The following is a 57671-nucleotide window of genomic DNA, read 5'->3' on the forward strand; positions in this document are numbered from 1 at the left end:
CATCAACTTCTCCGATCCCGGTATGCCCGCGACCACCGTCCAGGAAGGGCTCAGCAACAGCAACCGCTTCGCCGTGGGCGCCAACTATCAGTTCAGCGATCAGTGGACCTTCCGCGGTGGCGTGGCCCTGGACAAATCACCGGTACCCAACCCGAGTGCGCCATGCAATACCGTCGCTCCGCCGGCATTCGCCACCTGCAACAATTCTGTCTATGCCAGCCGCACCGCGCGTCTGCCCGACACCGATCGCAAATGGGTAGCCGTCGGCGCCAGCTGGAAAGTCTCGGATCATAGCCAGTGGGATATCGGCTACGCGCACTTGTTCATCAGCAGCCACATCCCCTTCAGCCAGCTGAACGGCAGCAGCGGTGATTACATCAACGGCCAGTTCAAGGGCGACGCCGACATCCTCGGCGTTCAGTACATTTACAGGTTCTGACACCCGCCGGCCCGGGACCTGGCTCCCGTTTGCGGGGGCCGGGCCCGTCCTGTTGGCACGTTTCCTGTCCTGCACAGTCGAACTCCTGGTGCAACCAGAAACGGCGGCTCGCCGTCAGTCGCCGTGCCATAATGGAGTCGACTGAATCAGGCCCGCCGGCGGCGGGCAGCTTGCCGTCATCGCATGCGTAAATCTTTCACTGTGGCATTCCTGGCGACCGTCATCGTCGCAGTCCCGGTTGTTGTCATCAGTGGTCCTGGCTACGCGGCACCCGGCCCGCGTGCGTTACCCAGCCCGCAACCGCCCATACCTTCCACTCCGCCGCCCGGCAGCGCGAGCTCCAGCGCAGCATCCTGGGCCAGCAATGCATCGCGCAGTGATTTCAACCTCCCCCAGATTGGGATGGCCGGCGCCAACGTGCTGTCGCCGCAGCAGGAATACCAGATTGGTGTGGAGATCATGAACCAGGCGCGCGGTGAAGGCGCGATTCTGGACGATCCGCTGGTGCACGAATACATCGACAACTTGGGACATGACCTATCGTCACACAGCGATGATCCGACCCTGCACTTCGAATACTTCGTGCTCAATGACCCGGAGATCAACGCTGTAACCCTGCCCGGCGGGTTCATCGGCGTGAACAGCGGATTGATCCTGGCCACTGACAATGAAGATGAGCTGGCGGGCGTCATGGCCCATGAAACCAGCCACGTGACCCAGCGGCACATCGCGCGTACTGTGGAGGACCAAAGCAACCGCAGCCTGCTCAACATCGCCACCCTGCTGGGCGCGATTCTCGTGGCCGCCAGTTCCGGCGACCCGGATGTCGCCTACGGAGCGATGGCAACCGCCCAAGGCGCGATTATCCAGCACCAGATCACCTTCACGCGCGCGCAGGAAGAAGAGGCGGATCGCGTGGGCATTCAGACGCTGGCACGCGCCGGGTTTCCGCCCCAGGGAATGATCGAGTTTTTCCAGAAGATGATGCAAAGCTCGGCGCTCAACGGCTACGACTACATTCCGGAATTTCTGCTCGATCACCCCCAGGACTCGACCCGCATGGCGTATCTGATGGAGCGTGCCGATGACCTGCACGTGCCGCCGCGCCCCAACACCCGCAGCTACGCCATCATGAAAGCGCGCGTGCGGGTGCTGGAAAGCAATGATCCGGAAAATCTGGTGGCCTTTTTCAACGGCGCCATCAACAGCCGGCACGGATGGGATCTGGACGCAGCGCGTTATGGTTTGGCGCTCACCTATTCCCGCGTCAATCGCGGTGCCGATGCGATCAAACTGATGCAGCAGCTGTGTGACAAATACGACGACGTTGTGGCTTTCCGCATCGGCCTGGCGGACGCGCAAATGGCGGCGAGCGACATGTCCGCGGCCAAAGCCACTTACCAGCGGGCCATGCAGCTGTTTCCTGACAGCCTGCCGCTGACGCTCAGCTATGCGCGCGACCTTATCGAAGCCAATCAACCGCGCAACGCCATCAATCTGCTGATTTCGCTTTCGGTACAGACCAACAACAAGCCCGCGGTGTTGCGCATGCTCGCCAAGGCTTACGAACATGCCGGCAACAGCGCCGAATCGCACTACTACATGTCCGAGTACTATTACACCACCGGCCTGCCCGCGGCCGCCGCCGACCAATTGCACATCGCATTGGCCACGCCCGGAATCGACGGCATGCAGCGTCAACGCTATCAGGCGAGATTGGAACGGCTGCAGGCGTGGGCCAAGGCAAACCGGCAGTCGCTCAAACCCGCAAACAACCCCAACTCACCGGGCTCGTGAGCACTGGCCCGGACGTGCCGAGCTGTTAGGATAGGCGCCGGCACCGTTTGGCCGGAGTACCCATGCGCCAGAGCTGTTACCGCCACAGGCGGCTGGGTCCACGGCTGTGTCTCGCCGCGACGCTGGCGCTGCTCGCGGCCTGCGCCTCGGCGCCCCCGGACTACACCACGCAGGTCAAGGATCCCTGGGAGAAGCTCAACCGCGTCACCTATGCGTTCAATGACACGCTCGACAAGGCCGTGGCCCGGCCGGTCGCCAGGCAATACGTGCGCGCGGTACCGCTGCCGACGCGCAACGGCATCCACAATTTCCTGAGCAACCTGGGTGAACCCGTCACCATCCTGAATGACCTGCTGCAGGGCCGCATCGGACAGACCTTCAAGGACAGCGCGCGCTTCGTGGTGAACTCCACCGTGGGCGTGGCGGGGTGGTTCGACGTCGCCAAACACCTGGATCTATCGCAACACGACGCGGACTTGGGCGAAACCCTGGCACATTGGGGCGTGCCGGCAGGACCGTACGTGGTGATCCCGTTTCTCGGGCCGAGCGACTTACGCGACGGTCTGAGCCTGTATCCGAATTACCACGCCAACCCCCTCACCAACAACATGCAGGCGCGTTATCGCAATGCCGGCACACTCAGCAACGCCATCGACACGCGTGCCGGGCTGCTGGATCTCGACAGCACGCTCGACAGCGCCTTTGACCCCTACACCTTCGTGCGCGATGCCTGGATACAGCACCGGCGCTTCCAGCTGTATAACGGCAATCCGCCCGCCCAGTTTCCCGATTATCCCGATCTGCCGCCGGACGACTCCGATCAAGGCGCCGCACCCGCCGCCGGCACCTTGACCGCACCGCCTGCGGCTAGCACCCACGAGCCGGCAGCCAAGCCGTCGGCCTCGTCCGCACCGTCCAATGCGCCAAACAAAAATGGCGGGTGAATCCCGCCATGTGTTGCACCCGTGGGTTGTGCGCGGTCTCAGACGACCACGGGCAGCATGCTTTCCACGTCGCTGATACGCGCAATCGCCATGACCTGTTCGGGCACCTGCAGAAAGTTCAGCACGCACTTGCTGCGGCGTGCGCGGCTCACCCATTCAATCAGCAGCGCCACCCCGGCGCTGTCGGCGCCGGTCACGCCCGACAGGTCCAGCTTCAGCGCATGATAGTCGCTGAACAATTTCTGGCTGGCGTCCAGCGCCGCCACCACCGTATCGAAGCCGAGCCGGCCCTCCACACGAAACCGGCCGCCGCCCAGGTCTTCAAATTTCACCGCTGCAGCCATCAGGAGCCGCTTGCCTTGGCAGGTGGTTTTGCGGCGTCGGCCTTCAGGCGTGCAATCAGGGCATCCAGGCCTTTTTGATCGATCTCGGGGCCAAACTGATTGCGGTAATTGAGCACATAGGACACGCCCTCGATGCTCACGTCAAATGCTTTCCAGCCCTGCGGGGTACGCACCATGGCGTAATCCACCTGCAACGGTGGGGCATTCGGACGCAACACCTGAGTGCGCACCATGGCACGGGTATCCCTGGCACTGCCGCGCCACGGGTCCACTTTGAGATTGCGCGTCGAGTAATTGCCATGTAGCAAACCGTTCGCGTAGCTGTTTATCAAGAAGCGGTAAAAGGCATCCTCAAATGCCTTGCGTTGCGCCGGCGTGGCGGTGCGCCAATGCAGTGCCAGTACCAGTCGCGATGCGTAATCAAAGTCGAAATGTGGCAACAACACCTTACCAACCATGGCATAGAGTTTTTCGGGATCCCGGGTATATTCAGCCCGGTTGCTATCGACTTGCGTGAGAATGTCCTGGGCAGTTTGCTGGATGACCTGATCGGGCGGCAGCGCGGGCGCACTGGAATTCGCCGCCTGCGACATGGCCGCCAGGCATAGGGTCATGGCCAGAACGCTTGCACCGAAACGAGCTATACGCATCATGGCTTGCCTCCTGACGCCGCCTTGTTGAACAGGAACTGACCAATCAGGCTTTCCAGAATAATGGCCGGCTGTGTGAACTGGATTTTACTGCCGTTCTTGAGAAAGGTCTCCGCGCCGCCGGGGCTCAGGCCCACGTACTGCTCGCCCAGCAGACCGGAGGTGAGAATGGCGGCCGTGGAATCGTCGGGAATCTCATTGAAATTGCTACCGATGCGCATGGTGACCAACGCGTTGAAAGTCCGCGGATCCAGGCGGATCGCAGTCACCCTGCCCACATCGACACCTGCCATGGTCACCGGCGCGCGTACCTTGAGTCCGCCGACATTCGTGAACGTTGCGGTCACCTCATAGCCGCCGGTGTCGCCATAGGCCTTGATGTTGGTGGTCTGGGTGGCAAGGAAAAACAAGGCACAGAAGCCCAGAATGATGAACAGGCCCGTGCTGATCTCGATACTGCGCGTTTGCCGCATGGTTAAACTCCGTGAATCATGAATGCCGTGAGCAGATAATCCAGGACCAGCACCGCCAGCGCGCTGTTGACCACGGTGCGCGTGGTCGCGCGGCTCACGCCCTCGGCGGTAGGATGCGAATAATAGCCTTCATATACGGCCAGCAGACTGCACGCGCCGCCGAACACGATGCTCTTGATGAAACCGCCGACCACGTCGTCCCACACGTCCACGTTGACGCGCATCTGCGACCAGAATGCGCCCGAGTCCACGCCCATGAAGGACACGCCGATAACGAAGCCGCCGAGGATACCCACGGCGCTGAAGATCATGGTGAGCAAGGGTACCGACACGGCGCCGGCCAGGAAGCGCGGCACGACCACACGCCGCACCGGATCAACCGCCATCATTTCCATGCCAGCGATCTGTTCGGTGGCACGCATCAACCCGATTTCGGAGGTGAGCGCGGTACCGGCGCGTCCTGCGAACAGCAGCGCGGTCACCACCGGCGCCAACTCACGCAGCAGCGACAGCGCCACCAGCGTACCGAGTGCCGAGGTTGCGGCGAATTTCGACAAGGTGTTGTAACCCTGCAGTCCCATCACCATGCCGACGAAAAATCCGGATACCATGATGAGCACCAGTGACATGGCACCCACGGAATAGATCTGCTGCCAGATGATGCGCCAGCGCAGTAACGCGCTCGGCACGTAGCGCAGAATGCGAAACAGGAACAACCAGCACGCGCCCAGTCCCTGCAGGAAGCCCAGCAGGATGTAATACAACTCACGGAGCAGACGCATCAGGCGCGCTCCTCGCCGAGCAGTTGCGCGGCATAGTCCGGCGCCGGGTAGTGAAACGGCACCGGTCCATCCGCCAGGCCCTTCATGAACTGCCGCACCCAGGCGGATTTGTTCTGCTCCAGCTCCCGCGGCGTGCCATAGGCAACCACCTTGCCGTTGGAAATCAGGTAACTCTGGTCGGACACTGCGCTCACCTCGTCCACATCGTGCGACACGATGATGCTGGTGAGTCCCAGACTGTCATTCAGGCGCCGGATCAGGCGCACAATCACGCCCATGGAAATGGGATCGAGCCCCGCAAACGGCTCATCGTAAAAAATGATTTTGGGATCCATGGCGATAGCACGCGCCAAGGCCACACGCCGCGCCATCCCGCCGGAAAGTTCCACCGGCATCAGTTGCGCTGCACCCCGCAGACCCACCGCCTGCAATTTCATCAGCACGATGTGGCGGATCAGGCTTTCCGGCAGGCGCGTATGCTCGCGCAGCGGAAACGCCACGTTCTCGTACACCGTGTTGTCGGTAAACAGCGCGCCGTTCTGGAACAGGAAACCCATCTGCTTGCGCAACTCATAAAGCTCATTTGCGGTAAGGCGTGCCATGTTCTTGCCTTCCACCAGCACCCGACCACGATCCGCCAGCACCTGCCCGGTCATGATGCGCAGCAGCGTGGTTTTACCGGTACCGGACGGTCCCATGATGGCGGTGACCTTGCCGCGCTGGATGCTGATGTTCAGCCGGTCAAAAATGACTTTTTCACCGACCCGATAGCGCAGGCCGGTGATATCCACCACATTGTTGTCGTCGCGTTCGGCGTTCGCCATGAGCGGTCCCTTCCCGTCTGGGTATCCCAACATTTTCGGTATTGGACTGGACAGTCCAGTCTAAATCTCCTACGGGACTCGAATCAAATGTCCAGCATCGTTGCCTTGCGACGGGGCGGCCATAAATCGCAAGGCGGCTGAAAAGTCACATGTTCGACACCGTGCCAGCCCACCATCGGCCTTCAGGCGGCTTTTTCCATGTGAGGTGTGTAGGCGCCCGCGCAAGCCGCGCTGTTCAGCTGGGCGCGGCGGATAAAGGCTTTCTGGCTTGCGGCCACGTTGGCGGCCTGCCCCTTCCAAGCCTCCAGTGCCGGGGTTTGCAGCGCCCGCGCGTACGAAAAGCTCAATTTCCACGGGGCCGGCCCGAGCGCATTCATGGCACTCAGATGCGCGGTGGCAAGCTCCGCACTCTGCCCGCCGGACAGGAACATGATTCCGGGCACCGCCGCCGGTACCCTCTGTTTGAGTACACGCAGCGTTTCGGCTGCAACCTTTCCGACCGCGGCCTGCTGCGCGCATTGCATGCCGCTGACGATCATGTTCGGTTTCAGGATCATGCCCTCGAGAGCAATGCGGTGTATGTCGAGTTCATCAAACACCGCCTTGAGCGCCGTCAGCGACACCTCGGCGCAGCTCTCGATGGTGTGCTCGCCGTCCATCAGCACTTCCGGTTCCACAACGGGCACCAAACCGGCTTCCTGACAGAGCGCCGCATACCGCGCCAGTGCCTGGGCATTGGCGCGCAGGCAATATTCAGAGGGGGTACCCGCACCAATCTCAATGACGGCACGCCATTTTGCGAAGCGAGCCCCCAAAGCGTGATACTCCTGGAGCCGCTCGCGCAGGCCATCCAACCCCTCCGTGACCTTCTCTTCCGGGCTACCGGCCAGCGGCTTCGCGCCCTTGTCCACCTTGATCCCCGGCACGATCCCGAGCTTCGCCAGATACTCGGCAAACGGTACGCCCGCACTGGTCTTCTGGCGGATGGTCTCGTCATACATAATCACGCCACTGATGAATTTCTCCACACCCGGGGCGGTAAACAACATTTCCCGATACGCCCTCCGGGTGTCCTCAGTGGATACCACGCCCACAGATTTGAAGCGCTTTTCGATGGTTCCCGCACTCTCGTCGGCCGCGAGCAGGCCGCGATGGTTAGCGATCATCTGCCCCGCCGTCTTTGTCAATTCCTTCAAATTCATGGGACTGTCACCTCTATCGCATAACTCACATTAACCATGGCTTCGATACCGCGGCAGCTCTGGTCAGACGCGAGAAGCGCGGGCAATTTTATCAGACAGCGGAGTGGCACACAGCTCGAATGCGGCGGGTGCTGGATCCGCGCGGCGCTTGCCGGAGCTCGGCGGACTTGATAGGAGCGCTGATCCATCCGGAATAATTCACGGTATCAGAGAATTTGGTGGGCCGTGGGCGGTTCGAACGCCCGACCAACTGGTTAAAAGCCAGCTGCTCTACCGGCTGAGCTAACGGCCCAAATTCAACTAGCACTCACTGCGCCCTCCCTGGCGGGCCCCCGGCTCGGCATCGTGCCTCGCGCTCGGCCGGATCGAAATGCCACTGGCATTTCGATTAACCTCACCGGCCTCACCCGGCTGAGCTAACGGCCCATACTTCGACTGAATCCAGACTACCATCCTTGGTGCGTTGCCCAGTCCCGACATCCCTGTCGAGCCGTTTGGCGGGCGCGAAGCTGTGCTTCGCGGGAATCCCCCGCCTCACCCCGGCTCGAAATGCCACTGGCATTTCGATTAACCTCACCGGCTTCACCCGGCTGAGCTAACGGCCCGGAAACAGCACAGGATGCATTGCTCGGCGCGCATGATAACGGACGCTGTAACCTCGGCCAAGCTCAACGGTATCGGGTCGGATCCGGAATACCGGCATCGCGAAAGCCGGCGAGCCTCAAGCGACAACTGTCACAGCGGCCGCAGGCGCGACCCGACTCGTCGGCCTGATAACAGGAAATCGTAAGCGTGTAATCCACACCCAGCAAAGTACCACGACGAATGATATCTGCCTTGGAGAGCTGCATGAGCGGCGCATGGATGCTGAATGCCCGGCCTTCCACTCCCGCGCGCGTGGCCAGGTTCGCCAAGCGTTCAAATTCGGCGACAAACTCGGGACGGCAATCGGGGTAGCCGGAATAATCCACGGCATTGACGCCGATGAAAATGTGTTGCGCGCCGAGCACCTCCGCCCAGCCGAGTGCCACCGCGAGAAATACCGTGTTGCGCGCCGGTACGTAAGTTGCGGGAATGCCCGAGCTTGGGTGCTCGGGCACATCAATGCGCGGATCAGTCAGTGCCGACCCACCGATGGCGGACAGATCCAGAGCCAGTGTCTTGTGCGTGACTGCGCCCAGCGCGCGGGCCACCTGTCCGGCCGCCTTGAGCTCAATACGGTGCCTTTGGCCATACGCAAAGCTGAGTGCATGACAGTCAAAGCCCTCGCCGCGCGCAATGGCCAGAACCGTGGCGGAATCCAGTCCGCCGGACAGCAGCACCACGGCAGACTTTCGCGCCTGTGCCATCAATGTCCGGGCACGTCGCCCCAGATGTATTTGTGCAGTTGCACTTGCAGCCGTACCTGCAGCCGGTCGGCAAGGATCCAATCGGCCAGGGCGTGCACTTCAAGCTGGGTGTAACTCGGCGAGAACAGCACCTGACAGCGCCCGCTCAAACGATGTTCCTCGAGAGTTCGCTTTGACCACTCGTAATCGGCGCGGTCGCAGATCACGAATTTCACCTGATCCTGCGGGCGCAGCAGCGCCAGGTTGGCGTAAAGATTGCGCGCGCATTCTCCCGAACCGGGCGTTTTCAGGTCCAGGACGCGTATTACGCGCGCATCAATATCCGCAATCGGCAAGGCGCCGCTGGTTTCGATTGATACCCTGTAGCCCGCATCGCAAAGCCGCGCGAGCAACGCCAGGCAGTTCGGCTGGGCCAGCGGTTCTCCGCCGGTGACTGTCACGTAGGCCGGCCGGTATCGGCCCACCTCTTTCAGGATCGCATCCAAGCTGCGCCACTCACCGCCCTGAAAGGCATAGGCGGTATCACAGTACTGACAACGCAGCGGGCAGCCAGTAAGCCTGACGAATACCGTCGGCCAGCCGACGCTGTCGGCTTCGCCCTGGATGGAATAGAAAATCTCGGTGATGCGCAGACGTTCGGCCGCCGGCAGATCGTCGCGGCGCACACTTGGCGGCCTTATGGGAACGGAACTCAGCGTCAGTGACCCTCTTTGCGCATGCGATCCAGGCGCTGGCGCGCAAGTTTCGCCACGTTGGTCTTGGGGTACTGCTGCAGGACGTTTTCCAGGGTCTGGCGCGCGGCGCTGTACTTGCCCAGTGCATATTGCGCATAGCCCAGCTTGAGCAGCGCATCCGGCGCCTTGTTCGAATCCGGATAACCCTGCACCACGGCCTGATAGTTCACCAGTGCACCCTGGAAGTCGCTCATCTGGTAATGCGCTTCACCCATCCAGAACTCGGCATTCGGTACCAGCGGGCTCTGTGGATACTGTTGGATGAAGTTGGTGAACCCATTGATGGCATCCTGATAGCGGCCCTGCTTCAACAAGTTGAAATTCTGCTGGTAAGCGGCCTGATCTCCGCCGGCCACCACGGCTGCGGAGGCCGTACCGGCCGCCGGCGCTGTACTGGCGCCGTTCGCGGATGCGGTGCCGGAACCCACGTTCAGTTCGAGCTTCTGCAGGCGCTTGTCCAGATCCGAATACAGGTCCCGCTGCTGCTTGATGCTGAGTTGCTCGTCGTGTTGCAGTACCTGGATGTCGCCGCGCAGTTCATTGACCTGCTGCTGAACACTTTCCTGATTCTGCGACAGATTCACCAGACTCTGATTGTTGAAGATCTGATCGAGCCGGCCAACGCGCGTCTCCAGCTGTTTCTGCTGCGCCAGCAATTGCTGCTGCTGAATGTACACTGGATCGTCCGGTCGCACCGTCATGCAGCCGGCCACCAATACGGTCAGCCCCGCGAGCAGACATCCGCGAATGCCATGCGCTCTCATTGCGTCAGGTATACCAGCACCGCCCTGCGGTTCAGGTGCCAGCAGGCTTCGTCGTGCTCATGGCACACGGCATGCGCTTCCCCGTAACTCACAGTGCTCAACTGATTGGGATTGACGCCCTGAAACAACAGGAAGCGGCGCACCGATTGTGCGCGCCGGTCGCCCAGGGCAATGTTGTATTCCCAGGTGCCGCGCTCGTCAGTATAGCCCTCGATCCGGATCCTGGCTTCCGGGTGTGCCATCAGGTATTTGGCATGCGCGGTCAGCAGGTCCAGAAACTCGGGTTTGATGTTGCTCTTGTCAAAATCGAAATACACGGTTTTCTGATAGAGGATGTTATTCGGGTCATCCAGTGGGCTGAGCGCGGTTTGTGGCGGAGCCGCGGCCGTCGTCGTGGTGGGCGCAGTGGTGGCAGGCGGCGTCGTGACGGCAGCCGGCGCCGGCACGGGTTTCACAGTCTTGGCACAACCGGCAATCAACAACGCCAGTGCCAGCATCACGGAACCGTAACGTAAATTCTTCATGACTCGCTCCTCTTGACAATCAGGTCAATAAATACTGAAGCAGGCATCGCGCCCCGCTATTGTGACAGGAATGGTCCCCAAACGGGAGCGTGCACGCTTACCCCGGATTTGGATTCGGACAGGCGCTCGCGCACTTGGCCGTCGACGGATACTTCGGCAAGCACCCCGCGGCCAGCATAGCTGGCCTCATAAATAATCATGCTGCCGTTGGGCGCAAAACTTGGCGACTTGTCCAAGTCGCCGTCCGTGAGCGTCAGCAGCGCGCCGCTGTTGAGATTCATGACCGCAATGTGTAACCGGCCGTTCTCGCGGTGCACCATGACGAGCGTCTGGCCGTCAGGCGAAACGCTCGCGCGCGCGTTGTAGCTGCCGTCGAACGTGATGCGCTGCGGCGTGCCGCCGCTCAAGCTCACCTTGTAGATCTGCGGACTGCCGCCGCGGTCGGATGTGAAGTACAGGCTCTGGCCGCCCGGCGACCACGCCGGTTCGGTGTCAATGGCCGCGGAAGTGGTGATGCGACGCAGCGTGCGGCTCGCGAGGTCCATGACGTAGATATCGGGGTTGCCGGGTGTGGAGGACAGCACCAGCGCCAGCCGCCGGCCGTCGGGCGAAAATGCCGGCGCGCTGTTCAGCCCCGGCCGGTCGGAGAGCCGCTCACGCTTGCCGGTATATATGTTCTGCATGTAAATGGCCGGCAGACTGCTCTCGAACGACACATACGCCAGATCTTTCCCGTCCGGCGACCAGGCCGGCGACATGATCGGCTCATTGGAGCTGAATACCGTCTGCGGGTTGTAGCCGTCGGAATCCGCCACTACCAGATCATAATGATGATCCAGCCCGCCCTTGCCGGAAACTTCCACATACGCGATGCGCGTGGCGAACGCGCCGCGCTGGCCGGTGAGTTTCTGGTAAATCAGGTCGCTGATCTTGTGCGCGGTCCAGCGCAATGCGCCGGGAGTGGTAAGCACCGCAAGCCCCAGCAACTGCTGGCCGGTATACACATTGAACAGCTGGAACTCCACTTGATAGTTGCCCGCGCCCGCGGGTTTGATGCGGCCGATCACCACATCGTTGATGCCGAGAATGCGCCAGTTGGTGAAATGGATGTCCGCCGCGAGCGTGGGTTTCTCCAGCATGGAGCTGTCCGGGATTGCCTTGAACCGGCCGCTGCGAGTGAGATCGGCACCGATGACCGCTGCCACATCAGTGGCCGGCGGCGGTCCCGGCACCTCCCAGGCAAACGGCACCACGGCTACCGGCACCGCAGTGCTTATGCCCTGGGTAATCTGGATTTCGAGCACGGCGTGCGCCACACCCAATGGCAGCATGGCGAGGATCAAAACCAGAAGCAGTCTGCGCCGCACGTCAATTCCCCGGAATGTTTTGCGGTGTGAAGTTTAATACAAACACGCGCTGGAACAACGACGGCTCGGGTGGCGGCGGCAACGGTGAGGAACGCAGCACCGCGGTAATCACGGACTGCTGTATTGCCTCGTTGCCGTTGCAGGAAACAATCTGCGCATTCGCCACGGTGCCGCCTGGCACCTGCTCGACCTGCACCTTGCAGCTCAAATTGGCCGGTGCATTGGCCGGTTGATTCCAGTTGCTCTCCACCTTCTGCCTGACCAGTGCCGTCCATTGTTGCAACAGGGACGCACGTCGAGCATTGAGCGCACCCTGCTCGACTGCGATCTCGCGCTGCAATTCGGCCTGACGCTGGGTGTTTTGCCGTTTCTTGGCTGCCGTGGCGGCCTGGGCCTTGAGTTTGGCGATTTTGTCCTGCTGCGCTTTCTCCGCCTGCGCCTGTTGTTGCAACTCGGCGAGCTTGGCGTTCAGCGCCTGTTGCGCGGCTGCCTGTTGCTGTTGCAACTGGGCAAGTTTCTGCTGCTCCTGTTCGCGTTCGGTCTTGGCGGCCTGCGCCTGCTGTTCCAGTTTCTGTCGAGCCTCCTGCTTTTGTTTCTCCTGCGCCTGCAGCAAGGCCATCTGCTGACTGATCAGTTTCTGGTCCACCACCGTGGCCTGCACCGGCTGCGCAACCTGCGACGAACCGCCCAACGAGGGCAACGTGGAGTTGGTCCAGTGAAAACTCAGGACCATCAGCGCCAGAAACGCGGCGTGCAGCAGCACCGAATAAACCCAGGGCAGCAGGCGTTGTGAGCGGGCTTGCATCACGGCGGCCGTCATGACTTGCCGGTGATTTCCACGCGCGGCGGATTGTTGGGATTGGTTTCCAGGCCCACACTCGGAGCGCCTGCTGCCTGCAGCAGGACCATGCCACGCAGTACCGAATCGTAGCGGGCGTCGCGATCGCCGCGCACCACCACGTGTGTGCCGGGCCTGAGTTTGAGCACCGCCGCTACCGTAGCCACCACCAGACGTGCGTCTATTGGCTCATCCGGGTGTGCGCCGATATTGAGGTAATACCTGCCATCAGCCGTGACCGTAAGCACTACCGGAGTCTCGTCGGGTTTGAGATCCAGCGGCTTGGCGCTGGCCCTGGGCAGATTCACCTTCACGCCCTGACTGAGCAAGGGCGCAGTGATCATGAAGATGATCAGCAACACCAGCATCACGTCAATGTAGGGCACGACGTTGATCTCGCTTATCACCCGCTGCTTGCCGCGCCGTCCGGCCATGCGATTGTTACCCCTGCGCCGGCACGGCGCGTGTGCCTACGTGGCGCTGCAGGATGGTGGAAAATTCGTCGAGAAAACCGTCAAAGCGCGTTTCCAGGCGCTCCACATGGTTGGCGAAGCGATTGTAGGCAATGACCGCGGGAATCGCCGCGATCAGGCCCATGGCGGTGGCAATCAGCGCTTCGGAAATGCCCGGCGCCACCATGGCAATAGTGGCCTGCTGCACGTTGCCGAGGCCGTGAAACGCATTCATGATGCCCCACACGGTGCCGAACAATCCGACGTACGGACTGGTGGAACCCACCGTGGCCAGAAATGACAGATGCTCCTCCAGCCGATCCACCTCGCGCAGCTGCGCCACGCGCATGGCGCGGCGCGAACCCTCGATGACCAGACCCTGGGCGTCGCTCTGCTTGCGCAGGCGTGCGAATTCGCCGAAGCCTGATTCAAAGATGCTTTCCATGCCGCTCTCCGCGCCTGCGCCGCTGATCTCCTTGTAAAAGTTGGCAATCTCGCCGCCGGACCAGAAGCGCTTCTCGAAGGTGTCGGCGGCAACCCGCGCCTCTCTGAGCATGCGGTGTTTGCGGAAAATCACCGCCCAGGAGGCCAGCGATGCCGCTACCAGGATGAGCAGCACGATTTTCACCACCAGGCTCGCGTGCAGGGCAATTTCCAGAAACGATTCCTGACCATTCATTTACTGCAGCTCCACCGCGATTTCCCGCGGCCAGGGTTGGGGTTTGAAACTTGCGCTGTCCACGCACACTACCGTGACTTCGGCGGAACACAGCCGTGCGTGCTCCGCGTCCAGACGGTGGAGCGCTTGGGCAAACGTCAGGCTGGCGCGCCGCCGGTGCAGGATTTTGACGCTTACCGCCAGCTCGTCGTTGAAACGCGCGGGCTTATGATAGTCGAGCTTCAGGCCGGTCACCACGAACAATATGCCCAAACGCCGGCGCAGGTCGTCCTGCTCGAAACCCAGATGACGCAGCCATTCGGTGCGTGCGCGCTCCAGAAACTTCAGATAATTGGCGTGATACACCACGCCACCCGCGTCGGTGTCCTCGTAATACACGCGCACCGGCCAGGTGAATACAGCGTATGGGACCAGTGCCGGTTTACCGGTTACGCCGCCGTGACCAAGCGGCCTGCGTTTGGTTCCGTACGCCACACCTTCAGCCCGGAGCGCCGTCAAACAGGTCCACGGATGGATCGCGCGCCGGCGGCTTCAGGCCGAAATGCTGGTACGCGGCCTTGCTGGCCATGCGCCCGCGGGCGGTGCGCATCAAATACCCCTGCTGGATCAGGAACGGCTCGAGCACGTCCTCGATGGTGCCGCGCTCCTCGCCGATGGCTGCCGCCAGACTGTCCACGCCCACCGGCCCGCCATCGAACTTTTCGATCACGGTCAGCAGCAGGCGGCGATCCAGTTGATCGAAACCGTGTACATCCACCTCCAGCAGGTCCATGGCTTGGCGCGCCACCGCCGCCGTGATGCGGCCATCGGCCTTCACCTGGGCAAAATCCCGCACCCGGCGCAACAACCGGTTTGCGATGCGCGGCGTACCGCGCGCACGCGTGGCGATTTCACGCGTGCCGCCGGCGTCACAAGCCAGGGCCAGAATGTGCGCCGCGCGCGCTACGATACGCGCCAGTTCCTCGTGGCTGTAGAACTCCAGACGCTGCACGATACCGAAGCGGTCGCGCAGGGGCGATGTCAGCAGACCCGCGCGTGTGGTGGCGCCCACGAGCGTGAACGGCGGGACGTCGAGCTTTATGGAACGCGCCGCGGGTCCTTCGCCAATCATGATGTCGAGCTTGTAATCCTCGAGTGCCGGATACAGCACTTCCTCCACCACCGCGCTCAAGCGATGAATTTCGTCCACAAACAGCACGTCACGCGGTTCGAGATTGGTGAGCAGCGCCGCCAGATCTCCGGGTCGCTCCAGCACCGGACCCGAAGTCTGGCGCAGATTGACGCCCAGTTCGTGCGCGATGATGTGCGCCAGCGTAGTCTTGCCCAGGCCCGGCGGCCCGAAAATCAGCACATGATCGAGCGCTTCCTGGCGCTGGCGTGCGGCACCGATGAAGATTTCCATCTGCTCGCGCACCGCCGGCTGGCCGATGTACTCGGCCAGCGTGCGCGGCCGGATGCTGCGGTCTATGGCCTCGTCCTCGGGCGTGGTCCGGGCCGCTACCAGGCGTTCGTCGGTCATCACTGCGGCATTAACCGGCGCGCGCCGCGTTCTGCAGCGCGCGGCGGATCAATTCGGCACTGCTGATGCCGGTGTCCTTGATGGCCTGCAACATGCGACCGGCTTCCGGCGGTTTGTAACCCAGGCTTACCAGCGCCGACATGGCCTCGTCGCGCGCGGTCATCGGCGCGTTGCGGGTCACGGCGTCGCCGCCGGCATCCTCCAGGCGGTCGCGCATCTCCACCACCAGGCGTTCCGCGGTTTTCCTGCCGATGCCCGGCAGGCGCGTGAGCGCCGCACTGTCATTGTCACGCACGCAGCGCACGAAATTCTCCACGCTTACTCCCGAGAGGATGGTGAGCGCCAAGCGCGGCCCCACACCGTTGACGCGTATCAGCGCACGGAACAGGCGCCGCTCGGTTTCTGTGCCGAAGCCGAACAGTACATGCGCGTCCTCGCGCACTGCGAGATGCGTATACAGCATGACCTCGGCGCCCACCTCGGGCAGACCGTAGAACGTGGACATCGGTGCCTCGACTTCGTAGCCCACGCCCTGCACATCCACCAGCAGGTGCGGCGCCTGGCGCTGCAGAATGCGGCCGCGCAGGAATCCGATCATCGTGCCTCCGCCAGCTGCCGGCGCAGCCGGCGGCTGTGGGCGTGACAGATGGCCACAGCCAGCGCATCGGCGCTGTCGGGCTGCATGCGTCCCTGCAGACCCAGCAGGATTTTGACCATGTGTTGCACCTGCGGCTTGTCCGCGCCGCCCTTGCCGGTGAGCGCCAGTTTCACCTCTCTCGGGGTATATTCGAACAGCGGCACATCCAGTTCGAGCGTGGCGCAAATGGCGGCGGCGCGCGCCTGCCCCAGTTTCAGTGCGCTGTCGACATTCTTGTGCACAAAGGCCTTTTCCACCGCCAGTTCCTCGGGCCTGAATTCCGCCAGCACCGCGCCTACACCCTGGAAAATTCCGCGCAGGCGTGCACTGAAATCGCTGCCGGTCACGCGGATGCAGCCGCTGGCCACGTGCCCCAGATGCTGTCCGTCATAATCCACCACGCCGTAACCGGTGAACAGCGAACCGGGGTCAATGCCGAGTATGCGCACCGCCACTGGCTCACGAGGCCTTGAGCAGGGCCTCGGGAAACTCGGCGTTGGAATACACCGCCTGCACGTCATCCAGGTCTTCGAGTGCTTCCAGCAACGCCAGCACCACTGGCGCCTGCTCGACCGAGAGCGGCACCGCGGTGGACGCACGCAGTGTGACCTCGGCGGATTCCGGCATCAGACCGGCGCTTTCCATGGCTTGCCTGACGTCGTGAAACACGACTGGATCGGTGAGTACCTCGAAGCTGCCATCTTCGGCCGTCAGGATGTCCTCCGCGCCCGCCGCGAGCGCCGTCTCCATCAATGCCGCTTCGCTGCTTCCAGCTGCAAACCTGAGCACGCCGCATTTGTTGAACAGATAGCCAACCGAACCGTCCGCACCCATGTTGCCTGCGTGCTTGGTGAACGCGTGCCGCACCTCGCCCACGGTACGCGTACGATTGTCGGTGAGGCACTCGACGATGATGGCTACGCCGCCCGGTGCATAGCCCTCGTAGCGTGCCTCTTCCAGTGCCGCAGCTCCGGGTTCGCCCGCACCGCGTTTGATGGCGCGTTCGATGGTGTCCCTGGTCATGTTAGCGCGCAGGGCATTGTCCACCGCGAGGCGCAGGCGTGGATTGTTGCCGGGAGTTGGATCACCGTGACGTGCGGCGGTGGTGATCTCGCGGATCAGGCGCGTAAACAGCTTGCCGCGCTTGGCGTCCTGGGCAGACTTGCGATGCTGGATGTTGGCCCACTTGCTGTGACCGGACATGGTTCACCGTCGCGCAACTCAGAAGCTCAGGTTCAGCCCCACCATGAAGGTGTTGTCCAGGGTTACCGTGCTGGTGCCGGTAAAAGCCGCGGACACGTGCCGGTAGCCGACGTACAGTTCGGCGTTACGCAGGATTTCATAGCCGGCGGTTACCCCGTACTGCAGGTAGCGATCCGCATTGTTGAAGGACACAACCTTGGGTGCCACGTACAGCTCACCACCAATGGTGAAGCGGTTGTAGGTCGGCCAGGTGTAATTGAAATGCCCGCCGAGAGCCAGCACTGTGCCATTGCCGTTGTACTGCTTGGGACTGATGAAGAACAGCTTGCCGCCCACGGCAAACACAAACGGCGAGCCCACCGGGTTGGCGTTGCCCACCACGGTCAGGCCGGCGCTGCCGATGTCCACGTAATCGGTGTGATGCAGGTAACCGACCTCGGCTTGCAGCCCGGTATTGGTGAGACCCGCCGCATAATTTATGGACGCGGCATTGCTGCCCAGATTTACGTTCAGGTCATTCGCCTGAGCCGCGAACGCGGCACACGCCGCAAGCATGAACACCATCAGCCAGCCCGCGCGGCGCATGAGCATGTTTAGCCTCCTCCAGAAGTAAATCCAGTACTGGTGCTTATGATAGCGTCAAATCGGTGAATTCTGCAGTCTCAACGCATACGTGCCGGCGTGATTTGCGCTTCTACGCACTCCAGCAGACACAGCGGCACGCCGCTATCTGGATTCCCGCGTGCGGATTGATCAGCGGCTGCGCCCGCAATTCTGCAGCGTGCATCGGCTGCCGTTCCGGACCGGGCGGCATTTGCTGCAGCGGCGTCAGGCTTCAAAACCCCACGGCAATCCCGGAATCCTTGCCACACCCGTCCTGGCCGGGACCTGATTCTGTGCCGGAACCACGCGGATCGCGGGCTGCATCGGGGGGTTCCCTTCGGCACTTTCATGGACTACATTCCCCCTGTCCCATCACGAGGAACGGGTCATCCGAGGCCATATCCCCAGGCAACCCAGACCCAATCTCGTCGGCCGTGTCAGCCGCTTCCTCGGCTACATGCTGCTGTCGGCGATCCCCTTCCTGGCCGCAGGCTTCATTGTCTGGTACCACGGGCAGCGCCCGGCTCCCCCGCCACCGCTGATTGCCCAGGCCAAACTGATTCCCATCAAGCCGCCCTCAGCCACGGCGCTCGAGAACATTTTTTCCAGCCAGGACTACTCCTGGCCGCCGCAAGCTGCGGTGCCGCCGTATGCCATCCAGAGCCTGCCCTACGGTTTTAACACCCTGGACCCGGAAGAGAAGAAGACGGTATTTTTTCGCGCGCTCCTGCCCATGGTGCTGGCGGAAAACCTGCACATCTGGAACCAGCGGGTGTTTCTGCTGCAGCAGTTTGGGCACGGCAGCATTGATCCGCTGTCAGACGCCGGCCAGGAACTGGCGAGCATAGCCAATCAGTACAAGGTAAGCGGCGACCTGAACGATCCCAAAGTGCGCGAAACGCTCTTGAGCCGCGTGGACATCATCCCGGTTGCACTGGTGCTCGCGCAGGCGGCGCAGGAAAGCGGCTGGGGAACCTCGCGCTTTGCGCTTGAGGCCAACAATTTGTTCGGCATCTGGACCTGGGACAGCGAACAGGGCAGCGTGCCGGTCAACCGTCCCGGCGATGCCAGTCACCTGGTGCGCGTCTACCCTGACCTGCAAAGCTCGGTGCGTGCCTATCTGCACAATATCAACATAGGCTTCGCGTATGTGGACTTCCGCAATATGCGCGCGCACATGCGCGCCAGTGGTCAAGCGCTGGATGCACTCGAGTTGGCTGGAGCCCTGAATCGCTATTCGATTACCGGCAGCGCGTACATCGACAATATCCGCGCCATGATCCGCGGCAACGACCTCGGCAAACTTTCCAGCCTCACCTTGGGCAATTCCGGCGGATAAGCCCGAGGCTGGCTTGTGCCCCACACCGCGCAAGGCTCAACCCCCGGAAACGCCGGACCCGATGTTGGCGCTCACGCCGTCCAGGACCCCGCGGTCGGGACGTTCGCGTTACACTCGGCACATGTTCCGGCGCACGGTGCTGAGTTTCTTGCTGCCCGCAGCGGCCATCGCGCTCTGCGCCGCCGCAGTCCTGCCGGTTGCCGGATGCTCGCGTAAAGACGCGATGTCATCGGCGACGCCAGCGTCGGGCCAGGTCGCCGCCAACAAGGATCTGACGCAATATCAGCGCCTGCTGGCCATGTCCGATGCGGTGCAGGCCGCGCAGCTGGGCGAGCAGATTGTCCTAAAATATCCCGGCACCCCGGCTGCGGCGGAAGTGCAGAAATCATTGCCTGAAATAAAAGCCCGCGCCGCGGCCCAAACCAAACGGCGACTTGCAAACCTGTGGGTTTACTCGGCCACGGACGCGGGCGGCCTTCAGTACACCGCCAGCATCTACACCAGCGAGCCGGCCGGCGCCGACGTGCAACTGATCCTGCGCCGCCACGAAAACTGGGGCCAGAGCGTGTACCTGTTCGGCAGCGGCAACGGTTTCGTCTGCCGGAAACTCTGTGACGTGGCGATGTCCTTCGATGGCAAGCACGAAGTCTGGAAGGCGTTTCCGCCCACCACCGGAGAGCCCGCCATCTTCATCAAGGACGACCAGACATTCATCGTGGCCCTGGAAAAAGCCAAGGTCATCACCATGGATGTGGTAACGAAGAGCCATGGCAAGGAAACCCTGGAATTCGAGGTCGGCGGCTTCGATCCCGCGAAATTCCCGCCGTTGCCCAAGCAATAGCGGTCGGTAGTACACTCGCGCTTGCTTTTTTCCTCCGGGATCCTGCGCGGATTCAGTGCCAATCAGGGCGGTGGCGGCAACAGCCACATCTTGCTGTACCAGTAATAGCGCCCGTTGACCAGCGCGGTGCAGTTGTAACGCGTACGCCCGACACCTACGGCTGCCGGCGCCTGGACGGCGAACCGGGTGCGCTCCGCATTCAGCCAGGTGACCGGCATGGGCGGCCCGTTCAGGTAGCAATGCAGCTCCGCGGGCGGTACCCGCCCCAGCACCAGGCTCACCTCCAGCCGTGGCGGATTGTTGGCGGAAGTCACCAGTGGATTCCACGGCAGCACTGATGCGATCGGCATGGGCAAGCTGGTCGCATCCAAGACAAACTGCAAAATCGCGCTGTAACCCTCCTCAATGGGGAAACGCGGCAGGGCGCGTGTATCCAATGGCTCGCCGATAGCGCCGGCCTGCTGCCCGAAGGCGACATAGCCCAGCCCGGTGACCAGCTCCGCCAGGTCCTGATCGTATTCCCCGTAAGGATACGCGAAGAGTTTGGGATCGGAATTGGTCTGTGGCCCGAGTTCGGCCTGCAAGCGCGCCTGGGCACCCAGAATATCCTTGCGCATGCGGTCAGCCCAGGCGAGATCCGTCTCGCCCTTGTTGCGAAACGCCAGGTGTGCATGATCCATGGTGTGATTGCCGAAATTTGCGCCATGCTGCTGCATTTCGCGCAGCTCGTCCCAAGTCATGAAGTCCGGCAGGTGCTGGTCCACGGCATCGGTTGAGACAAACACGGTGAACGGCCAGCCGCGCGCCTTGAGCCGCGGGTAGGCATACTCGTACACCGTTTGATAGGCGTCATCTATGCTGATGGCCACCACATGATCGGGAATCGGGCGACGCGCCCTGAGATAGTCCACGACCTTCGCCAGTGGCCACACCTGATAGTGGCGCTGCGCAAGCCAGTTCAATTGGGCGTCGAAATCCGCAAGCGTAACGTTGGTGGACGGATGGCGCGCATCTCCAAAGCGGTGATACATGAATACCACCGCATGCGAGGGGACTGCAGCGGGCGGCGATGGTGTTTGCGCCGCGGCCGCGAACGGCAGCAGGCCCAGAACTATTGCACAAAGCATCTGGCGCATGGATGCAAACCTTAATCGCTGCGTCACAGATACGCAATGCAAAGGCAAATGGCCGTCAGCGTCCTGGCCGGTGCGGGAACACCGGCGTCAGCGGTTGAGCACGTGAATGGCGCGCTTGTCCACCGCCAGCGCGGCTTCGTGCATGGCTTCCGCCAGCGTGGGATGCGCGTGAATGGTGCGCTGCAGGTCTTCGGCGCTGGCGCGGAATTCCATGGCGGTGGCGGCTTCCGCAATCATCTCGGAAGCCATGGGACCGAAAATGTGCACACCCAGTATCTCGTCGCTATCGGCCTGCGCCAGCATCTTTACCCGGCCGGTGCCCGCTTCCATGGCGTTGGCGCGGCCGTTGGCGGCGAAGGGAAACGTGCCGGCCTTGTATTTCACACCCTGCTTCTTCAGTTCCTCCTCGGTCTTGCCTACCCAGGCGATTTCCGGCCAGGTGTAGATCACCGAGGGAATCACCTCGTAATTCATTTCCGCGACTTTGCCGGCGATCAGGTCCGCGACCATGATGCCTTCTTCCGAACCCTTGTGCGCCAGCATCGGACCGCGCACGCAGTCGCCGATGGCCCAGATGTTTTTCACGCCGGTGCGGCATTCCTCGTCCACCTGGATGAAGCCGCGCGCGTCGCACTTCACGGCGCTGCCGTCCTCGATCAGATTCCGGGTCGCGGGCCGCCGCCCCACCGCCACAATCAGCTTGTCCACCTCGAGGGTGTGCTTGCCGTCCTTGTCCTCGTAGTTCACCGTGATGCTGGCCTTGCCCTGGCTCGCGCCGGTGACTTTCGCGCCCAGGCGGATGTCGAGGCCCAGTTTGCGGAACTGGCGCTCCGCGTCCCGGGCAATCTGCTGGTCGGCCATGAACAGGAACTGCTCCATGGCTTCGAGCAGGGTGACCTGCGCGCCGAGCCGGTGCCAGACACTGCCGAGCTCCAGGCCGATGACGCCGGCGCCGATCACGCCCAGGCGTTTCGGCACCGTGGAAAATTCCAGTGCGCCCCAGGAATCCACGACGCTCTTGCCGTCGAAGGGGGCGACCTTGAGCTCCACCGGCTCCGCGCCCGCGGCCAGCACGATGTGCCTGGCTTCGAGGATGTCCTTCTTTTTTGGATCGCCGAAGTCCGTGACTTCCACCGTGCCGTTCGCCAGCAGGCGTGCGCGCCCCGGGATGCCGGTGACATTGTTGCCCTTGAACAGCAGTGCGATGCCGCCGGTATGGGTTTGCACGATTTTCGCTTTGCGCGCCTGCATCGCGGCCACGTCCATCTTCACGTTGCCGACCTGGATGCCATGCGCGGCAAACTCGTGCTGTGTTTTATGGAGCATCTCCGAGGATTCCAGCAAGGCCTTCGAGGGGATGCAGCCGGCATTCAGGCAGGTACCGCCGAATGCGTGTTTGCCGTCGAGGTTTTTCCAGTCATCCACACACGCGGTTTTCAGACCGTTCTGTGCGGCGCGGATCGCACACACGTAGCCGGCCGGACCGGCGCCGATAACAATGACATCAAAAGATTGGTTCATTCAAATTTCCTTCGCACACCTTGCAAGATGCGCAATTTCCGAAAATCCCCCCGCACGCGATGCGTACCCCCTTTGCAAAAGGGGGGTCAGGGGGGATTTCGAGCGTTTGGTATTCACTGTGGCAGTTCATTAGACGCTCTCATAAGTGATCCCTCAACCTGACCATCCCCGCCGGGGAGAGATGGGACAAGCAAGGAAATCAAATTTGCAATAGCAGCCTTGCGGGATCTTCCAGCGAATCCTTGACCGACACCAGAAACAGCACCGCTTCGCGGCCGTCCACGATGCGATGGTCGTAGGTAATCGCAATGTACATCATGGGGCGCGCCACGATCTGGCCGTTGACCACCACCGGCCGTTCCTTGATGGTGTGCATGCCGAGGATGGCGCTCTGCGGCGGATTGATGATGGGCGTGGAGAACAGCGAACCGAACACCCCGCCGTTGGTGATGGTGAAGGTGCCGCCGGTGAGTTCCTCTATGCTGATCTTGCCGTCACGCGCGCGCAGCGCGAGGTCCGCGAGCGTTTTCTCGATCTCGGCGAAGCTCATCTGGTCGGCGTCGCGCAGCACCGGCGTCATCAGGCCGCGCGGCGTGGATACCGCCACGCTGATATCCCAGTAATCGTGATAAATGATGTCATTGCCTTCGGTGGAGGCGTTCGCCACCGGGTATTTTTTCAGCGCCTCGATCACCGCCTTGACGAAGAACGACATGAAGCCGAGCTTCACGCCCTGCTCTTTCTCGAACTTCTCCTTGTAGCGCTGACGCAAGGCCATGACCTCGGAGAGATCCACTTCGTTGAACGAAGTCAGCATCACGGTGCTCGCCTGAGACTGGGCCAGGCGCTCGGCAATCCGCGCGCGCATGCGCGTCATCGGCACGCGCCGGTCCTGACGTGTGCCGGACGGCGCGTGCGCCGCGGCACCGGCCATCGCCGGCGCTTCGGCACTCGCGGGCCCCGGAGTACCGCCACGATTGATGAAGTCGAGTACGTCGCCCTTGGTGAGTCGTCCATCGAGACCCGTGCCCTGAATCGCGGCGGGATTCAGTTGATGTTCCTCGACCAGCCGCCGCACCGACGGACTGAGGGGCAAATCACGCCCCGCCGCCGGCGCCGGTGACGCCTGCGCCGGGGCAACAGGTGCCGGCTTGGGAGCCGGAGTCGCCGCCGGGGGTGTAGCGGGCTTGGCGGGCGGTGCGGGTGCCGCAGCAGTTTTGGCCGCCACCGCGCCGGGTTCGAGGATGCCGATCACCTGATCGGCCGTCACCGTCGCGCCGTTCGGCTGCCGGATTTCCTTGAGCACGCCGTCCGCGGGCGCCGGGCACTCGAGCACGACCTTGTCGGTTTCGATGTCCACCAGATTTTCGTCGCGTTTGACCGCGTCACCCGGCTGCTTGTGCCAGCTTACGAGCGTGGCGTCCTGAATGGACTCCGGCAGTGCCGGAACCTTGATTTCGATGCTCATGCCTTCTCCGATACGGCCCGGGTCTTGGTGTTGTCACGGCTGCCGATTTGCACCGGTGCCGGCTTGTCGCTCAGCGCTTCCTGAATCAGCGCATTTTGCTGTTCTTTATGCAGTTGTGCATAGCCGGCCGCCGGCGAGGCCGAGGCCGCGCGCCCTACATAACGCAACACGTGCCTGGCGGTGAGCGGCTCCTGCAGGCGATGGCGGATTTCATACCATGCGCCCTGATTCTGCGGTTCTTCCTGGCACCACACGATATCGCGGGCATTGGCGTAGAACTTGATGACCTCGGCATACTCATCGTGCGGGAATGGATACAACTGCTCCAGGCGCGCAATCGCAATATCGTCAATCTTGGCTTTGCGCCGTGCCTGCAACAGGTCGTAATACACCTTGCCGGAGCAGAACACCACGCGCCGCACATTGGCCGCCTTGAGCGCGTCAATCTCCGGAATCACCACGTGGAAGCGCCCGTGGGTCAGATCCGCCAGCGAGGACACCGAGAGCTTGTGCCGCAGCAGGCTCTTGGGCGTCATGACGATCAGCGGTTTGCGATATGGGCGCAGCATCTGACGGCGCAGCATGTGGAACATCTGCGCGGGCGTGGAGGGCACGCACACCTGCATGTTGTGCTCGGCGCAGAGTTGCAGGTAGCGCTCAAGCCGTGCCGAGGAATGTTCGGGGCCTTGGCCTTCATAGCCGTGCGGCAGGAACAGCATCAAGCCGCAGAGCCGCCCCCACTTGGCCTCGCCGGCGGAAATGAACTGGTCAATCACCACTTGCGCGCCGTTGGCGAAGTCGCCGAATTGCGCTTCCCAGATCACCAGCGTATCCGGTTCGGCCGTGCTGTAGCCGTATTCGAACGCCATCACGCCCGCTTCCGAGAGCAGCGAATCCACCACCGTGAAGTGTTTCTGGTCCGGCGCCAGGTGTTCGAGCGGTGTCCAGGTGCTCCCGTCTCTCTGGTTGTGCAACACCGCATGACGGTGGAAGAACGTGCCGCGTGCGGTGTCCTGGCCGGTGAGCCGTACGGGATAGCCTTCGGTCACCAGGCTCGCGTAAGCCAGCGTCTCCGCAAATCCCCAATCCATGGCTTGCGCGCCCTGCGCCATCTTGCGGCGCGCATCGTAGATGCGCGCCACCGTAGGATGCAGCTCGACTTGCGCAGGCACGCGGTTCATGGCGTCCATGAGGAATTTGAGCCGGTCGGCGCGCAGCCGCGTATCCACGTCCTCGTGCCAGTGATGTTGCTGGTAGCGGCTCCAATCCACGGTGTACTGGTTTGCTACCGGCGGGCCGACACCCGGTGCCACCGGTTGTCCGGCATCCAGCCGCTTGCGATAAACGTCCACGGCCTTGTCCAGAGCACCCTCGTCCACCAGTCCCGCCTGCTGCAGCTTTTCGCCGTACAGCGCCGGTGTGGTGCTGCGTGCGCGTATATCCCGGTACATGACCGGCTGCGTGGCGGCCGGCTCGTCGGCCTCGTTGTGTCCGTGCCGGCGGTAGCACACCAGATCAATGAACACGTCCTTGTGGAACTTCTGCCGGTATTCCAACGCCAGGCGCGTGGCGAATACCGCGGCTTCCGGATCGTCACCGTTGACGTGGAACACCGGAGCTTCCAGCATCTTGGCGATATCGGTGCAATAGGCCGTGGAACGCGCGTCCTGCGGGTTGCTGATGGTGAAGCCGATCTGGTTGTTAAGCACGATGTGCAGCGTGCCGCCCACGTGGAAACCGCGTGCCTGGGAAAGCTGCATCACTTCCATGCAGATGCCCTGGCCGCTCAGCGACGCGTCACCGTGAATCATCACCGGCAGCACGGTCACGCCTTGCACATCACCACGCCGCTCCTGGCGCGCGCGCACCGAACCGGCCACCACCGGGTCCACGATCTCGAGGTGCGAGGGATTGAACGCCAGGGCCACGTGCATCATGCCGCCCGCAGCCCGCAGGTCGGAGGAAAAACCCAGGTGATACTTCACGTCGCCCGAACCCAGGTCCACCTTCGGATCGTAGGTGCCGGCAAATTCCTCAAACAGCTCCTGCGGCGACTTGCCGAGCACGTTGATCTGCACATTCAGCCGGCCACGGTGCGCCATGCCGATCACGGTCTCGTGCACGCCCTGGCGGCTCGCCTGATTCACCAGGTCATGCAGCATTGCAATCAGTGACTCACCGCCTTCAATGGAGAAACGCTTTTGCCCGACATAACGGGTGTGCAGGTATTTCTCCAGGCCTTCGGCGGACACCAGCGAGTTGAAGATGGTCAGTCGCTCGTCGCGCGTGAGCTGGGCCTTGGCGCGCGCGGCTTCGACGCGTTGGCGCAACCACACGCGTTCTTCGCCTCTGGTCATGTGCATGAACTCGAAACCGATCGTGCCCAGATAGGTTGCGCGCAGCATGCTCCAGATATCCGCAAGCGGCATGCGATCGGGCCCGGTGAGCGACACGCTGCTGAACACCGTGGGCATGTCGGCCTCGCTCAGCCCGTGATACGCGAGTTCCAGGTCCGGGACCGCCGGCACCGGCTTCAGCCCCAAGGGGTCGAGCTTGGCGCGCAGGTGGCCGCGCCCCCGGTAAGCTTCGATTAGGCGAATGACGGCTGCCTGTTTCTCCGCGGCTTCGGGATGCAAGCCGCCGTTCCCCGGTCCCGAAGCCAGTCGGTGCGCATGGGCGCTCGCGGCCAGCTGCCGTTCGATGGGCAAGCGCGGCGTGTCCGTGGCTCCCGCCGCCAGCGCGCGGAAATATCCTGCCCACTCGGCAGACACTGCGGAGGGATTGGCGAGGTACTGCTCGTAAAGAGCTTCGACATAGTCGGCGTTACCGCCCGACAGGGGGGTGCTCTGGTAACGTTGTTGGTAGGATGCGCTCATTTTCACCGGCAATGCACCCGCAGGTCCTGCCCCGGTTCGGCATAGACACATGCGGAAAATGCCAACAATTTCAAGCAGGCTGCGGAATATTGTTCAGGCGGCACGCAAGCCGCTCGCTAACATATATAGTGTAACGGAACGGCGCTCGCGAGAAAACGTCGCTTACGCGCCCGACTAGGCCTGCAATTCACCCCACACGAACGGCCGCTGCCGGAACCACACGGTCAACAGCCATTTTTCCCCACGAATCACCGGTTTGCCTGCGTGCAGCGTGCGGGTGTCGGGTTCACCGTGCGCATCGAGATTCACGAATTTCACCGCCTTGCCCTGTGCCGGCAGCACGCAGGCATGCAGCAGCGGGAAATCGGTCTCGCCACCGGCTTCCACATCATTCAAATATACAAACAGCGTGGTCTGTCGCTGGCCACCGCGCCCGTCCACCAACTCCTCGCGGTTGCCACGGCTCACGAAGTAATCGAAGTGTGGTTTGTATTGCTGACCCGGCAGATAGCGCAATACCGCCAGCGGTTCTGCCTGAGCGATGTCGTGACCGGCGAGGTGCGCGATCTGTCGCAACGCCAGGCCGGCGATGAAATCGTACAGGCTCAGCTGGAAAAACATCGAGCTGCTCGTGCGCACGTCGTTGGTAAGCAGTTTGCCACTATCCGGATCCGCGACGTAGGAAGGCGTGAGCGCCGGCCTGGCCAGGTTCATGAAATGCTCGCACATGAGCGGCGCCAGCACTTGGGTGATCTGCCAAACGGTACCAGGTACCATGGTGTCCACGACTGCGGCATCGGTGTGCGCGAGTTTCTCCAGATTCGGAACCGTCAAGGCGGGCGGGCGTTCTGGCGCCGCCCCCGGACGGTACGTCTGGGCGATTGATTGCCAGCGCTCCCGGTCCGCTCCGGATGCCAAGCGCTCAAGGCGCGCCACGGCACAATAAACCTGACGACCCGCGGCCCGCTCCAGCCAGTGCAGGCCTTCAGCCTGCTGTGCTGCGGCGGACTGCTGCAGCAACTGCGTAGCCAGCAGATATTGGGAGAGCGCGTCGCCGCCTTGTGCCGCAAGTCGCAGGCAGTAAAGCGCGACGGCATTTTGCGTGGACCCATGCTCGGCGAGGCAGTGCAACAGGCCGAGCGTGCGCAAGGCCGGCAGGTGATTCAATTCAGCAGCTTGCAACAGCAAGTCACTGGCGCGTGCTGCGTCCACCGGCACACCGATGCCGTTGAACATCAGATTCCCCAGCGTGTAACAGGCCTCTTTCAGTCCGCACGCAGCGGCCCGTTGCAGGAAACCGGCCGCCAGCGCCGGCCGCTGGGGAACTCCGATGCCGTTGAGATGCATCAAACCCAGCAAATTGCAGGCTTCGGGGACATCATGGCGCGCGGCACGCTCGAGCCACGTGCGCGCCTGCGCATGCTCACCGCGCGAGAACAATCCGATGCCCACGCGCGTCTGGGCCTGGGGATTGCCGGCTTGCGCGCTCTGCAGCAATGCGGAATCAGGCGTGGCGTTCACGGGAGTACCGGTTTCATGTTCATACTATATACACAGGTGCCGCCGGCGGCATCCCATGCGCACTGCAATGCTGTTGGCCCGTGACGCCGGTCGCCCGCCTATGTCACAATCTGCGCCACTCGCGCATTCTTGAAGCCCGTATGCCCCCGGCCCCACCCGATCCAGCCTGGCAGATTTCCACGCTTGCCGACAGTGCCCGTCGGCTGGCGGAGCGCGGCGAACTCACGGAAGCGGAAAAAATCTACCGTGTCATCCTGGAAACTGCGCCCTATCACGTACGTGCCCTGCAGTTTCTCGCGGTGCGTGCGTTGGAGCGCGGGCAACTGGATGAAAGCCAGCGCCTCGTCGAGCAGGCACTGCGCGTAGATCCCAAGCGGCCGATCCTGTATCAGAACCTGGGTCTGGTCCACAATGCAAAAGGCGATTCGGAAATGGCGCTGGCCGCCCTGAATCAGGCGCTGGCGCTGCGCCCGCAGTTTTTCACTGCTTTAATGCACAAAGGTGCACTGCTGGAACGCATGGGCCAGGATCAGGAGGCCGTGGTCAGCTACCAACGCGCCTGGAGCTGCCTCCCGCAGCCCCCCGAAGTCATGGCCAAGGACCCCTCCATTCCCGCCAAGGTGCGCGCGCTTATCGAGCATGCCGCCGAATACCTGCGGGCCCGTCAGGCGTTCGCACTGGCCGAGCAGTTGCTGCCGTTGCAGGACAAATACGGTGAGGCCGCACTCGCGCGCGTACGCACGGCGGGCGCCATCTTCATGGGCACCGCAGCGGCGGAATACCGGCACACTTTGCAGCGCCCCGCCTATCTTTACCTCCCGGGCATCGAACCAAAGGCATTTTTTGAACGCGCGGATTTTTCATGGCTCACGACGCTGGAGCAGGCCAAGTCCGCCATCCGCGCGGAACTCGAAGCCGTCCTGCAGGATCCGCAGGGACTCAAGCCTTACGTACAGATTGACGCCGGACAAGACCCCCGAGAATGGAGCGCGCTGAATCAATCGCCGCAATGGAGCGCGTTTCAGCTGCTCAAGGGCGGCAAGCCCGTTGAACCGAATGCCGCGCGCTGCCCGGCTACCCTGCAGGCGCTTCATGCATTGCCGCTAGCACAGATCCCTGAGCATGCGCCCGAGGCGTTCTTCTCGGTGCTGCGCCCGGGCACGCATATTCCGCCGCATTACGGCCTCGGCAACTACAAGCTCGCCGTGCACCTGCCGCTGATCGTGCCGCCGGATTGCGCCATCCGCGTCGGCAATGAAACGCGCGGCTGGACCGAGGGCCAGTGCCTGATCTTTGACGACAGTTTCCAGCACGAGGCCTGGAACAGGAGTGACCGGCTGCGCGCGGTGCTCATCACCGAAATCTGGAATCCGCTGTTGACCGAGGCCGAACGTGCCGGCGTTACGTCGCTGGTGACGGCGATCAGTGCATTCAAATTGGGCCCCAAGACCGCGCAGGGTGCCGGGTGATTTCCAAGTCCGCGGCGTGAGCGGCGCAACGTGATTGCCACGCGACGTTTTCTGTTTCTGCATCTGCACAAAACCGGCGGCCAGTTTGTCAACCGTGTGCTGCTGCGCCACCTCCCGGACGCGCGCGCCATAGGCTATCACCTGCCGCGCAGCGCGGCACCGCTGGAACTGCGTGGCTTACCAGTCATCGGCTTCGTGCGCAATCCCTGGAACTGGTATGTATCCTGGTACGCGTTCAATCTTGCGCAACCGCAGCGCAACCCGATCTTCCGTGCGGTGTCCGCCGACGGCCGACTGGACTTCAAGCACACGCTCATCAATATGCTGCATCTCGGCTGCGAGCGCTCGCGCCCAATGCGTACGGCGATCGGCACCGCACTACCCGAGACGCGCGAGGGCAACCTGGGGAGCGGCATTACGCGCGCAGACATCCTGGCCTACGAGGATGAAAGCCGCGGCTATTTCACCTGGCTGTGGCGTTACATGTTTTTCCTGGGCACGCGCGCCGACGGCCTGCATGCCGGCCGCATGGAGTACCTGCGCGCGGATTTGCTCGACGCGCTGCAGGCTGTCGGGCAGCCGGTCACTGCCGAACTGCGGGACGCGATACTCAACAATCCACCGGTCAACGCCTCGGCGCGGCGCGATTACCGCGGCTATTACGATGCCGAGCTGCGCGCGCTGGTCGCGGTGCGCGATGCCGAGCTCGTGGACACTTACGCTTACGGCTTCTGAACGGCGGCCGGCCGCCGGCTCGCCACCTGGCTGAACAGCACTTCGTCTTCCGTCCCGGGCGCTTCCGGCAACCGCGCCAGCAATTCCACCGAGGACGCGTCCGGAAAGATGTCGAATATCAGATGCACGCGCGGCGCGCGCGGGTGCAGATTGAGCACCGCATGCGGCGCGAGGTTGTTCACGGACCAGGCCTCGCCCGCCGCCATCTGGAACAGGCGCCGGCCGGAGAAGAAATGCACCTGACTGCTGGTGAACACCGGCACGTGCACCCGAAAGGAGCCCAGGAAATAGTCATTGGCGGCATCGGTGTGGGGATACACGAGTCCGCCGGCCCGCAACGACGCCAGCAGGCACTTGCCGCAGCGGCCGGGCAGCACCTCGTGCAGCAACTGCCTTATATAAGGACACTGGCTGAGCAGCGGCTGGTCCACGTCCTCCGCCGCACCCTGCAACGGCGCCTGGCCCCTGAGGAACACCGACACGGTTTCCTGATGCACCGGCGCGCGGACATTGCCCCAGACCACGGGCGGCAGCGCCGCTACTTCCGCCTGCAGGCGTGGCGCATCTACCGCATACGGCAGGCGCTTGCAGCCAGAAATGTACTGGCGCTTGTCCGGCATGCTGTGCATGCCATCCAGTGTAACCCGCGTGCCTGGCGGCGTCTTCCCTTGAAGGCGGCAACCGCCATTCGCTATAGTGCCGCACGCTTCGCGCTACCGGCTTTCACGCATGCGGCTGCCCACACCCTTCATCCAGCTTCCGTTGAGTTTCGACGCCGCGCGTATGCAGGCCGAGATCGGGCAGTTTTCGGAAAGCGACTGGCGCGCCCATCCGCAGGGGTTCGCGGGAAATTCCGCGCTCATTCTGGTATCCCGCGACGGCGGCGAAAATGACGACCTCGCCGGCGAAATGCGCACCAGCCCGCGCCTGGAGCGCTGTCCCTATCTGCGCCAGGTGCTGGCGAGTTTCCACACCGTCATTGGCCGTTCCCGGCTCATGCGCCTTGCGTCCGGCGCCGAGGTCACCGCCCACACCGACATAGACTACTACTGGCGCGAGCGCATCCGCATCCACGTGCCCGTGATTACCGATGCGCAGGTGCGGTTTCAGTGCGGCAGCAGCGAGATCCACATGCGCGCCGGCGATGCTTGGATATTCGATAACTGGCGGCCGCACCGCGTGACCAACCCGAGCGGAATCACGCGCATCCATCTGGTGGTGGATACCGTCGGCAGTGCGGAATTCTGGCGCATGGTGTCGGCCCGACCGGCATCCTCGGATCGCGTGGCCGCAACACGCGTCGAATTCCAGCCGCAGCAGCGCGCCGACTTCGCACTCGAACGCTTCAACCGCGAGCCGGTGGCCCACCCCGCGGTGGTGCGCAACATGACGCAGGAACTCATCGCGGATCTGCGCAGCCAGCCTGCGCGCTCAGCCGGGCAAGCGCAGGTGGAACAGACGCTCATGGATCTCGCCAATCAGTGGCAAGCTCTGTGGGCCATATACGGCCCGCATGCGAGCGGGCACGCATCCTTCGCTTTGCTATTGGAACGCAGCCTGAACAGCGTCGCCCCGGCCGCATCCGACCTGCGCCTGCCGAGCAACGGCGCGCACCTCCCGCTGGTGTTGCAGCGCTTCCTGCCGCCGCTGTTTCCCGGATTCCAGGAATTCCTCGCTACTCTCACCCCGCCGCGCTTCGAATGCCCGCTGATAATTCTGGCGGCGCCGCGCAGCGGCAGTACCCTGTTGTTTGAACTGCTGGCCCGGCATCCGGACCTGTGGACCCTGCCGGATGAAAGCCACGCGCAATTCGAAAACATTCCGGGGCTGGCGCCGCGCGAGCGCGGTTACGACTCCAACCGCCTCGAGGCCGCGGATGCCATGCCGGACATCACCGCACAATTGCTGCGCAACCTGAGCTGGCAGATCGGCAATGCCCGCGGACAAAACTTCATTGAAATACCCGAGACACAGCGTCCGGAATCGGTGCGCATCCTGGAAAAGACACCCAAGAATGCACTGCGCGTCGGTTTTCTGCTATCTCTGTTCCCCGATGCGCAATTTTTGTTCCTGCATCGGGATCCCGCCGCGAGTCTGGGCAGCATGCTGGATGCCTGGCAATCGGGAAAGTTCATCACCTATCCGCAACTGCCGGGTTGGCCCGGCCCACCCTGGTCATTGCTGCTCACCCCGGGGTGGCGCGTCCTGGCCGGGCAGCCGCTGGCACAGGTGGTTGCGCAGCAGTGGCGCGCGGCCAACGAAGCCATCCTCGCGGCCCTCGAGAAGCTGCCGCGTGAACGCTGGCGCACGCTGGATTACGCGGAACTGCTGCGCGATCCGGCGGGCGTGTTTGCACGCGCGAGTGCCTTCATGCAACTTGCGGTACCGCAGCAACTGCTCCGCAGCCTGCCCGCGCAGTTGCCGTATTCAAGTCACACGCTCACGCCGCCGGCCAAGGACAAATGGCGGCGGCACGCGGCGGAACTCGAACCGGTGCTGCCCCCGCTCGCCGACATTAACGCGCGTCTGCAGCGACTGGGCAACCGCCTGTGAACGAGGCCGCGGCCGAGACGCCGTTGTTTGAACAAGCCTCTCAAGCCTACGAGCAGGGCCGGCGCACGCAGGCCGCACAGCTGGCGCGTCAGCTGTTGCAGCAGTCGCCGCAACACACGGGCGCATGGTTCCTGCTCGGCAGCGTGCTGCTGGACGACGGCCGCGCTGAAGAGGCCCTGCCCTGTCTGCAAGCGGCGGCGCGCCTGGCGCCGATGCACGCCGGCATTCTGCGTGCGCTCGGTACGGCGCATTTCAACCTCCAGCAGTGGCCCGAAGCTGCGCGGCAGTTCGAGCTGGCCTTGCACCACGGACCGGCCGACGCCGGACTGCTTAACAACTTCGGTGTGACGCTCAAGGAACTGGGCGAAAGCGAGGCCGCTATCACGATTTACCGGCAAGCTCTGCAGCTTGAGCCGAATGACGCCCGCATCCACAACAATCTCGCTCTCGCCCTGAACCGAGAACACGACTACGCGGCAGCCATTGACGCGTACAAGCGCTCCACGCAGCTCGATGCGCGCAATGCCGCCGTGTGGATCAATCTCGCCACCCTGCTGGAACAGACCAACCGCCTGGACGAAACCGAAGCGGTGCTCGCGCAGGCACTGCAACTCGAGCCGCAGTCCGCGAGACTCGCTTTGGTGGCTGCCAAATGTCTGCGCAGGCGCGGCCGCACGGAGTCTGCCATTGCCCGCCTCAAGGATGCCCTCAAGCAACCGAGATTGAACAAGGAACTGCAGCGCAGCTTGGAATTCGAGCTGGGGCGCAATCATGACCTGCAGGGTGACAGCGACGAGGCTTACCGGCATTTCGAGCTCGGGAACCGGCTGACGCTGGAAGCCTGGCCGGAACTCGCGGATGGCGCGCGCGCCTATCTCGCAGAGCTCGACATGCTGCTGGATATCTGCACGCCCGCCTGGCTCCGGGCGCTGCCGCGCACGAAGCCCGCGGATTCGCAATTGCAGACCGCTTTTCTGGTGAGCTTTCCGCGCTCCGGCACGACCCTCATGGACACCTTCCTCGATGCCCACCCAAAGGTGCGCGTGCTGGAAGAAGAACCGTGCCTGGGACAGGTGCTCGACCGGGTGCGCGCCTTGCCCGGGAGTTACCCGCGCGCCGTCGCCTCGCTCAGCGCCGAGCAGCTGGCGGAATTGAGCACCGTGTATCTGAACGCCGTCACCAAACTGGCGCGGCCGGAAGCAGGCATGCTGGTGGTGGACAAGAATCCGTTCCATTCGACGCATGCCGGCCTCATCCAGCGCCTGTTGCCCGGCACGCGCTTCATCTTCGCACTGCGCCATCCTTGCGACGTGGTGCTGTCCTGCTTCATGCAGCCTTTCGGCCGCAGTCCGGTACTCGCGAATCTTCTCGATCTCGAAACCAGCGCTGAGGTTTACCGGCGGGTCATGGACCTGTGGCTGCGCTACCGTGATGCCTTACCTCTCGAAGTCCATGAATTGCGCTACGAGCAACTGGTGACGGATACGCACTCCAGCCTGCAGGCGCTGCTGGAATTCCTCGGCCTGGCGTGGTCGGAAGAACTGGCCGATCACACGGCGCACGCGCAGCGACGCGGCCGCATTTATACGCCGAGCTACCACCAGGTCATCCGTCCGGTGTACAGCGACGCCGTCAACCGCTGGCAGCGTTATCAGCGCCATTTCGGCGCAGCGCTGGACCTCCTGCGGCCTTATGCGGGGCATTTCGGCTACTCCATATAGCGGCCATCGGGTCCGCAGCCCGTGGATTGCCTGCGCGCGTGCGCTGCGCTTACCATGAGCGCTCGAAAAACACGCAGCCTATTGCCACGGGTTACGCATGAGCCAACCGCCCATTCAGATCAACGCCGCGTTCGCCTCGCCGCTGCTGCGCACGCGGCTGCCGCAGTGCGAAACCCTCAACGCGCGCCTGCGCGAGCTGTTCCTCGCGTGGGAGTCCGATCCTGCGCGCAAGCGCAGCTCCCTGCCCACCGGGGTCGTCAAGGTGGCGGTGTATGAAAGCGATTTTTCACTGTTCGACAATCCCGAACCCGAAATCCAGGCGCTCAAGCAGTTCTGCCTGCAGGGCACCGGCTATGCCATCCAGCAGCTGAACGGGTACAGTGCCGAAGAAATGGCGCAATTGCGCATCTTCCAGCACAGCTGGTATCACCTCACGCGCCACGGCGGTTATACCGCCCAGCACAACCATCCCATGGCCTCGTGGTCAGGCGTGTATTGCGTGGACCCGGGGGATCCGGTGCAGGACAAGCCCAACAACGGTGCACTGCGCTTCCTGGAAGCCCGCCAAACCGCGAGCATGTACCTGGACAGTGGCAATGCGCACTGGAAGGCGCCGTTCGGCTTCGGCGAACAGGCCTTCCAGTTCGAGGCCGGCGAACTGCTGCTGTTTCCCTCGTATCTCGTGCACGAGGTGGCGCCGTATTACGGCCAGCGCGAACGCATCACCGTGGCTTTCAATGCATGGGTGCGCGACGCGCAATCTGCGGGCGACGAGCCTTTCATCAGGCCGCGCTAAGCTGCCGGCAATCCCGAGCCGGGAATTGATTTATTGATCGCGGCGAATATCGCCGCTCCCACAAACCCGACATCTTTTCCACTGTGGGAGAGATGCGACGGTAGTCCCTCCACCCCGACAAGTCCTTTCAGGCTCATCGAGGATAAGCATACAAGCGACGGTCTGTGGGAGCGGCCGTCCCGGCCGCGATAATCCTCCCCCACCTGATTTAATCGCGGCGAATATCGCCGCTCCCACAAACTGCCGGTAATCGGTTGCCGGGGAAATGATTTTCCGATCGCGGTGAAGGCAGATTTTTGCTCCTGCAAAATCTGCATTTCCGCCTTTCAAGGGGCGCTTCCATACGCCGCTTGAAAGGCCAGAGCATACATCCCTGTATGCCCGCTCGCTGCTTCCGCAGCGGGCCCATGGCGGTCATCGCCGCTCCCACAATCCCAATACCCTCTCCACTGTGGGAGCGACGGTCTCCGTCGCGATGCTCCCGGCCTGATTGGAACCCATCTCAAAATACCGTTCGCCCCCGGATCAAGTCCGGGGCAGGCTCTGCGCGTAGCGCCGCAGGCGCGGAGTCGAAGGGCCTGTCCTGAGCGGAGTCGAAGGGTTGTTACCCTGATCTTCCGTGTTTCGACTTCGCGGAGCCTAGCTCCGCTACGCTCAACACGAACGGTTCGAAGATTTTGAGATAGGTTCCAGCCATCGCGGCGAATATCGCCGCTCCCACAAAATATTGGCGCTCGCGCAAAAAAAGCGGCCCCGTTTCCGGGGCCGCGAGTTTGCACAGTATTGTTGTTGTTAATCGGTCTCAGAACTTCACGGCCACCTGGGCGTAGAAGAACCGGCCCGGGACGCGGTAACCCACCGACGGAATGAAGCTGTTGGCGAACGAGGTGAGCGTCGCTGGCGGCTCCTTGTCGAACAGGTTGCGGATACCGAAAGTGAAGTCGGTATTGATCGCGTCCACGTGGTAGGTGCCTTCCACATCGTGGTAGATGGTGCGGCCCTGGTGGTTCATACCCGTGCCTCCGGAGAAGGCGTTGGGGCTCGTCGGGTTGGAGCACTCCTTGGCCGTCTTGGTCTTAGTCGTGCAGGGTTCGAACCAAGACCCGATGTACTGCATGAACCAACGCGCCGACCAGTCTCCGTAGTTCCAGTCGAGCGAGATGTTGCCCTTCTGGCTGGGGAAGGCGGTGAAGGCGCTGCCGTTGCCGACCAGCTCGGTGTTCTTCCAGCCGGTAGGACAGGCACCGGTTGCCGCGACCGGCGTGCAGATCGTTGTAAGCACGAAGGAACGCACGAAGGTCCAGTTCAGCCCCAGCTTGAAGTCGCCGATGGCGGTGGATGGGAACTTGTAGTGCGTGCTCACGTCTATGCCGCGGGTGTACTCCCCGCCGGTATTGGTGGAGATGGAAAAGATCTTCGAAATTACCTTGCCCTGGAGATTAATGAGCGCACAATTCGCGGCATTCTGCGCTATGTAGCAGCCATTCAATATCTGCTGCGCATTAATCGTCCCGACCGCGTGATCCAGCTCGATCTTGTAGAAATCGGCGCTGAAGTCAAAGCCCGGGAACCAGCCGGGGTTATATACAAATCCGACCGACCTGGAGATGGCCTTCTCCGGACTCAGGTGCGGGTTACCGCCGCCGATAGTCTGGATCTGTCCGTTCGGCTGCGTGTGCACGACGCCACCGCAGCCCGGGGGCAACGGAGCCGGAGGCACGTAGTTGCCGTTCGGCGGGCCCGCGCAGGGATCCTGCACACCCGGATAATTCGAGAACTGGCCGGTGTACAGATCCGCCAAACTGGGCGCGCGGAAGCCCTGCGACCAACTGCCGCGGATCAACAGGTCATCGGTCGGCTGCCACTTCAGAGCCGCACGGCCGGTGGTGGCGCTGGCACGGTTCTCCACCCCATAGAACGTGTCGCCCGGTTCGCCGCCCTTCCATTTGATCTGCGTCCAGCGGTTGGCGAGGTCCAGGTTCAGAGAGTGGAACAGCGGCACGTCCGCGAGCAGCGGAATGTTGAACTCGATGTACTCGGCGGTGCTCCATTCCTTGCCGTCGGTGGGCGTGGATACGTTGCCCGAGGTATTGCCGGTGGCGGTGGTGGAGTCCGGGTGGTCGAAGCCGTCGTTCTCGAGGTACTCGGCACCGAGCGCCACCCCAAACGGACCGGCCGGCATCTGGAAGAGATCGCCGGTGATGTTCGCGGTGTAGTCGCGCAGCGTCACGGAGTTCACGTTGTGCTCTTCATACTGGCTGTAGGCCAGCATCTGTGGCGTCAGGCTGCCCTGCCCGGTGGCCAAGTTAAAACCGCCGAAGGGATTGAATGGCACGCAACCAGCCGTGATGATCGGGTAATACAGGCCGTTGATGAGCACCGACTGGCCTGCGGGCTGGGTTACTTGGCCGGGGCCGTTACACTGAGCGGCACCGGGGGAATTCAACTGCGTCGCCAAGCGGCTGGTGTTGAACAGGCCTTGGGTGAGGTTCGACTGGTAGGTGTTGCCGTAGATCGAGCCCACGTCCCAGTCCCACTCGCTGCCCAGCATGTTGAAGAAGCCGTTCAGGCCCATGCGGAAGGTGTAGCTCGCCACGTTCTCGTTGAAGTTGCGGTTACCGGCTTCCAGCGGCCGCCGGCCCCAGAGAATCAGCAACTCGTTGGAGCAGCCGCTCACGGCTACACTTGTGGCCGCCGCGTTGCCCGGGCAGTACTGGTTGGCATTACCCACGATGTCCTGGCCGAAGGGGTTGTAAGGGTTGTTCTTGCCGATGCCGATGTAGGAGCCGTTGTTGAGGTAATTACCCAAGCCCAAGAACAAGGGCGAGGGCGCCAGCGTCTGCTGAGAGGTGCGGTTGCTGTACATGGCCTCCGAAGTGAAGGTCAGGTTGTCCGCGAGGTCGTAGTGGCCCTGAACATAGATGGATTTGGTCTCCAGCGGCGTCACGAAATAATTTAACGGCGCGTAATTGAATGCGTGCGCTGGCGACCAGTTCGTGAAGTTGCCCAACTGCGGGTTGTTGCTCGGCGTGGCGGTCAAGCTCATGTCGCAGGTGCCGTAGGACTTCGCAGCCGGGTTGAACGCCGCACAGGTCCCCGTCCCAAAGGTCTTGCCGGCAAAACCGGTACCGATAAAGAAAAATCGGCCGTCGGCCGCACCGGAACTGCCCCCGCCCTGCGTCCAGATGGCTTCCCGCGATTGCACGCGGCTGCCCGCCCAGATGGACTGCTGGTTGGTATAACCGGCATCGAACACCACGCCCGCGCGGTCGCCCTGCGAACCGATGGTGAAGTCGTATTGCTGGATCTTGCCGTCCCAGTGGTCGAAACCGTTGTTGGGTTTCGAGGTCTTGGCGTTGTAGGTGTTGTGGTAGATGCCCACATAAGCATGCGCTTCGGCGCCGTTGTAGTTCTTGAGGGTGATGATGTTCACCACGCCCGTGATGGCATCCGAACCGTAAACGGCCGAGGCGCCATCCTGCAGGATTTCCACATGGTCAATCACCGACACCGGTATGGTGTTCAGGTCCACGACGCCGTTGAGTTGCGGGGTCCAGCGCCGGCCGTTCACCAGCACCAGTACCCGGTTGGATCCCAGATACCGCAGGTCAATGGATGTCGAACCGTTGCCGCCGTTGTTGAACAGCGTGTTGATGGCGGCGCCCGACTGGGTGAGGTTCTGCAGCACATCGCCGATCGTGGTCAGGCCGCTCTGCTGAATCTGCTGTGCGGTGATGATGGTCACCGGCTGCGCGGTCTCGACGTCGGTGCGCTTGATGCGCGTGCCCGTGACCTCGATCTTGCCGAGTTGCGCGGTATTGGCGTTCTGGTTCTGATTCTGGTTATTGGCGGGGGTCTGCTGCGCCGCGCTTTGCGCGAGCACCGCTGGTGCGGCCATGGCCGAGGCGGCACCCGCCACCAGAGCGTAACGCACGGCTTTGCGAAGGTTGCTGTTCATCCGAAACTCCTGCGTGATTGGAGGGTTGGAAACTGCCGGGCCCTTGGCTGCGCTGGAGTGCGCAATGCGGACCCATGTAATGGAAATTTTCCCGTTTTCCCCGAGGCCGGAGACATGCTCCGCCTCGCTTAGCTCAGGGGAATATAGCACAGGGGATGCAAAATGGAAGGGTAATGTTGTAAATCTTTAACAATATTTTCAACGGTAAACATCCCGCAGTGACGGGCTTTAGAGCAAATCTAAGCCCTTGGATTTCATTCGTGTTGCTTCGTAACAACATTGGATGCTCTGTGATTTTTGGCAGCATGCGATAGACTTGCCTTTGCCCGCCGCCAGCTCACAAATTGCTTTACCCAGTCCGGAATTGACACAGATGCCAGCCGACTTCACAACAGCCGCAGCACCCAGCGCTGAGTCGGCCTGCCAATCCGGCCTGGAATTGCTGAGCCGCGGCGACTTCGCTGCCGCTGACAGGGAATTCGAAACCGCCATCTCCATGGCTCCGTCCATGGCGCAGGCGCATCTGGGACTGGGCAACAGCCTGCGGCGCCAGCGCCAATCGCGCAAAGCCGAAACGGCGCTGCGGCGTGCACGCACGCTGGACCCCAATCTGCGTGACGCCACTTACAGTCTTGCCTTTCTGCTGCACGACGCGGGCCGGGATATCGAAACGTCCGCGGCCTTGATGGAGCTGGCCGCACGCGAGCCCACGGATCTTACACTGCAAAGGCAGGTGACCGGCCTGCTGATGGATTTCAACTGCTTCGAGGATGCCGCCCGCCTGGCGAGAAAGATTGCCGAGGTCGCGCCGGCCGCGGGTGCCTGGCAACGCCTCGGCGCATGCCTGCTGCAGTTGCAGCGCCTGCCGGAAGCCGAAGAGGCGCTCAACGCGGCCGTACGCAGAGACCCGCTGGCCGGATTCGCCTACCTGCTCATGAGCCAGGCCCGCCGGGCGACGACGGCTGACCGGGCGAGGCTGGATGACCTGCAGGCCATTCTGAACAACAGCAAGATCACCGGCGAAGCGCGCGCCTGCCTGCATTTCGCCATGGGCAACTGGCTCGAAGATCTGGGTGATTTCAAAGGCGCTTGGCAGCAGTTTTCAGCCGCCAACCGACTGCGCCGCGACGCGCGGCCGTTTGACCGGCTGGTGTGGGAGGACTACTTCAAGGGCCTGCCGAAAACCGTTGCGCGCGCGGATCGAATCCCAATCTCGGGACCGAATCCCCAACCTCTGTTCCTCATCGGTTTTCCGGGTGCCAACCCCGAGTCGCTTGCCTCACTGCTCGCAACTCACCCTGCCGTGTCCAGCCTCGGCGTGAGCACCCAGGTGGATGGTGTGGCGCGCGCCTGTGAGCAACTGGCGGACAAGGCGTACCCCGAATGCCTTGCAGATATTGAAGACGCCCAGCTTGATGGCCTCGAACAGGGCGCGCGTGCCGATTGGCCCGAAAAGACCAAGGAGGCGCGGTGGGTTCTGGATGAAACTCCTTTGAATTTCCTGCATCTGGCACTGATTCAGCGGGTATTTCCGGATTCACGCATCATTCATCAGCACAGGCAGCCCTGGGACGAGTGCCTGTCCGCGTACCTTTGGCCCTTTCCCCATCCGAATCACAGCCATGTGCATGCTCTTCAGGACCTCGCTTATTTTTACCGGCAATACTCGGCGTTGATGGATCGGTGGCAGGAAAGCTTGCCGGCCCAAACCCTGTTGAAATTCCCGGCCAATTCCCGAGTGAACATTCCTGCTACAGAAACTCATGCAGTCTGGAAGTTTCTGGGACTGAACCCGCCGCCGGCCGCAGGCGCTCTACAACCGGCATCCCGGCCGCTGTTGTCGGCCGATCCGCAGAAACGGGACGTTCCGGGGCGCTGGCGGAACTATCGCGAGTACCTGGCCCCCGTGTTCGAGGCAGCGGGCCTGGAGCCTGACTGATGGCCGCCAACCCGATGCCGTCCGCCGAAATCCGCGCCCAGATTGCCCAAGCCGTTTTCCACCAGCAGCGGGGGGCGTATGCGGACGCCGAACGCCTGTTGCGCGCGGTCATCGCCACCGATCCTCGCCAGCCTGACGCCCTGCATTATCTGGGCCTGCTCGCCTTTCAGACGGGACGACCCGAGCAGGCGGTGGACTTGATGCAGCGATCCATTACGGAAGCCCCCGGGAATGCCGCGTTTTATTACAACCTCGCAGGTGTGCTGCAGAAACTCGGCCGTGGCCAGGAGGCCGTGCCCCTCTACCAGCGGTGTCTGGACCTGCAGCATGGCAATGGCGATGCCTGGCAGGGCCTGGCCCAGACACTGCATGCGCTGGGGCACCCGGAAGACGCGGTGGCGTGCCTGGAACACGCTGCCATCTATGCGCCGAATCACAGCGGGTGCTGGTCCGTACTCGGCGAAATTCAGGACGCCCTCGGGATGCTTCCCGAGGCCACGGCCGCTGCCCGCAGGGCGTCGGAACTGTCACCTGGCAACCCTGAATTGCGCGCGCGTCTGGGAGCGCAACTTATAAAGCAGGCGCACTATGACGAGGCCCACCGGGTCCTGGACCAGGCCATCGCATCCGCACCGCGCCTCGCGCAAGCTCATTACGACCGCGCCACATTGGATGCCGTGCTGGGAAACTTTGATGCAGCGCGTGCCGGTTTTGAAACCGTGCTCGAAATTGATCCGCAGTTCTATTCGGCCTATTTCCATCTGGCCGCGATCCGGAAAATTCCCGCAGGTGATCCCATGATCGGCCGGCTGGAAGCCGCGGCGGAGCGCAACCAGTGGCGCGAGCCAGCCGAGGCCATCCACGTGCATTTCACTCTGGGACGGATTCTTGAAGGTCAGGGCAAGTATGAGCAGGCGTTTGCACATTTCAGCGCCGGCAACCAAGTACGTCGCTCCACGCTGCACTACTCCGCGGCCGATCAGCGCGAGGTGATGCATGGGCTGGCGTCGCTGTTCGACGCGGATTACCTGCGGCGCATGACGGGAGCTGCGCACACCACCCATCTGCCGGTATTCATACTCGGCATGTCGCGCTCCGGAACCACGCTCACCGAACAAATCCTGGCGCGTCATCCCCAGGTGCGCGGCGGCGGCGAACTCAACTTCCTGCACGCGGCCTTGCGCCGGCGCCTGGGCCGGGATTACCGCCTCGATTATCTCGCCGCGCTGCGCAGCCTGAGCGACGCGGATCTGCACGGGATCAGCGCGCAGTGCCTCAATGAAATGCAGGCGCTGGACCCGGCGGCGGCGCGCATCACCGACAAGATGCCTTCCAATTTCATGGTTCTCGGCCTGCTGCACACGCTCTATCCGCAGGCTCGCATCATCCACTGCCGGCGCGATCCGCTGGACAACTGCGTGTCGCTGTACACCACGCTGTTTGAAACCGGCCACGGGTTCAGTTCAGATCTGGCCGAGCTGGGCGGCTACTACCGCATGTACGCCGAGTTGATGCAGCACTGGCGTGCAATTCTGCCGCCCGGCGTGATGCTGGAACTGGATTACGAGGCGCTGGTCAGCGATACCGAAAATCAGGCGCGCCGCTTGCTGCAACATTGCGGGCTGGAGTGGGATCCCGCGTGCCTGCAAGTCGGCGAGTTGCAGCGCGGCATTCGGACCGCCAGTCTGTTTCAGGCACGCCAGCCCGTGTACCGTTCGGCGGTCGGGCGCTGGAAACGCTATGAGCGTTTCCTCGGGCCGCTGAAAACCGCGCTCGGCATCCCAAACTGACAGACTTCCATTGATATACTTACCCGTTCATTTTGCAACCGCGGCTGACGCCTGACATATGAATGAAGCTGCCACCGCCGAACCCACAGCGCTGGAATCCGCGCTGCTGATTACCGCGGACAACCTCGAAGGCCGGCGCAAGATCCTGCAGCTGCTGTTCGATGCGCGCGTGTACGTGGTGCTCGATCAGCCCTGGGACGGCCGCGCGCTGCCGAGCACCGACATGCACCTGCTGCTGGTGAGCGACGGCAAGAACAGCCAGCAGGCGATGCTCGCGCTGTTCACCAGCCGCGAAAAATGCACGGCGGTGCCCAAGGGAGATTCGCTGTTCGATTATCCGGTCGAAGTGGACGCCAAATGGGCGCTGCTCGGCGTGCCCGAGGGCGCCGGCATTCTCGTCAATCCAAACTCGGCGCCGGCGTTCCGGGTCACGCCGGAGCTGGCGGCGGAATTAAGGGCGATTGCACAGCGTCACCTGGCGCAGCACCTGCCGGGCAGCGCATCCTCCGCCAAACCATGAGCCTGCCCGCCGACAAAGCGCTGATTCCCGACGAACTGCAGCAGGCCGCCGAGTGCATGCGCATCGGCCAAGTCAGCGTCGCCGCCAGCCTGCTGGATCCCTGGCTGCAGAATCATCCGCAGGATTATCACGTGCTGCATCTCGCGGGTACGATTGCCATCGCCGAGGACCGGCATGCGGATGCCGTGGACCTTTTCCGGCGCGCCATTGCCGTGGCCCCCGACGCCGCAAATCAGGCCATGAGCTGGAATGGCGTTGGGCACGCCATGAGCGGCCTGCATCAACACGCCCAAGCCGAAGAGGCATACCGGCGCGCGATGCTCGCGGATCCCGCACGCGTGACGCACGCCCTGGATTTCGCCCAGGCATTGTCCGACGGCGGCAAACACCAGTTGGCGATGGACGTGTTGCAGACCGCGATCCGGCGGCATCCCAAGGACCCCGCGCCGTGTGCGCGCCTTGGAAGTTTCCTGGTGAAACAAGGCCGGCAGCAGGACGCCCTGGTGATGTTCGACATGGCCATGCGCTGCGACCCGCTGTACGCGCCCGCGCATTTCAATGCCAGCGTGGCGCTGGTAATGCTCGGCAAGACCGACGAGGCCTACAAGGCCTGCGACACGGCGCTCAAGCTCGATCCCAACATGGCGGGCTACTACCAGTTGGCGGGACTCGGTGAAGTCAGTGCCGAGCGCCTGGTGCTGCTCGAATCCCGTGCCGCCGCAGATTCCGGCGCATCGTTTGAGGCACGCATTGACGCGGGCTTTGCACTCGCGTCCGCCTACAATCGCCGCGGCGATCCCGAGCGCGCGTTCGGTTACCTGGCGGAAGCCAACCGCCTGAAACGCGGCACACTCCAGTTCGACATCGAAATCGAGCGCGACCGCGTGCAGCGCCTCAAGGCATTTTTCACACCGGAATTATTCGCGCGTTTTGCCGGCCGCGTACCCTCCACGCTGCAACCCATGTTCATACTCGGCATGCCGCGTTCCGGCTCCACACTCGTGGAGCAGATGCTGGCCGGACACCCGCAGGTACAGGCCGGCGGAGAAATGCCGCACCTGCCCGTCATATGCCACGCCGTGGGCGACACTTGGGGGGCACGCGGCGCCGCCTCCCCGGGCAGCGATGAGCAGGTCATCGCCGACCTCACCGACGCCGTGCGTCAATACGCGCAGCTCACCGAACATCTGCGCCGCCGGCATCCGCGTTTCACCGACAAGCTGCTGGGCAATTATCTGATGCTGGGCATGATCGAGCTGATGTTTCCCCAGGCCAGCATCATTCATACGCACCGCAATGCTTTCGATACCTGTCTGAGCTGCTATGAGCGCTTGTTCACCTCGGAGCTGAATTACACCTACGATCTTACGGACCTCGGCCAACAATACCGGCTGTACGAAGAACTCATGGCGCACTGGCACGCGGCACTGCCCGCGGGACGGATTCTGGATGTGGAATATGAAGCACTGGTGGCCGAACCGGAAACGGGCCTGCGGCGGATTCTTGAGCACTGCGGCCTGCCGTTTGATGCCGCCTGCCTCAAGTTTCACGAAGTCAGCCGTCCGGTCACCACGGCAAGTGCCGCTCAGGTGCGCAGACCCATATATCAGTCATCCGCCGGGCGCTGGCATCTCTACAAAAACCATCTGCAGCCGCTGGCGGAGGCACTGCAACGGCCGTTGCCGGCCGACTGACGCGATCGGGGATTTTCAGACTCCGGCCCGGGCTGCCGCCGGGCGACGCAGCAAATCCTCGCGCATGCGTTCCAGGCCTTCGGGCTGGGGCAGTTCCGCGAAAAAGCTCACCGCCACATGCCGGCCGCCAGAACTCACCTGATGGAACCAGCCGGCCGGCAGAAACAACATCTCGTTGGTGTTGACGTCGAAATCCATGCGCTGCTTTTCGGCCTCGGCATAGGCCGGGAAGCGCGCCAGATCGGGGTGATGAATATCCACCTGCGAAAGATGCGGCATGCCTGTGCCGCCTGCGTAGCGGATCAGGCCGTGCGGCTCGACCGTCAATAACTTACCCCGCGTGTACAGGTTCGGCGCCTGCGACGGCGGAAAAACCGTGAAGCGTTTGCGGCCCTGCACCACCACGTACAGGTTGTCGTTGAAGTCATGATGCAGCGGCGTGGTGATATCCGTAGCGCTGTTCCCCATCCATAGATTGATGCTGCGCAACGGCAGGTCCTTGAAATACTCCGGGATGTTGAAATCCCCCGCCAGTTGCAGCAACGGCGGCTCCAAAACCTTGTCGGTCTGCAGATTGAGATATAGATCCGGACTGCCGCCCGGCGCGGCCATGACCTGTTTTACAAAGTCGCGAAAGCGCATCGGCAGGTAGGAGGAACGCTCGGGCGCATAGTCCGGACTGCGGCTGCGCTTGAGCACCAGCACCGTGTGTGCGCCTGCCTTGTAGTCCAGATAATCGTCATCCCAAAGATGCGTGCGCCAGCCGAGTTGCGCCAGCGATTCGCTGCGCACGATCAACGGCCGGCGCTCCGCGTAGCGCAGATAAAACTCGGGCAGCGGCAGCGGATGCGTGAAGCGCTCGATGTCCATGCGAGAATTTACGGCAAACCAGCCAAACCAGGGTGGCGTCCCGGGGCGGAGTTGAACCGCCGACCTTCCCCTTAGGAGGGGGATGCTCTATCCAACTGAGCTACCGGGACGCAGGCAAAAAAGCCGGGCGAGCCCGGCTGCATTATGCTGGAAATCAGAAAATGGTGGAGCGGAAGGGGATCGAACCCTCGACCTTCGCATTGCGAACGCGACGCTCTCCCAGCTGAGCTACCGCCCCGGCGCGCGCATTCTAGCATCGCGTCCGGACGCGGCCAATTTGCCGACAGAAGGCCATCGGCCGGCATGCGTGACACATTATGCTAGGCTTTTCCTGACAGCTGCCGTGGAGCATTCCCCCGCGTCACCTCCGGCAGGCAAACACAATGCAGCGGTATTACAAACCCGGATTTGCAGTGCTCGTACTGGCGGCACTCTGGCTCGCGGCCTGCGGCGCGACGCCTCCGGTGCCGACCGTCCACGACGCCGGCGCCTCCGCCAAAATCTCACCGGTCCTGGTGCGGGCAGCTCAGCAATTGCAGCGTGGTGACAGCCTGCCCGCGAACGGCCCAGTGCGCAGCGACGCACAGGGGAGGATCCAGGTTTACGTCCATGTCAGCGACACTTCGGCCACAGTGGTAGCCGCCCTTGCCGGTCACGGCCTGCAGGACACTGTCCTCAGCCCGGAGATGCGCATTATCCAAGGATGGATAACGCCCTCGGATATGATGAGTCTCGCGACGTTGCCGTTCGTTACCTATATCTCGCCTCCAACCTATGGCAAGCCACGTTGAAGGTATGTTCCATGAATAACAGACATCCCCTGTATTTGATCTTGGCGGTAGCCACCGTGGTGCCTGTGGCCAGCTGGGCCACCCCATCTGCGGCTGCCCACAAACTTGCCCCGCGGCTCGCCGTCATCGCGTACGCCGCTACCCATCAGGAAACAGAAGCGCTCATGGCGCCCGCCCTTACCCGCCAACTGTTCCGCAAGAATTCACCGCTGGACGCGCGCTGGAATGCCGCCGGCCAGGTGCAGGTTTATCTGCATTCCGACGCGCGCGGCACCTCGCCTGGCGCCCAAGAGCTGGCGGCACTCGGCGCGACGGGAGTTGTGACCAGCCCCGAACTCGGCGTGGTGCAGGCCTGGATACCAGCGGACAAACTGGTGACGGCCGCAGCGCTTCCAGGCGTTACGCGCATTACGCTTCCACATTACGCCGTGGCGAAACGCACCCGGCCGGGCCATGCATTGCCCCGCACTGGGTCGGTGGACACCCAGGGCGACCAGATTCTGGGTGCTGCCCAGTTCCGGCAGCTCACCGGGTTCAACGGCCAAGGCATTGCGGTGGGTGTAATCTCGGACGGTGATGACCATATAGCCGCCTCCCAAGGTACTGGCGACCTGCCCGCCACCATCTGGAACGATCCCAACAACGCGGGCAGCTTCAAGAGTTCCGGCGATGAAGGCACGGCCATGATGGAGATCGTTTACGATCTCGCGCCCGGAGTACAGCTCGGATTTTGCGGCCCGCAAACTACCGTGGACTTCGTCACCTGCCTGAATGATTTCGTCGCGCATTTCGGCAACAGCAACCTGGTGATCGCCGATGATCTCGGTTTCCCCGGCGTGGCCATGTTCACCGACGGCGGCTTTGCCACCGCGGTGAAAAACTTTTCCATTGCCAATCCCGCCGTACGGCTGGTGACCGCCGCCGGCAATGACGCCCAGGGATTCTGGTCGGGCAACTGGAAACCGCTCGACCTGCCAAATGCCGCCGTCAACAGCGGCAACCCCGTCAAAATCAACGGCATCACCTACAGCCAGATTCAGAATTTCAGCGTCGGAAGCACACCGACTACGCAATTGAAAATCGGCGTACAGGCCAGCGATACGCTCAGCTGGATGGTCGAATGGGGCGACACCTGGGTGCCGAGCAATCAAATTACCGGCACCACGCCGAATGATCCGAACGATTACGATGTTGTGCTGCTGGACGCCAATGGCAACGTGCTGGCCTGCAATATCGGGATCAATTTCGGCGCCGCAGCTTCGCCGCCCGCGCCCGACAGTTGTCCGTACAGCGGCACGGCCGGGCCGACGAACACCCCGGGACCACAGCCGATTCAGGGCAACACCTGGACCAATAACACCGGAAACGTGGCGGCCGTGAGCCTCAAGATACTCTATGCTCCCGGAGACGGCACCCCGGACACCCATATCAAGGTGTGGGCCTACACCAAGAAATTCCAGATCAACATGCAACCGTCGGTTGCCGCCGGCAGCATCTACGGTCAATCGGCGCTGCCCTATCCCTACGAAGTCACGGCTGGCGCTGTGGCCGCGCAAAACAATCCCGCACACCAGATCGAACCCTACAGTTCCCAGGGCCCGGTATTTCTCTTTCAGCCGGCCAGCGGTGCCAGCTCGCGCATGAAACCGGATTTCGTCGGCGTGGATGGGGTAAGCATCACCGGTGCGGGCGGCTTCTCAAATCCGTTCTACGGCACTTCGGCGGCGGCTCCGCACATCGCCGGATTGATCGCACTGCTGGAATCGGGATATCCGAGTGCGGACCCATACGTGCTGCTGAAAGCCGGGGCCACGCCACTCGGAAACGGCAATCCCAACGGCGTATACGGATATGGCCTGCCGGATGCGGCGCGCTCCGTGGGATCCAATTATCCGGCGCCGCTTGCCAACATTACGGCCCCGTCCGGAAGCAGCACCATCAGCGCTGGACAGTCGCTGGCGTTCACCGGCACTTGCTCGGCAAACGGTGCACCCGGCAGCGTCACTTACAACTGGAATTTCGGCGCTGCCTCCGGCGTTCCGGATGCGAGCACGCCCAATCCTACGGCTACGTTCCAGTTTTTCGGCCAGTATACGGTGACGCTGACCTGCACCAACCAGTTCGGAGTCACCAGCACGCCGGCCACGCTGCAAGTTACCGTCAACGCCGCGCCCCCTGCGCCTGCCCCGGGCGGCAAAAGTGGTGGTGGTGGAGGGATGGACGCCGGGGTTCTGGCAGGCTTGCTGCTCGCTGTCGGTTTGAGTTTGCGGCGCCGTGCACCCGGCACACTGCACGGACGCTGAAGATCCGGTTACCGCCGGTCCGGCATTCGATCAAGGGGAAACCGCGGGACGCCCCACGGAATAGTGGCTGAATCCTGCGGCGCGCAGTTGCTGCGGGCTGTACAGATTGCGGCCATCGAAGATCACCGGATGTTTCAGGCGCCGCTTGATGTCGTTGAAGTCCGGGCTGCGGAACTGCAACCACTCGGTCATCACCACCAGCGCGTCGGCGCCGTCCAGGCACTCCATCGGCGTGGGGCACAGGCTGAGCAGCGGCTGATTTCCATACAGGCGCCGTGCTTCCGGCATCGCGGCCGGATCGTAGGCGCGCACCTTAACGCCTTCCTGCCACAGCGCTTCCATGAGCACGCGGCTCGGTGCCTCGCGCATGTCGTCGGTATTGGGTTTGAACGCCAGCCCCCAGAGCGCCAGCGTGAGGCCGCGCAGCTTGCCGCCAAAGTGCGCCTGGATCCTGCCGAACAGCAACTGCTTTTGGCGCCGGTTCACCTCTTCCACGGCCTGCAACAGCAGCGGCGCGTGTCCGGCCTTGATGGCGGTACGTGTGAGCGCCGACACGTCCTTCGGGAAACAGGAGCCGCCATACCCCACGCCCGCATACAGGAACGCGTAACCGATGCGTGCATCCGAGCCGATGCCCTTGCGCACCTGTTCGATGTCCACGCCCAGGAGTTCGGCGATGTTGGCGAACTCGTTCATCGTGCTAATGCGCGCCGCCAGCATGGCATTGGCAGCGTACTTGGTGAATTCCGCGTCGCGCACCGCCATGAGCATGAGACGCTCGTGATTGCGCGTGAACGGCGCATACACTGCGCGCATCACTTCGATGCTGCGCGCACTGTCCGCCCCCACCACGATGCGATCCGGATGGTTGAAATCCTCCACCGCGCTGCCTTCCTTGAGGAATTCCGGATTGGAGACCACGTCGAAGGGCAAATCCGTGCCGCGCTTGCGCAGTTGCGCGGCAATCTCCGCGCGCACCTGATCGGCGGTGCCCACCGGCACGGTGGACTTGTCCACCACGATCTTCTCGCTCTGCATGTGCGCGCCGACGGTGCGCGCCACTTCCAACACGTGGCGCAGATCGGCCGAGCCATCGTCGTCCGGCGGGGTGCCCACGGCGATGAACTGCAGCAAGCCGAATTGCACGCCCTCCACCGGCTGGTCGGTGAATCCCAGCCGCCCGCTTTCCAGGCCCTCCGCGAGCAGGGCTTCCAGCCCCGGCTCGAAGATCGGCACCTCGCCCTGTTTGAGCCGCGCGACGCGCGCGCGGTCCACGTCCACGCACAGCACCTCATTGCCAATGCTGGCAAAGCAGGCGGCGCTCACCAGACCGACATAGCCGCTGCCGTGCACCGTGATTTTCATGTTTGTTCCGGTGGTTGTCGTCCGAATTTGCGCGCATTATATCAGCGCATCCCTGCAGACCCGCCGCGTAAAACCTTCACATGCTGCACATTGGCGATCCCGCACCCGATTTCGAACTCCCGGACCAGGATGCGAGGCCGGTGCGCCTGTCCCAACGCCTCGCGCAGGGTCCGGTGCTGCTGTACTTTTATCCCGCGGACTTCACGCCGGTATGCACGCGTGAAGCCTGTGGCTTCCGCGCGCTGCAGCCGCAACTCGAACAACAGGGCGCCGCGGTCATCGGCATCAGTCCGCAGGACAGCGCCAGCCATGCACGCTTCCGGCAACGCCACGGACTGGCCTTCACGCTGCTATCCGACCCGGACAAACGCGTAATCCGTGCTTACGGTTGCGACGGGCCGCTGGGTTTCGGCGTCAGGCGCGTCAGTTACCTCATTGGCGCCGATAGGCGAATCAAGGCCCGCGTGCACGCCGCGTTTCGGGTCAGCCGCCACCTTGAATTGGCCGGGGATCTGCTTGCAAAGCGCTGAATAATTCGCAAGTCCCGCGGCACCAGAATCAGCACGCCGCGATGCGGCTGCCGCCCGCCGTTTGCGGAAACCGGTACGCGCAGCAACATGACCAATGTCACTTGCGCCGTATAGCGAATCGCTATAGCATCTCCGGCTCTTTTTGGCCCTGTGCCGGGATGCCCCGCAGTGAACATCATGGACCGGTGTCCGGGCGCAGTTTCCTTCGGCGGCACCCGCGGGCGCGATCTCCAGACGTGCATTGACACCCTCATCAGCCAGCGGCGCGTGACCGGGCATGACGTGCCCCCTACTACGCGGGATGCAGCAGGCCTGCAGGGCCGCCGGCAGCCCGCGGAGCATGGGGCAGGTGCGGCAGAATCCCAAGCTCCCGTAATGTGTCAAACCGGCTTGCCATCCGCATGGCCTGTATCACAGGGAATCGGGAACCGCGGGCAGTTCCTCGCGTCAAAGCCGACTATGGCTCACATTGGGTTGCGCACGTACGTTCATGAACGCGATGCCGGCAGCCCCGACCTTCGACCTATTTGAGACGAGGATAGCTTAATGGCCAAGCGCATTATCATCAGCATAGTCATCATGCTCGGCGTCATGATCCTCATCTACGGGGCGTGGGGCGCCAAATTGTATGCGGCCATCCAGGGCTTCAAGAACATGAAGCAGGAAACGGTGGTATCGGATGCGCCCGCCCAGCAGGAAACCTGGAAGCCCTACTTCACTTCGGTCGGCAATCTCACGCCGGTACAGGGCGTGGAGGTGAGCAATCAGCTGGCGGGCAACGTGACCGGAATTTATTTCCAGTCCGGCACGCAGGTCAAGAAAGGTCAGCTGCTGGTGCAGTTGGACGACAGCAGCCAGCGCGCGCAGCTTGTTGGTTTGCAAGCCCAAGTGCAGCTCGCTCAATTGAATTACGCACGCGCCCAGGAGCTCATCAAACAGCACCTGATCTCCACATCGGATCTGGACACCGCCGAAAACAACCTCAAACAGGCCCAATCCAATCTGCAAAATGACCTGAGCGCGATCGACAAACTTGCGATGCGTGCGCCGTTTGCAGGCCAGATCGGCATCCGCAACGTCAACCTCGGCCAGTACCTGCCGGTCGGCACCAGCATTGCCGGTCTGCAGTCGCTGGACAGACTTTACGTGCAGTTTGGCCTGCCCGAGCAGCAGCTGGCGCCACTCGCCCGAGGCCAGCAAGTGGAAGTCACGGTGGATGCCTATCCCGGCAAGGTGTTCAACGGCGAACTCGACGCCATCAATTCCGCCGTGGACCCCAACACCCACAACATCAGCGTGCAGGCCATCATCCACAATGCGGGGCACCTGCTGCGCGCCGGCATGTTCGCCAATGTGCGCGTATATGCGGGCGCGCCGCAAACCGTGGTCACGGTCCCGACCACCGCCGTGGACTATTCGCTCTACGGTTCTTCGGTATTTCTCGTGAAACAGGAGGGCAAGGATACGGACGGCAAACCGGTCCTCAAGGTCACCCAGCAGTTCGTCACTACCGGTCAGGAGCGTGACGGGCGCGTGGCGATCACCAAGGGCTTGAAGGCCGGCGACGTGATCGTCACCGCCGGCCAGCAGAAACTGCAGAACGGCATGCAGGTGGAAATCAACAACAGCGTGAAGCTGGATTGACCTGCCGGAGCCGCCGACCATGAAATTTACCGATATCTTCATCCGTCGCCCGGTGATGGCGACGGTCATCAGCCTCGTCATCCTGTTGCTGGGGCTGAATTCCATCAACAAGATGGAACTGCGCCAGTACCCGCAGATCGCGACCGGCCAGATCACCATCAGCACCGCCTATCCGGGCGCCAGCGCCGACGTCATTCAGGGTTTCATCACCCATCCCATCCAGCAATCGGTGGCCGGTGCCGAGGGCATTGATTACATCACGTCGTCCAGCACCCAGGGCCTGAGCACCATCACGGTGTACCTCAAGCTCAACTACGACATCCACAAGGCGCTCACCGACATCATGTCCAAGGTGGACGAGGTGAAGAACGTGCTGCCGCCGCAATCCCAGGCGCCCGTGATCCAGTCCTCGGATGTGCGCAACACCGCCATCATGTTCATCAGTTTCTATTCCGACCAGATGTCGCTGGGGCAGATCACCGACTACGTGACGCGCGTGGTGGTACCGAAGGTGCAGACGCTGAACGGCGTCGCGCAGGCGCAGGTGTTCGGTTTCCCGTACGCCATGCGCATCTGGCTGGATCCGAAGAAGATGGCCGCCTACGGGGTCACTGCGAGCGACGTGGCCAATGCGCTGCTGCAGAACAATTACCTCTCGGCTCCGGGCGCCACCCGCGGCAGCCTGGTGTCCATGAACATCGCCACTACCACCGACCTGCAGGATCCGCAGGGCTTCGCTAACATCGTGCTGCGCAGCCAGAACGGCAACCTGGTGCGCATCAAGGACGTGGCGCAGGTGGAACTCGGCTCGCAGGTACGCGACCTGGCGGTGAATTTCAGCGGCATTCCCTCGGTGTTCATGGCCATCAACCCGACACCCGACGCCAACCCGCTGGGCATCGTGAAACTGGTACGCCAGCAGATCACCGACATCGAACCCCAACTGCCGCCCTCGATGCACGTGACCGTAGCCTATGACGCCACCAAGTTCATCAGCGCATCCATCTCCGAGGTCATCAAGACCATCGTGGAAGCCGCGCTCATCGTCATCGTGGTGATTTTCCTGTTCCTGGGCGCGGTGCGCCCGGTGATCATCCCGGTGATCACCATCCCGCTGTCGCTCATCGGCGTGACCTTTTTCATGCTCATCCTGGGCTACTCGCTCAACCTGCTGACGCTGCTGGCCATGGTGCTGGCCATCGGTCTGGTGGTGGACGATGCCATCGTGGTAGTGGAAAACACCCATCGCCACATCGAAGCCGGCAAGACGCCGTTCCAGGCGGCGCTGCTGGGCGCGCGCGAGATCGCCACGCCGGTGATCGCCATGACCATCACGCTGGCCGCGGTATTCACGCCCATCGGTTTCATCGGCGGGCTCACCGGCGCGCTCTTCCAGGAATTCGCCTTCACGCTGGCGGCCGCGGTGATCCTGTCAGGCATCATCGCGCTCACGTTGTCACCCATGATGTGTTCCAAGTTCCTGGGTACCGCGGAACACGAGACCCGGCTGGAACACTGGCTGAATGAAAAATTCCACCAGATCAAGACCGGCTATCAGGGCTGGCTGCACAACGCCCTCAATTGGCGGCCGGTCACCGTGGTCATCGCGATCATGGTGCTTATCAACGTGGTGGCGTTCTATGTGATGTCGCCCAAGGAACTGGCCCCCACCGAGGACCAGGGATTCGTGTTCGTGCAAACCACCGGGCCGCTGGATGCCACACACGCCTACATGACGAAATACGGCCAGCAGGTGGAGGATATTTTCAAGGATGTGAAATCCAAAGACGCCTATGCGCTCATCAACGGTGGCGGCTTCGGCGGCGGCACCAACAGTCTCATCGCCTTTCTGATCCTTAAACCCTGGAATGAACGTTCGGTCAGCCAGTTCACTGTAGCCAATGAGATACAGCAGAAACTGAACCAGATCGCGGGCCTGCGTGGATTTGCCTTCAATTTCCCCTCGCTGCCCGGCGCCAGCGGCACGCCGGTGGAGTTCGTGGTGAGCTCCACCTCATCCTACGCGGATCTCTACGCGGTGCAGGAGAAGCTCATGGACGCCGCGCGCAAGAGCGGCATGTTCTATTACGTGGACAGCGACCTCAAATTCGACAATCCGCAGCTCAGCATCGACATCGACCGCAACAAGGCCCAGCAACTCGGCATCAACATGCAGGATTTGGGCTCGTCGCTCAGTACCTTCCTGGGCGGCGGTTACTTGAACTTCTTCAATCTGCAGGGCTACAGCTATCAGGTGATCCCGCAGGTCGCCGACCAGTTCCGGCGCAACGGCGCCGAACTCATGAACTACTACGTGCGCACCGGCAGCGGCGCCATGATTCCGCTGTCCACGGTGGCACACCTCACGCACAGCGTGCAGCCGGACCAGTTGAATCAGTTCCAGCAGTTGAACTCGGCTACGATTTCGGCGGTTCCGGGCGTGCCGCTGGGCAAGGCGCTGGATTTTCTCAAGAATGAAGCCAAGCAGATTTTTCCCACCGGCTATTTTGTCAACTACGCGGGCGAATCGCGCCAATTCGTGGAATCGGGCAATGCCCTGCTGCTGGCGATTCTTCTCGCTCTCATCGTGATCTTCCTGGTGCTCGCTGCGCAGTTCGAGAGTTGGCGCGACCCGCTGGTGATCCTGTGCAGCGTGCCGCTGGCCTTCTGCGGCGCACTCATACCGATTTTCCTGGGCGCGGCCACGGTCAACATTTACACCCAGGTCGGTCTGCTGACGCTCATCGGCCTGATCACCAAGCACGGCATCCTGATGGTGGATTTCGCGAACAAGTGGCAGCGCGAAACCGGCTGCGGCAAACGCGAAGCCATCGAGCACGCCGCTGCGGTGCGACTGCGGCCGATCCTCATGACCACCGCGGCCATGGTGCTGGGGGTGGTGCCGTTGCTCGTGGCTACCGGCGCCGGCGCCGTCAGCCGTTTTGACATCGGCCTGGTAATCGCCTGCGGCATGACGCTCGGCACCTGCTTCACGCTGTTCGTGGTGCCCACGATGTACACCTTCTTTGCCCGCGAGCATCACCCGGACGCGGAACACGCTGCTTGAGCTGGCGGGCCCGCCCGCGGCGGGGCCGGCCGGCCGCGGATTTACAAACCCGGGGCACGCGTGTATAAAGCGCGGCCGATATTTAGCCCACCTTGACCGAGAGAACGGAACATGGTCAAAGCCACTGCCCTTGAAGACCTGATCCGCAACAGTGATGACTCAGGTGCGGATACCTACGAGCCGCGCGCCGCCGGCCGCCGACGCGGCGCGGTGGTCAAACTGCCCAAACCGCAACACTCGTCACAGGCCTGGCGCCGGCTGGAAGACCGGCTCAATGACCGCCGGCTGCGCCACAAGCTCAAGGAAATCTACGAAGACGATTGAGCGCCATAGAAGCAGCTTCGGCTGCATTTCTTCATGATCACAGCATGATGCCTGTCGCATTCATGCTTTGCTCCTCACGCCTCACTTTCTTTTTACGCGCCGCGTCGGTTCGGCATGCAGCGGATCGTCCGGCCACGGGTGCTTCGGGTAGCGTCCCTGCATTTCCTTCTTCACGTCCCGATAACTGGATTTCCAGAATCCCGCCAGATCGCGCGTGACCTGCATCGGCCGCCCAGCCGGCGACAACAGGTGCAATACGAGCGGCATGCGGCCCCCGGCAATCGCCGGCGTTTGCGCCAGACCGAACAATTCCTGTACGCGCACCGCCAGTACCGGCGTGTCACCCGAAGTGTAATCCAGCGGCACGCGCCTGCCCGTCGGTACCGTGACCTGCGTCGGCGCCAACTCATCCAGCGCGCGGCGCTGTGCATAATCCAGTAGCGCTTCAAGCGCCTGCTTGAGCGGCACGCCGGCGAGATGCGCAAGGCGCGTGCATCCGGCCAGGAACGGTGCCATCCAGTGCTCCAGCAATCGTAGCAATGCCTCATCCGAAACATCCGGCCAGGAATCACCTTGCACGCGCCGCAACAACAGCACGCGCGCCTGCCAGTTGCGGAGCGCCGTGGTCCACGGCAGACAATCAAGCCCGTGGCGGCGGATGGCGGCAAGCATCAGCGCCGCGACCCGCTGCGCATCGGGTTCCGCGAGCGGACGCTGCTCCAGAATGATGGCGCCGAGACACAGTTCACGTACCGCGCGCACGGCACCCTGGTCCT

Annotated in this window: 50 protein-coding genes and 3 tRNA genes (2 of these 53 only partly in view); 20 read left to right on the forward strand and 33 right to left on the reverse strand. The window is 62.6% G+C overall.

Features of this window, described 5'->3' with window-relative positions; translation table 11 throughout:
- From VJR90_06045 to VJR90_06055, 3 genes are all read left to right on the forward strand, one after another.
- On the forward strand, positions 1-439 hold the final stretch of the coding sequence (locus VJR90_06045) for an outer membrane protein transport protein (GenBank protein HKV97032.1). The gene continues 965 nt to the left of window position 1, outside the view; only the last 439 of its 1404 coding nucleotides appear in the window; the start codon falls outside the window, past its left edge; its stop codon occupies positions 437-439.
- A 402-nt stretch (positions 440-841) separates the two neighbouring features.
- The gene (locus VJR90_06050) at positions 842-2236 is read left to right on the forward strand and encodes a M48 family metalloprotease (GenBank protein HKV97033.1); all 1395 of its coding nucleotides are present in this window, start codon (positions 842-844) and stop codon (positions 2234-2236) included.
- Between the two features lie 62 nt (positions 2237-2298).
- Complete coding sequence (locus tag VJR90_06055; GenBank protein ID HKV97034.1) at positions 2299-3180, forward strand: VacJ family lipoprotein; 882 nt, start codon at positions 2299-2301, stop codon at positions 3178-3180.
- Positions 3181-3218: 38 nt separating this feature from the next.
- Here VJR90_06055 and VJR90_06060 read toward each other — a convergent pair whose 3' ends face one another.
- The 21 genes from VJR90_06060 to VJR90_06160 all read right to left on the reverse strand — a co-directional run bounded on the left by VJR90_06060 (position 3219) and on the right by VJR90_06160 (position 18112).
- Positions 3219-3524 (reverse strand): STAS domain-containing protein, encoded by a 306-nt coding sequence (locus VJR90_06060; GenBank protein ID HKV97035.1) that lies wholly within the window; start codon positions 3522-3524, stop codon positions 3219-3221.
- On the reverse strand, positions 3524-4177 hold the full coding sequence (locus VJR90_06065) for an ABC transporter substrate-binding protein (GenBank protein HKV97036.1): 654 nt from the start codon (positions 4175-4177) through the stop codon (positions 3524-3526). Before VJR90_06065 ends, VJR90_06060 begins: the two co-directional genes overlap by 1 nt.
- Entirely contained in the window at positions 4174-4647 is a 474-nt protein-coding gene (mlaD, locus tag VJR90_06070; protein ID HKV97037.1) for an outer membrane lipid asymmetry maintenance protein MlaD, read from the reverse strand. Before mlaD ends, VJR90_06065 begins: the two co-directional genes overlap by 4 nt.
- Positions 4648-4649: 2 nt before the next feature.
- A complete protein-coding gene (mlaE, locus tag VJR90_06075; protein ID HKV97038.1) occupies positions 4650-5429 on the reverse strand; it encodes a lipid asymmetry maintenance ABC transporter permease subunit MlaE in 780 nt (259 codons plus the stop codon).
- Positions 5429-6253 carry an ATP-binding cassette domain-containing protein gene (locus tag VJR90_06080; GenBank protein HKV97039.1) on the reverse strand — a complete coding sequence of 275 codons (825 nt, stop codon included), beginning with the start codon at positions 6251-6253 and terminating at the stop codon, positions 5429-5431. Before VJR90_06080 ends, mlaE begins: the two co-directional genes overlap by 1 nt.
- Positions 6254-6435: 182 nt before the next feature.
- A complete protein-coding gene (locus VJR90_06085) occupies positions 6436-7455 on the reverse strand; it encodes a class I fructose-bisphosphate aldolase (GenBank protein HKV97040.1) in 1020 nt (339 codons plus the stop codon).
- 216 nt (positions 7456-7671) lie between these two features.
- A tRNA-Lys gene (locus tag VJR90_06090) sits at positions 7672-7747 on the reverse strand.
- A 376-nt stretch (positions 7748-8123) separates the two neighbouring features.
- Complete coding sequence (gene queC / locus VJR90_06095; protein HKV97041.1) at positions 8124-8804, reverse strand: 7-cyano-7-deazaguanine synthase QueC; 681 nt, start codon at positions 8802-8804, stop codon at positions 8124-8126.
- Positions 8804-9469, reverse strand: a complete 666-nt coding sequence (gene queE, locus VJR90_06100; GenBank protein HKV97042.1) for a 7-carboxy-7-deazaguanine synthase QueE — start codon at positions 9467-9469, stop codon at positions 8804-8806. The genes queC and queE overlap by 1 nt, the downstream gene beginning before the upstream one ends.
- A 32-nt stretch (positions 9470-9501) precedes the next feature.
- Entirely contained in the window at positions 9502-10302 is an 801-nt protein-coding gene (ybgF, locus tag VJR90_06105; protein HKV97043.1) for a tol-pal system protein YbgF, read from the reverse strand.
- A complete protein-coding gene (pal, locus tag VJR90_06110) occupies positions 10299-10826 on the reverse strand; it encodes a peptidoglycan-associated lipoprotein Pal (protein ID HKV97044.1) in 528 nt (175 codons plus the stop codon). The genes ybgF and pal overlap by 4 nt, the downstream gene beginning before the upstream one ends.
- A 56-nt stretch (positions 10827-10882) precedes the next feature.
- Positions 10883-12193, reverse strand: a complete 1311-nt coding sequence (gene tolB / locus VJR90_06115; GenBank protein HKV97045.1) for a Tol-Pal system beta propeller repeat protein TolB — start codon at positions 12191-12193, stop codon at positions 10883-10885.
- 1 nt (position 12194) lies between these two features.
- A complete protein-coding gene (locus VJR90_06120; protein HKV97046.1) occupies positions 12195-13013 on the reverse strand; it encodes a TonB C-terminal domain-containing protein in 819 nt (272 codons plus the stop codon).
- Positions 13010-13465: a protein TolR gene (gene tolR / locus VJR90_06125; protein HKV97047.1), complete on the reverse strand. Its 456-nt coding sequence runs from the start codon at positions 13463-13465 to the stop codon at positions 13010-13012. Before tolR ends, VJR90_06120 begins: the two co-directional genes overlap by 4 nt.
- A 7-nt stretch (positions 13466-13472) precedes the next feature.
- Positions 13473-14162, reverse strand: coding sequence for a protein TolQ (gene tolQ, locus VJR90_06130; GenBank protein HKV97048.1), 690 nt, complete (start codon positions 14160-14162; stop codon positions 13473-13475).
- Complete coding sequence (gene ybgC, locus VJR90_06135) at positions 14163-14576, reverse strand: tol-pal system-associated acyl-CoA thioesterase (GenBank protein ID HKV97049.1); 414 nt, start codon at positions 14574-14576, stop codon at positions 14163-14165.
- A 64-nt stretch (positions 14577-14640) separates the two neighbouring features.
- The gene (ruvB, locus tag VJR90_06140; GenBank protein ID HKV97050.1) at positions 14641-15681 is read right to left on the reverse strand and encodes a Holliday junction branch migration DNA helicase RuvB; all 1041 of its coding nucleotides are present in this window, start codon (positions 15679-15681) and stop codon (positions 14641-14643) included.
- 10 nt (positions 15682-15691) lie between these two features.
- Positions 15692-16279, reverse strand: coding sequence for a Holliday junction branch migration protein RuvA (gene ruvA, locus VJR90_06145; GenBank protein HKV97051.1), 588 nt, complete (start codon positions 16277-16279; stop codon positions 15692-15694).
- On the reverse strand, positions 16276-16767 hold the full coding sequence (gene ruvC, locus VJR90_06150; protein ID HKV97052.1) for a crossover junction endodeoxyribonuclease RuvC: 492 nt from the start codon (positions 16765-16767) through the stop codon (positions 16276-16278). The genes ruvA and ruvC overlap by 4 nt, the downstream gene beginning before the upstream one ends.
- 10 nt (positions 16768-16777) lie before the next feature.
- Positions 16778-17521, reverse strand: coding sequence for a YebC/PmpR family DNA-binding transcriptional regulator (locus VJR90_06155; GenBank protein HKV97053.1), 744 nt, complete (start codon positions 17519-17521; stop codon positions 16778-16780).
- 18 nt (positions 17522-17539) lie between these two features.
- Positions 17540-18112 (reverse strand): YfaZ family outer membrane protein, encoded by a 573-nt coding sequence (locus tag VJR90_06160; protein ID HKV97054.1) that lies wholly within the window; start codon positions 18110-18112, stop codon positions 17540-17542.
- Between the two features lie 469 nt (positions 18113-18581).
- Here VJR90_06160 and VJR90_06165 point away from each other — a divergent pair, with 469 nt between their 5' ends.
- Positions 18582-19463, forward strand: coding sequence for a glucosaminidase domain-containing protein (locus tag VJR90_06165; protein HKV97055.1), 882 nt, complete (start codon positions 18582-18584; stop codon positions 19461-19463).
- 121 nt (positions 19464-19584) lie between these two features.
- The gene (locus VJR90_06170; protein ID HKV97056.1) at positions 19585-20304 is read left to right on the forward strand and encodes a hypothetical protein; all 720 of its coding nucleotides are present in this window, start codon (positions 19585-19587) and stop codon (positions 20302-20304) included.
- A gap of 62 nt (positions 20305-20366) precedes the next feature.
- Here the strand turns inward: VJR90_06170 and VJR90_06175 are convergent, their stop codons facing one another.
- From VJR90_06175 to VJR90_06195, 5 genes are all read right to left on the reverse strand, one after another.
- The gene (locus tag VJR90_06175; protein HKV97057.1) at positions 20367-21440 is read right to left on the reverse strand and encodes a polysaccharide deacetylase family protein; all 1074 of its coding nucleotides are present in this window, start codon (positions 21438-21440) and stop codon (positions 20367-20369) included.
- Positions 21441-21527: 87 nt separating this feature from the next.
- The gene (gene lpdA / locus VJR90_06180; protein ID HKV97058.1) at positions 21528-22961 is read right to left on the reverse strand and encodes a dihydrolipoyl dehydrogenase; all 1434 of its coding nucleotides are present in this window, start codon (positions 22959-22961) and stop codon (positions 21528-21530) included.
- A gap of 199 nt (positions 22962-23160) precedes the next feature.
- A complete protein-coding gene (gene odhB, locus VJR90_06185; protein HKV97059.1) occupies positions 23161-24429 on the reverse strand; it encodes a 2-oxoglutarate dehydrogenase complex dihydrolipoyllysine-residue succinyltransferase in 1269 nt (422 codons plus the stop codon).
- A complete protein-coding gene (locus tag VJR90_06190) occupies positions 24426-27305 on the reverse strand; it encodes a 2-oxoglutarate dehydrogenase E1 component (protein HKV97060.1) in 2880 nt (959 codons plus the stop codon). Before VJR90_06190 ends, odhB begins: the two co-directional genes overlap by 4 nt.
- A gap of 174 nt (positions 27306-27479) precedes the next feature.
- Positions 27480-28826, reverse strand: coding sequence for a 2OG-Fe(II) oxygenase (locus VJR90_06195; protein HKV97061.1), 1347 nt, complete (start codon positions 28824-28826; stop codon positions 27480-27482).
- A gap of 140 nt (positions 28827-28966) precedes the next feature.
- Between VJR90_06195 and VJR90_06200 the strand changes: the two genes are divergently transcribed.
- Positions 28967-30295, forward strand: a complete 1329-nt coding sequence (locus VJR90_06200) for an aspartyl/asparaginyl beta-hydroxylase domain-containing protein (protein ID HKV97062.1) — start codon at positions 28967-28969, stop codon at positions 30293-30295.
- A gap of 30 nt (positions 30296-30325) precedes the next feature.
- Entirely contained in the window at positions 30326-31030 is a 705-nt protein-coding gene (locus VJR90_06205) for a hypothetical protein (GenBank protein ID HKV97063.1), read from the forward strand.
- On the opposite strand, the gene VJR90_06210 is transcribed toward VJR90_06205, so the two are convergent.
- The gene (locus tag VJR90_06210; GenBank protein ID HKV97064.1) at positions 31018-31659 is read right to left on the reverse strand and encodes an aspartyl/asparaginyl beta-hydroxylase domain-containing protein; all 642 of its coding nucleotides are present in this window, start codon (positions 31657-31659) and stop codon (positions 31018-31020) included. The genes VJR90_06205 and VJR90_06210 overlap by 13 nt on opposite strands.
- Positions 31660-31759: 100 nt before the next feature.
- On the opposite strand from VJR90_06210, the gene VJR90_06215 reads away from it, so the two are divergent.
- The 3 genes from VJR90_06215 to VJR90_06225 all read left to right on the forward strand — a co-directional run bounded on the left by VJR90_06215 (position 31760) and on the right by VJR90_06225 (position 36100).
- Entirely contained in the window at positions 31760-33583 is a 1824-nt protein-coding gene (locus VJR90_06215; protein ID HKV97065.1) for a sulfotransferase, read from the forward strand.
- Positions 33580-35304, forward strand: a complete 1725-nt coding sequence (locus tag VJR90_06220; protein ID HKV97066.1) for a sulfotransferase — start codon at positions 33580-33582, stop codon at positions 35302-35304. Before VJR90_06215 ends, VJR90_06220 begins: the two co-directional genes overlap by 4 nt.
- Positions 35305-35401: 97 nt before the next feature.
- A complete protein-coding gene (locus VJR90_06225) occupies positions 35402-36100 on the forward strand; it encodes a putative 2OG-Fe(II) oxygenase (protein ID HKV97067.1) in 699 nt (232 codons plus the stop codon).
- Positions 36101-36902: 802 nt separating this feature from the next.
- Here the strand turns inward: VJR90_06225 and VJR90_06230 are convergent.
- On the reverse strand, positions 36903-40058 hold the full coding sequence (locus VJR90_06230; GenBank protein HKV97068.1) for a TonB-dependent receptor: 3156 nt from the start codon (positions 40056-40058) through the stop codon (positions 36903-36905).
- A 373-nt stretch (positions 40059-40431) separates the two neighbouring features.
- Here VJR90_06230 and VJR90_06235 point away from each other — a divergent pair, with 373 nt between their 5' ends.
- The 4 genes from VJR90_06235 to VJR90_06250 are packed head-to-tail and all read left to right on the forward strand — an operon-like array spanning position 40432 to position 46001.
- The gene (locus tag VJR90_06235; protein HKV97069.1) at positions 40432-41997 is read left to right on the forward strand and encodes a sulfotransferase; all 1566 of its coding nucleotides are present in this window, start codon (positions 40432-40434) and stop codon (positions 41995-41997) included.
- Positions 41997-43787 carry a sulfotransferase gene (locus tag VJR90_06240; GenBank protein HKV97070.1) on the forward strand — a complete coding sequence of 597 codons (1791 nt, stop codon included), beginning with the start codon at positions 41997-41999 and terminating at the stop codon, positions 43785-43787. The genes VJR90_06235 and VJR90_06240 overlap by 1 nt, the downstream gene beginning before the upstream one ends.
- A gap of 58 nt (positions 43788-43845) precedes the next feature.
- Complete coding sequence (locus VJR90_06245; protein ID HKV97071.1) at positions 43846-44307, forward strand: SseB family protein; 462 nt, start codon at positions 43846-43848, stop codon at positions 44305-44307.
- Positions 44304-46001 carry a sulfotransferase gene (locus tag VJR90_06250; GenBank protein HKV97072.1) on the forward strand — a complete coding sequence of 566 codons (1698 nt, stop codon included), beginning with the start codon at positions 44304-44306 and terminating at the stop codon, positions 45999-46001. The genes VJR90_06245 and VJR90_06250 overlap by 4 nt, the downstream gene beginning before the upstream one ends.
- Before the next feature lie 15 nt (positions 46002-46016).
- Here VJR90_06250 and VJR90_06255 read toward each other — a convergent pair whose 3' ends face one another.
- From VJR90_06255 to VJR90_06265, 3 genes are all read right to left on the reverse strand, one after another.
- Positions 46017-46871, reverse strand: coding sequence for a cupin-like domain-containing protein (locus VJR90_06255; protein ID HKV97073.1), 855 nt, complete (start codon positions 46869-46871; stop codon positions 46017-46019).
- Positions 46872-46904: 33 nt separating this feature from the next.
- Positions 46905-46981: transfer RNA gene (locus VJR90_06260), tRNA-Arg, on the reverse strand.
- Between the two features lie 52 nt (positions 46982-47033).
- Positions 47034-47109, reverse strand: a tRNA-Ala gene (locus VJR90_06265).
- Between the two features lie 145 nt (positions 47110-47254).
- On the opposite strand from VJR90_06265, the gene VJR90_06270 reads away from it, so the two are divergent.
- Both VJR90_06270 and VJR90_06275 read left to right on the forward strand, forming a co-directional pair.
- Complete coding sequence (locus VJR90_06270) at positions 47255-47662, forward strand: hypothetical protein (GenBank protein ID HKV97074.1); 408 nt, start codon at positions 47255-47257, stop codon at positions 47660-47662.
- An 11-nt stretch (positions 47663-47673) separates the two neighbouring features.
- On the forward strand, positions 47674-49965 hold the full coding sequence (locus VJR90_06275) for a PKD domain-containing protein (GenBank protein ID HKV97075.1): 2292 nt from the start codon (positions 47674-47676) through the stop codon (positions 49963-49965).
- A gap of 30 nt (positions 49966-49995) precedes the next feature.
- On the opposite strand, the gene VJR90_06280 is transcribed toward VJR90_06275, so the two are convergent.
- The gene (locus VJR90_06280) at positions 49996-51330 is read right to left on the reverse strand and encodes a UDP-glucose/GDP-mannose dehydrogenase family protein (protein ID HKV97076.1); all 1335 of its coding nucleotides are present in this window, start codon (positions 51328-51330) and stop codon (positions 49996-49998) included.
- An 80-nt stretch (positions 51331-51410) separates the two neighbouring features.
- Between VJR90_06280 and VJR90_06285 the strand changes: the two genes are divergently transcribed.
- The 4 genes from VJR90_06285 (at position 51411) to VJR90_06300 (ending at position 56895) form a co-directional block, all read left to right on the forward strand.
- Complete coding sequence (locus VJR90_06285) at positions 51411-51860, forward strand: peroxiredoxin (GenBank protein HKV97077.1); 450 nt, start codon at positions 51411-51413, stop codon at positions 51858-51860.
- 546 nt (positions 51861-52406) lie between these two features.
- Entirely contained in the window at positions 52407-53504 is a 1098-nt protein-coding gene (locus tag VJR90_06290) for an efflux RND transporter periplasmic adaptor subunit (GenBank protein ID HKV97078.1), read from the forward strand.
- Positions 53505-53523: 19 nt separating this feature from the next.
- Entirely contained in the window at positions 53524-56571 is a 3048-nt protein-coding gene (locus tag VJR90_06295) for an efflux RND transporter permease subunit (GenBank protein ID HKV97079.1), read from the forward strand.
- 111 nt (positions 56572-56682) lie between these two features.
- A complete protein-coding gene (locus VJR90_06300) occupies positions 56683-56895 on the forward strand; it encodes a hypothetical protein (GenBank protein HKV97080.1) in 213 nt (70 codons plus the stop codon).
- An 81-nt stretch (positions 56896-56976) separates the two neighbouring features.
- On the opposite strand, the gene hrpB is transcribed toward VJR90_06300, so the two are convergent.
- Positions 56977-57671 carry the end of an ATP-dependent helicase HrpB gene (gene hrpB / locus VJR90_06305; GenBank protein HKV97081.1) on the reverse strand. The gene runs 1783 nt beyond the window's last position, so only the last 695 of its 2478 coding nucleotides appear in the window; its start codon lies off the right edge, out of view; the stop codon is at positions 56977-56979.

It is taken from the genome of Gammaproteobacteria bacterium, assembly GCA_035279405.1.
GTDB lineage: Bacteria > Pseudomonadota > Gammaproteobacteria > Natronospirales > REEB76 > REEB76.

What these genes read in the sequence shown, in the direction of transcription:
- VJR90_06050 (HKV97033.1), top strand. Translation starts at nt 842, where the DNA reads ATGGCCGGCGCCAACGTGCTGTCGCCGCAGCAGGAATACCAGATTGGT.
- VJR90_06055 (HKV97034.1), top strand. Translation starts at nt 2,299, where the DNA reads ATGCGCCAGAGCTGTTACCGCCACAGGCGGCTGGGTCCACGGCTGTGT.
- VJR90_06060 (HKV97035.1), bottom strand. Translation starts at nt 3,524, where the DNA reads ATGGCTGCAGCGGTGAAATTTGAAGACCTGGGCGGCGGCCGGTTTCGT.
- VJR90_06065 (HKV97036.1), bottom strand. Translation starts at nt 4,177, where the DNA reads ATGATGCGTATAGCTCGTTTCGGTGCAAGCGTTCTGGCCATGACCCTA.
- mlaD (HKV97037.1), bottom strand. Translation starts at nt 4,647, where the DNA reads ATGCGGCAAACGCGCAGTATCGAGATCAGCACGGGCCTGTTCATCATT.
- mlaE (HKV97038.1), bottom strand. Translation starts at nt 5,429, where the DNA reads ATGCGTCTGCTCCGTGAGTTGTATTACATCCTGCTGGGCTTCCTGCAG.
- VJR90_06080 (HKV97039.1), bottom strand. Translation starts at nt 6,253, where the DNA reads ATGGCGAACGCCGAACGCGACGACAACAATGTGGTGGATATCACCGGC.
- VJR90_06085 (HKV97040.1), bottom strand. Translation starts at nt 7,455, where the DNA reads ATGAATTTGAAGGAATTGACAAAGACGGCGGGGCAGATGATCGCTAAC.
- queC (HKV97041.1), bottom strand. Translation starts at nt 8,804, where the DNA reads ATGGCACAGGCGCGAAAGTCTGCCGTGGTGCTGCTGTCCGGCGGACTG.
- ybgF (HKV97043.1), bottom strand. Translation starts at nt 10,302, where the DNA reads ATGAGAGCGCATGGCATTCGCGGATGTCTGCTCGCGGGGCTGACCGTA.
- pal (HKV97044.1), bottom strand. Translation starts at nt 10,826, where the DNA reads ATGAAGAATTTACGTTACGGTTCCGTGATGCTGGCACTGGCGTTGTTG.
- VJR90_06120 (HKV97046.1), bottom strand. Translation starts at nt 13,013, where the DNA reads ATGACGGCCGCCGTGATGCAAGCCCGCTCACAACGCCTGCTGCCCTGG.
- tolR (HKV97047.1), bottom strand. Translation starts at nt 13,465, where the DNA reads ATGGCCGGACGGCGCGGCAAGCAGCGGGTGATAAGCGAGATCAACGTC.
- tolQ (HKV97048.1), bottom strand. Translation starts at nt 14,162, where the DNA reads ATGAATGGTCAGGAATCGTTTCTGGAAATTGCCCTGCACGCGAGCCTG.
- ruvB (HKV97050.1), bottom strand. Translation starts at nt 15,681, where the DNA reads ATGACCGACGAACGCCTGGTAGCGGCCCGGACCACGCCCGAGGACGAG.
- ruvA (HKV97051.1), bottom strand. Translation starts at nt 16,279, where the DNA reads ATGATCGGATTCCTGCGCGGCCGCATTCTGCAGCGCCAGGCGCCGCAC.
- VJR90_06155 (HKV97053.1), bottom strand. Translation starts at nt 17,521, where the DNA reads ATGTCCGGTCACAGCAAGTGGGCCAACATCCAGCATCGCAAGTCTGCC.
- VJR90_06160 (HKV97054.1), bottom strand. Translation starts at nt 18,112, where the DNA reads ATGCTCATGCGCCGCGCGGGCTGGCTGATGGTGTTCATGCTTGCGGCG.
- VJR90_06165 (HKV97055.1), top strand. Translation starts at nt 18,582, where the DNA reads ATGCTGCTGTCGGCGATCCCCTTCCTGGCCGCAGGCTTCATTGTCTGG.
- VJR90_06170 (HKV97056.1), top strand. Translation starts at nt 19,585, where the DNA reads ATGTTCCGGCGCACGGTGCTGAGTTTCTTGCTGCCCGCAGCGGCCATC.
- VJR90_06175 (HKV97057.1), bottom strand. Translation starts at nt 21,440, where the DNA reads ATGCGCCAGATGCTTTGTGCAATAGTTCTGGGCCTGCTGCCGTTCGCG.
- lpdA (HKV97058.1), bottom strand. Translation starts at nt 22,961, where the DNA reads ATGAACCAATCTTTTGATGTCATTGTTATCGGCGCCGGTCCGGCCGGC.
- odhB (HKV97059.1), bottom strand. Translation starts at nt 24,429, where the DNA reads ATGAGCATCGAAATCAAGGTTCCGGCACTGCCGGAGTCCATTCAGGAC.
- VJR90_06190 (HKV97060.1), bottom strand. Translation starts at nt 27,305, where the DNA reads ATGAGCGCATCCTACCAACAACGTTACCAGAGCACCCCCCTGTCGGGC.
- VJR90_06200 (HKV97062.1), top strand. Translation starts at nt 28,967, where the DNA reads ATGCCCCCGGCCCCACCCGATCCAGCCTGGCAGATTTCCACGCTTGCC.
- VJR90_06210 (HKV97064.1), bottom strand. Translation starts at nt 31,659, where the DNA reads ATGCACAGCATGCCGGACAAGCGCCAGTACATTTCTGGCTGCAAGCGC.
- VJR90_06215 (HKV97065.1), top strand. Translation starts at nt 31,760, where the DNA reads ATGCGGCTGCCCACACCCTTCATCCAGCTTCCGTTGAGTTTCGACGCC.
- VJR90_06225 (HKV97067.1), top strand. Translation starts at nt 35,402, where the DNA reads ATGAGCCAACCGCCCATTCAGATCAACGCCGCGTTCGCCTCGCCGCTG.
- VJR90_06230 (HKV97068.1), bottom strand. Translation starts at nt 40,058, where the DNA reads ATGAACAGCAACCTTCGCAAAGCCGTGCGTTACGCTCTGGTGGCGGGT.
- VJR90_06235 (HKV97069.1), top strand. Translation starts at nt 40,432, where the DNA reads ATGCCAGCCGACTTCACAACAGCCGCAGCACCCAGCGCTGAGTCGGCC.
- VJR90_06240 (HKV97070.1), top strand. Translation starts at nt 41,997, where the DNA reads ATGGCCGCCAACCCGATGCCGTCCGCCGAAATCCGCGCCCAGATTGCC.
- VJR90_06245 (HKV97071.1), top strand. Translation starts at nt 43,846, where the DNA reads ATGAATGAAGCTGCCACCGCCGAACCCACAGCGCTGGAATCCGCGCTG.
- VJR90_06250 (HKV97072.1), top strand. Translation starts at nt 44,304, where the DNA reads ATGAGCCTGCCCGCCGACAAAGCGCTGATTCCCGACGAACTGCAGCAG.
- VJR90_06255 (HKV97073.1), bottom strand. Translation starts at nt 46,871, where the DNA reads ATGGACATCGAGCGCTTCACGCATCCGCTGCCGCTGCCCGAGTTTTAT.
- VJR90_06270 (HKV97074.1), top strand. Translation starts at nt 47,255, where the DNA reads ATGCAGCGGTATTACAAACCCGGATTTGCAGTGCTCGTACTGGCGGCA.
- VJR90_06275 (HKV97075.1), top strand. Translation starts at nt 47,674, where the DNA reads ATGAATAACAGACATCCCCTGTATTTGATCTTGGCGGTAGCCACCGTG.
- VJR90_06280 (HKV97076.1), bottom strand. Translation starts at nt 51,330, where the DNA reads ATGAAAATCACGGTGCACGGCAGCGGCTATGTCGGTCTGGTGAGCGCC.
- VJR90_06285 (HKV97077.1), top strand. Translation starts at nt 51,411, where the DNA reads ATGCTGCACATTGGCGATCCCGCACCCGATTTCGAACTCCCGGACCAG.
- VJR90_06290 (HKV97078.1), top strand. Translation starts at nt 52,407, where the DNA reads ATGGCCAAGCGCATTATCATCAGCATAGTCATCATGCTCGGCGTCATG.
- VJR90_06295 (HKV97079.1), top strand. Translation starts at nt 53,524, where the DNA reads ATGAAATTTACCGATATCTTCATCCGTCGCCCGGTGATGGCGACGGTC.
- VJR90_06300 (HKV97080.1), top strand. Translation starts at nt 56,683, where the DNA reads ATGGTCAAAGCCACTGCCCTTGAAGACCTGATCCGCAACAGTGATGAC.